Raw genomic sequence first — 57240 nt, forward strand, 5'->3', positions numbered from 1 at the left:
GCCGATCTTGGCCTTCGATGAATCTTGGCATATCGATCTCCTGCTTCGATATGCCGGGGAACTCTACGCCGTCACCTCTATTCCCGGACCGGGGTTTTCACACAGCCTCCAGCGCAAGCCGAAGCCAGTCCCGTCGCCATCGGCGTCGGCTCTCGTGCGCGAAGCAGATGCTCCTTTCAGGGTCGGCTTGAATGCCCCTATTGGGCATGGATATGCCCAACGTGGGTTGCCGATGCAACGCCGCACGAGAAACGGGCAGGTCGCGTTTAGCCGCGGAGTTCGTCGTCGACAGCATCCAGCAGCTTTGAGCGCGCCATTGCGCTCTTGTTCTGAACGCGCTCGTGCCACGCCAGCACATCCTGCTTGCGCACACGTTGTCGGCTACCCACCATAACCACCGGAATATCGCCCGCGTCGATGTGGCGCACCACGAACGGCCGGGAGACGTTGACGAGGTCTGCCGCGGCTTGGGGCGTCAAAAGGTCCTTGGCATCGACGCGATCCCCGCTGGCCTCATCCACGGGCTTGGCGGTACCGGCCAACAGGCGCAGCTCATCCAAATAGTCCGCCCACCTCTGCAACATCTCCCGCCGCTGCTCGATGAACTCCGTCCGGTTGTACGCTCGCCCCAGGTTGTCCCGCACCGAATGTGCCAGCTGCGCCTCGATGACATCCGGACTGAACCCCAGCCGCTCATGCAGCATCGTCCGCGCCGTCGCCCGGTACCCGTGCATGACGACTTCGTCGGCCGAAAACCCCATCGCGCGAAACCCGGCGTTGATGGTGTTGTTGCTCATCGGCCGATCGTGATGCCGCTCCCCGCGAAACACGAGCTTGCCGCGCCCGGTCAACTCGTGGAGTTCACGAAACACCGCCACCGCCTGCCGCGGCAGCGGCACCAGGTGCGGCGCCCCATGCAGCTTCTGCTGGACTTCGCGCTTCATGCGCGCGGACGGCACCGTCCACAGCGCGTTGTCGAGGTCGATCTCCGCCCACTCGGCGAACCGAAGCTCCCCGGGCCGCAGCAGCAGCATCGGCGCCACCTTGAAGGCCGCCCGCACGACCGGCGTGGCCGCGTAGGCGTCGCAGGCCCGCAGAAGCTCCCCAAACCGCTTCGGATCGGTGATGGCCGGCATGTGCTTGGGCTCCGGCCGCCGCAACGCGTCCTTCAGGTCGCGCGCCGGGTTCGCCGTCATCCGCCCGGTGGCCACCGCGTAGCGGAAGACCTGGCTGCAATTCTCCAGCGCCCGGTGCGCAGTCTCGATGACGCCTCGCTTCTCGATGCGCCGCAGCACCTCCAGCAGCCGCACGGGCGTGATCTCCACCACCGGCTCCTGGCCGACATACGGGAACACGTCCGCCACCAGCCGCCCGATGATCTTCTCGGCGTACATCGGCGCCCAGCCGCTCTTCTTGATGTCGAACCACTCCCGGGCCACCGCCTCGAAGGAGTCCAGCGGCGGCAGGCCCTTGGCCTTGCGCTCTTCGACGATCTCCGCCTGGGCCCAGGACGCCTTCTCGGCCTTGCGCAGGTCGCTCGGGTTCTTGCCCTCGGCCAGCAGCGCCCGCGCCTCGTCAGCCTTGCGCCGCGCCAGGCCCAGCGACGTGTCCGGATACGTGCCCAACGACAGCGTGTTGCGCTTGCCGTGGAACCGGTAGTCGAAGCGCCAGCCGTGGGCCCCGCCGCCCACGAAGAGCAGCAGGTACAGGTTGTCCCCGTCACTCAACCGTCGGCGGGAATCGCCGGGCTTGATCGCGCGCAGGGTGGCGTCACCAGGGATCAGGTTGCGTGCCATGACAGTAACTTTCTGGCCAAAAAGCGCCGAAAGGACAGTTACTGTCGACCTTACTGCTCAGACCCGGTTACCGCAACGAATTCCATGAAGCCGGTTGGGACAACAAAAAAGCCCTAGAGCGTTGATTCTCAAGGGCTTTTTGGATTTCCTGGGACGCTGTGGGACGTCCTTGGACAGTAACTTGGTGGCCTGGGGCGGAATCGAACCACCGACACGCGGATTTTCAATCCGCTGCTCTACCAACTGAGCTACCAGGCCGTCTTCTTCAGACTTGCTTCGAGAGTCGGCCCGTCTCCGGGCGATCAGCGAAGCCCGCTAGTATAGCAGCGCTGAGGTCTCTCGCGGCAAGCTTTTTTGCTTCAGCCCGCGCCGCGCTTGCCGCGCGACAGGTCGACGCCCAGCTGCTTGAGCTTGCGATACAGGTGGGTGCGCTCGAGGCCGGTCTTTTCGGCCACGCGGGTCATGGAGCCGTTCTCGCGCGCCAGGTGGAACTCGAAGTAGCTCTTCTCGAACGCGTCGCGGGCCTCACGCAGCGGGCGGTCGAGATCGAAGCTCTGTTCCGGCTGCGGGCCCAGGTTCAGCGGGCCGGAGGGCTGAAGGCCGAGGCCGCCGGTCATCGCGGCCTCGACGGTCATCGCGTCGGGGCGATAGCCGCCGTTGCCTTGAAGCATGGCGGTCTGCAGGTCGGCGGGCGCCGCGGGGCGCGCGCTCGGGCGCGCGAGGCCCTGTTCGACGGCGCGCAGCAGCTTCTGCAGCGTGATCGGCTTCTCGAGGAACGCGATGGCGCCGTACTTGGTGGCCTCCACGGCGGTGTCGATGGTGCCGTGGCCGCTCATCATGATGACGGGCATGTTGAGCTGGGCGGTGGCGCCCCACTCCTTGAGCAGCGTGATGCCGTCGACGTCCGGCATCCAGATGTCCAGCAGCACGAGGTCGGGACGCAGGCGTTCGCGCACGAGGCGTGCGTTCGCGGCGTTTTCCGCGACTTCCACCGTATGACCCTCGTCGGTGAGGATCTCGGACAGCAGGGCGCGGATGCCCATTTCGTCGTCAACTACAAGAATCGTGGCCATGAATTTGGGAACGGGGCGGGGCTGCTCGGCTGAGTGCGTGCCGCCAAAGAGGCTTTATACAGGGGTTTCGCCGGCCGGCTCCGGGGAGGTCGGCTCGACGAAGCGAGAAAATGATATCGAAACTTGCGCCCCGGCCGCGCCGGTGGCGCCGTCTTCGCCGCTGCCCAGGTTCGCGATGCGCACGCGGGCCCGATGTTCGTCGGCGATCTTCTTGACGACCGCCAGCCCGAGGCCGGTCCCCTTGGACTTGGTGGTGACGTAGGGTTCGAACGCGCGCTGGAGAACATTCTCGGGAAATCCGGGCCCATTGTCCTCCACCTTGAGGCGCACGGCGCGCACGCTGCCGTCGTCCTTGCGGGCACACTCCGTTCGCACCTGCACGAGGGCGTCGGGCCAGATCGACGCGGCATCCAGCGCGTTCTGCACGAGGTTGTGCACCACCTGGCGCAGCTGGGTGGTGTCGCCCATGATCTTCGGCAGGCCGGCCTCCAGCTTCGAGACGAGATGACCCTTCTCGTGCGCGTCGCCGTACAGCGCCAGCACCTCGGCGACGAGCGCGTTGAGGTCGATCGGCTGCAGGTTGGCGTTAGGCAGGCGCGCGTAGTCGCGGAACTCGTTGACCAGCTGCTTCATCGACTGCACCTGGGCGACGATCGTGCTGACGCTTCGCTGCAGCATCGCCTGGTCCGCCGCGTCGGCCAGCTTGCTCTCGAGCTTGAACTGCAGCCGCTCGGCCGACAGCTGGATCGGCGTGAGCGGATTCTTGATCTCGTGCGCAAGCCGCCGCGCGACCTCGCTCCACGCGGCCGATCGCTGCGCCGAGACGACCTCGGTGATGTCATCGAACACCATCAGGCGCGCGTCGCCGGGCAACAGGGCGCCGCGCACGAGCAGCGTGAGCTCGTGGCCCTTGTCGCCGACCTTGAGGTCGAACTGGTCCTGCCACAGCACGCGCTCGCCGGCCTCGGGGCTGGCCAGGTGCAGCTCGAAGCGCTGTTCGACGGCCTGCGCGAATTCGGCCAGCAGCGGGATGTCCTCCAGCTTGCGGCCCTGGTACGCGGACAGCGGCACGCGCAGGATGCGGGTCGCGCCCGGATTGACCGTGTCGATGCGCCACTGCGTGTCGAACAGGATGACGCCGGCGGTCAGGTTGTCGAGGATGGTCTGCAGCCGCGTGCGCGCGCGCTCGACGGCCGTGACGCTGCGATCGACGTCGGCGCGCGCCTGTCCGAGCTGCTCGGTCATCTGCGCGAACGAGCGCGTGAGGCCGCCGATCTCGTCACGCGACTCGTAGACCGGCTTGGCCCCGAGGTCGCCCGCGGCCACCGCGCGCATGCCCTCGGCCAGCAGCAGCAGCGGGCGCGCCAGCTGGTTGCCGAAGGTGATGGCGATCAGCACCGAGCCGAACACGGCGAGCACCACGGTCAGCGTCAGCGTGCCGACATACATGCGGCGCAGGCCCTCGCGGGCGAGCGCGCGCTGCTGGTAGTCGCGATAGGCGCCCTGCACGGCCAGCGCGTTCGTGACGACCACCGGCGGCAGCGGCTGCACCGCGAGCAGGAAGCGCTCGCTGTTGTCCAGCGACAGGCTGCTCGAAGGCACCTGCACCAGCGCCCGCACGCGCGCGGCGACGCCGGTGCCGGGCGAGGCCTCGTCCTCCAGGCCCTCGACCTGGCTGGCCGTGCCGGTGGCACGCGCCTGGCGGATCAGCGCGACCGACGGCCGATCGGGCAGCAGCGACGGCCGCGAGCTCGCTGCCAGCACGATCTGCCCGTTGCCGGCGACCAGCGCCAGATCCTGCGCGCCGATCTGGTCGCGCATGCGTTCGAGCGCGAGCGCCGCGCCGGGCGCGTGCGGATCGCCGATGCGCATCGCGACGTTGCTCGCCTTGCCGACGAGGTCCGCCGACAGCGCGTCCAGCGTGCCCTTGCCGAGGTTGAGGCCGGCCACCAGCGCGCGGTCGACCTTGGTGTCGAACCAGGCGTCGATGCTGCGGCTGACGAACTGCAGCGACACCGTGTAGATCAACGCGCCCGGCACCACGCCCACCAGCGCGAAGATGGCCGCGAGCTTGAGCAGCAGCCGGCTGCCGAACTTGCCGCTGCGCCAGCGCAGGCCGAGGCGGATCGTGGCGCCCACCAGCACGATCAGCAACGCCAGCGCGACGACCGCGTTGATCCAGAACAGCCAGACGAAGTTGCGCTCGTACAGCGCCGTCTCGCCCGAGGCCAGCGCCACGACGAAGCCCAGCACCAGCGCCACGCCCAGGAACGCAAGGAGCGCGACCGCCCACAGGAAGCGCACGGAGCGCTGGCTCATCTTGAACGACGGGCGCTTGCGGATGGTCCGCGAGGTCTCGCCGACGATGACGGGGTCGGTCACGATGGCCTGCTTATTCGACCGGGAACGTGCGCTCGACGCCCAGCTTCCACTCCGACTGCGCGCTGATGTCGAGCCTCATCGCAGGCGGCAGTTGGGAGGAGTCGAGGTAGAACTGGAAGTCGACGTAGTAGCGGTCGGTGGCGTCGACGCCGGAGTCGGCGATGCGCCAGTGGGCGATGCGCGTGATCGTCGTGAGGGCTTCTTCCAGCGACGGATACGACTGGCTGAACGCCCCCAGGCTCACGCGCCAGGCCGACGTGAGCGGCTGGTACGACAGCCGCCAGCTGCGCGATACGCGCGAGACGCGCTCGTCGCGCCAGTACCAGCGCGGCCGCTTGACGCTGGCCTCGGCCACGAAATACACCGGCACCCCGTGGCGCAGGCCTTCCTCGACCGCCTTGCTGAGCGTGAGGTTGGCCGCGAAATCGAGCACCACGCCGCCGTCCTGCCGCTTGGCGACGATGGTCGGCAGCTCGACGCCCTGCGCGAGCGCGCGCGGCGCGAAGCCCAGGCCGCCCGCCAGACACACGGCGGCCAGGAACGCCGCTGCCAGGACGCGGCGGGCGTCTTGGGCCAGGGCCATCCAGCGGTGATGCGGTCGAACCAGGGGCAGGTGCACGTTGGCGATGCGAAATTGCGTCAGTCAGACGCGGAGTTGCATTTCTTGATACGAAACCCTGGGCGTCAGTTCCCGCCGGCAGTCGACTCCTTGCGCAACAGCGCGTAATAGAAGCCGTCGGCGACGCCATGGGAGCCCATGTCGGCACCGCTGCCGGGCGACGACGCGCCGGTCGAACCATTGTCCGGCAGCGGCAGCAGGTGGCCGGGCGAGCGGTCGTCCAAATGGGCGCCGGAGGCACCGCGGCGTTGCAAAAATGCGTCGATCTGGTGCTCGCCCTCCGTCCGGAAGACCGAACAGGTGGCGTAGAGCAGCCAGCCGCCGGGTTTGAGCGTCGGCCACAACGCGTCCAGCAGCTCGGCCTGGATCCTGCCAAGCGCGGCGATGTCCTCGCTGCGGCGCAGCCAGCGGATGTCGGGATGGCGGCGAACGATGCCCGAGGCGCTGCAGGGCGCGTCCAGCAGGATGGCGTCGAAGGGCTGGCCGTCCCACCAGTCGGCCGGGCGGCGGCCGTCGCCCGCGCGCGTGCGGGCCGACAGGCGCAGGCGTGCGAGCGTGTCGTCCACGCGCGCAAGGCGCTTCGGGTCGGCGTCGAGCGCCAGCACGTCGAGGTCGGCCAGCTCCAGCAGGTGCGCGGTCTTGCCGCCGGGCGCGGCGCAGGCGTCGAGCACGCGCGCGCCGGACGGCAGGCCCGCGCCCACCAGCAGGCTGGCGGCGCGCTGGGCGGCGGCGTCCTGCACCGAGACGGCGCCGTCGGCGAAGCCGGGGAGGCGGTCGACGGGCACCGGCGCGTCCAGCACGATCGTCTGCGGCCCGGTGAGCTCGCCGGCCAGGCCGGCGGCCTGCAGCCGCTCCAGGTAGGCCGCGCCGGTGGCCTGGCGCACGTTCACGCGCAGGCACATCGGCGGACGCTCCTGCGCCGCGGCCAGGATGCCTTGCCACTGCGCGGGCCAGTCCGCCTTCAGGCGATCGATCCACCATGGCGGATGGTTCCACTGCGCGGTCGGCTGCTTCAGCGCGGCGGCCACCAGCGCCTCGCGTTCGCGGATGAACCGGCGCAGCACGGCATTCAGGAAGGACGCCGACTGCGGTGCGCGCTTGCGGGCGGCCGTGACGGCCTGGTCGACCAGCGTGTGGTCGGGATACGGCGGCGCGTCGTCGGGCCACAGCAGCGCGAGCGCGCTCAGCAGCAGCGCCTCGACGGCCGGCGGCGGCGTGCGCGGCGCGAGCATCGCCCGCAGCACCTGCGCCGCGCCGAGCCGGCGCAGCACGAGGAAGGACAGCGCCTGCGTGCCCGGGCGCAGCGGCGCCGGGCAGGCGGCCAGCACGTCGGTCAGCGAGCGGCCGCTGCGCACGGCCTGGACGGCATCGGCCGTCTGTTCCAGCAGGCGCGACAGCGCCGGGGCCTGGCCGGCGGGCACGCCGCGGGTGTTGTTGTCGGAAGTCACCCGGCCAGTCTACCCACCGGCCTTTGCTGCCGGGCATCGCGTGCTTGTCAGGACGGAAACCTGTCGGAACGGCGCGACCGAATGCCGGAACTGCGGGATTTCCGGCGCAAAAAAGGGCCGGAATGCGGTCCGCGCCGCACGAAGTGTGGCGTCGGCGCAAAATGTCGGATCCGGATTCCGACGCCTGCCGAGCCCATGCCCACTTCCGTTCCGCCTCCCGAACCCGCGCCCGGCGACGCCGCGTCGCGCTCGCTGACGCTGATCCGCACCGAGGCCGACCTGGCCGCGCTGCCGGCATCCGAGCGCATCCGCTACCGGCTGGTGGGCGCGGACTGCCGCTTCCACGCCAACGACAACATCTCCGAGTTCGTGCGCCCCGGCGAGACCGAGGAGCTGAAGGCCGAGGTCGCCCAGCACATGCAGGCCGTGCTGCGCGCGCTGGTGATCGACACCGACTCCGACCACAACACGCAGGAAACCGCGCGTCGCGTGGCCAAGATGTTCGTCGACGAGGTGTTCCGCGGCCGCTACCAGGCCATGCCCCCGGTCACCGAATTCCCCAACGTCACACGGCTCAACGAGCTGATGATCGTCGGCCCGATCTCGGTGCGCAGCGCCTGCTCGCACCACATGTGCCCGATCCTCGGCCGCATCTGGATCGGCGTGCTGCCCAACGAGCATTCCAACCTGATCGGGCTGTCGAAGTACTCACGCATCGTCGACTGGATCATGACGCGCCCGCAGATCCAGGAAGAGGCCGTGACGATGCTGGCCAACGTGCTGCAGGAACGCGTCAAGCCCGATGGCCTGGCCATCGTGATGGAGGCCGACCACTTCTGCATGCAGTGGCGCGGCGTGAAGGATCTCGACTCCGCGATGACCAACAGCGTCATGCGCGGCGCCTTCCTGAAGGATCCGCACCTGCGCCGCGAATTCCTCTCGCTGCTGTCGAAGAAGACCGCCTGAACATCGGAGCACCCCATGCTGGTACGACTGATGTATGCGAGCCGCGCGGCCGCCAACCTCGACAACGAGGAAGTAGCCGCCATCCTGCGCAAGTCGCGCACGACGAACGCGCGCGAGGGAATCACCGGCGCGCTGTGCATGTGCAACAACGGGCGGCTGTTCATCCAGGTGCTCGAAGGCGGACGCAACGCGGTGAGCAAGCGCTACAACCGCATCGTCGGCGATCAACGGCACTCGGACGTCACGCTGCTGCAGTTCGAGGAGATCGACGAGCGCCGCTTCGCGGGCTGGTCCATGGGCCAGGTCAACATGGCGCGCCTGAACCCGGGGCTGATCCTGAAGTACTCGGAACTTGGCAACCTCGACCCGTGGTCGGTGCCGGGCGAGGCCACGGCGGCGCTGTTCGACGAGATGATCGCGACCGCGGCCATCATGGGCCAGCCCTGACGAAACCTCAGACGCGACCGGCGGAGCGGAAGCCCAGCGGCGACGCGATCAGCCGCGTCGGCACCTGATGGATCGCCTTGTTGTAGCGGTCGACCGCATCGTTGAAGCCCTGCCGCGCGAACTGGATGCGCGGCTCGGCCTCGCGCCAGGCCGCGAGCGCCGCGGCGAGTTGCGGGCCCTGCTCGGACTCGTGGACCAGCGCCGGCTGCAGCTCGATCAGCGCGCGCAACCGGCTCGCGGGCGAGGCGAGGCCGGCTTCGGCCGTCACCCACAGCGACACGTCCGCGATGCGGGCGCGTGCCTGGCGCACGCCGTCGGCGGCCGCGCGCTGCTTCGCGTCGGCATCGGCCAGCGACTGCAGCGTGGCGGCCTCGGCGACCAGCGGCTCGCGCACCGCGTCGGCCACGGCCGCCATCGCCTCGCTGCGCTTGACGAGCGCCGCGACGATCTGCTCCCACGCCGACAGGATGGCCGCACGCAGCCGCACGAGGCGGTTGTAGGCGCCCACCACCCAGGCGAGCAGCACCGCCAGCAGCACCAGCTGGAACAGCCAATGCGAGGTCATGCGTTCTTCGCGAGGCCGGCGACGAAGCCGGCGTGGCCCGCGGCGCGCAGCTGGCAGGCGGGGCACAGGCCGCAGCCGTAGCCCCAGTCGTGGCGGGCGCCGCGTTCGCCGAGATAGCAGGTGTGCGTCTTCTCGACGATGACCTCGTTGAGCGCGGTGCCGCCCAGCGAATCGGTCAGCGCCCAGGTCTGCGCCTTCGTGATGAACATCAGCGGCGTCTCGATCGTCATCGGCGTGGCCAGGCCCAGGCTGAGGGCGACCTGCATCGCCTTGAGCGTGTTGTCGCGGCAGTCGGGGTAGCCGGAGAAGTCCGTCTCGCACATGCCGCCCACCAGCACCGACGCGCCGCGGCGGTAGGCAATGGTCGCGGCGAAGCCGAGGAACAGCAGGTTGCGCCCGGGCACGAAGGTGTTGGGCAGGCCGTTGGCCTCGAACTCGATCGCGCGGTCGGAGGTGAGCGCGGTGTCGGACACCTGGCCCAGCAGCGCGAGATCGAGCAGGTGGTCGTCGCCCAGCCGCGCGGCCCAGTCGGGGTTCAACGCGGCGAGCGCCTCGCGCACGCCGGCACGGCAATCGAGCTCGATGCGGTGGCGCTGGCCGTAGTCGAAGCCGATGGTTTCCACGCGCGCGTAACGCGCGAGTGCCCACGCGAGGCAGGCGGTGGAATCCTGGCCGCCGGAAAAGAGCACCAGGGCGCTGCGGGGATCGATCATTTGAAGATGCGGATGCGGAAGTCCCGCAAGCATAGTCGCTTCGGTGCCGCGTGACGCATCAACGCCGGCGAGCGCTCGGCCGCCCGGAGCGAGCCGGCGTGAGCCCCTCGGGGGCGGGGAGCGGAGCGAGCCGGGTCGTCATCACTCGCGGATCTCGCCCTCGCCCAGCACGATCCACTTCTGCGACGTCAGCCCTTCGAGGCCCACCGGGCCGCGGGCGTGGAACTTGTCCGTGGAGATGCCGATCTCCGCGCCCAGGCCGTACTCGAAGCCGTCGGCGAAGCGCGTGCTGGCGTTGACCATCACGCTGGCCGAATCCACCTCGCGCAGGAAGCGCATCGCGTTCGGATGGTCGGTGGTGAGGATGGCGTCGGTGTGGTGCGAGCCGTGGCGGTTGATGTGGGCGATGGCCTCGTCCAGCGAGTCGACCACGCGGATGCTGACGATGGGCGCGAGGTACTCCTCGCCCCAGTCGCTGTCGGTGGCGGCCACCAGCTTCGCGCCGGCGACATCCTTCAGCGCGGCCAGCACGCGCGTATCGCCGCGCATCTCCACGCCCTTGGCCGCGAAGACCGCGCCGATGCGCGGCAGGAACGCGCCCGCCTGCGCAGCGTGCACGACGAGGGACTCGGTGGCGTTGCACGGGCTGTACTTCTGCGTCTTCGCGTTGTCGACGACGCGCACCGCCAGCTCGAGGTCGACGCGCTCGTCGACGTAGGTGTGGCAGTTGCCGTCCAGGTGCTTGATGACCGGCACGCGGGCCTCGCGCGCGACGCGCTCGATCAGGCCCTTGCCGCCGCGCGGGATGATCACGTCGACGAACTCGGGCATCGCGACGAGCCGGCCGACGGCGGCACGGTCGGTGGTCTCGACGAGCTGCACCGCCGTCTCGGGCAGGCCGGCATCGGCGAGCGCGCGCTGCACGCAGCGCCACAGCGCGACGTTGGAGCGGATCGCCTCCGAGCCGCCGCGCAGGATGCACGCGTTGCCGCTCTTGATCGCAAGCGACGCGGCCTCGATCGTGACGTTGGGACGGCTCTCGTAGATCATGCCGAACACGCCCAGCGGCACGCGCATGCGGCCCACGCGGATGCCGCTCGGGCGCTGGGTGACGCCGGTGATCTCGCCGATCGGGTCGGGCATCTCGGCCAGCTGCAGGCAACCTTGGATGACGGTGTCCAGCGCATGCGCGTCGAGGCGCAGGCGGTCGAACAGCGGTCCGGCGAGGCCCTTGTCGGCCGCGGCGCGCAGGTCTTGCGCATTGGCCGTCTCGAGCTCGGGCCCGGCCTCGCGCAGGCGCGCGGCGAGCGCGCGCAACGCGGCGTCGCGCTTCGCGCGCGGCGACGCGGCCATGCGCGCGGCGGCGCCGCGGGCGGCGGCGCCCAGCGCGTCGAGAGTGGCGACGATGTCCGACGTTGTCATGGAATCGATTGTCCGCCACCTGCCAACTCCCCCACGGACCGGGAGATTTCGTGTCTCGGCGAGTGTGGGATCGCCGCGACGGTGGCCGTCGGCGTCATCGCGGGCTCGCTAACATCGCCGGCGCGGCGCGGGGAGGACTCGGCGTCGACTCGTCTTCAACAACCATTCGAATCCATGAAGCAACTCATCGCCCTGGCCACCCTGGCCGCTTCCGCGCTTGCCCCGACGCTGGCCCACGCCGGCCTCGATTCCGACAATCCCTTGCACCCGCTGGTGGGCATCGCGATCACCGGCGGCGGCGACAAGATCTCGCATGTCGACTACACCGACGGCACCTCGCAGGACATCACGGCCGGGGGCCTGGTGCAACTCTACGGCGGCGTCGAATACCATCCGAAGGGGGCGCCCCTCGCGTTCCAGGCGACGGTCGGCTATCACGTCGACAGCACGCACGCGAGGAACGGCGACCAGACCTTCTCGCGCTGGCCGATCGAGGCGATCGCCCTGTTCAACGCGACCGACAAGATCCGTTTCGGCCTGGGCGCACGCTATGCGGCATCGCCCAAGTTCAGCAGCGGCGGCGCCGGCTACGTGGGCAGCGCGGACTACACGTCGCAAGTCGGCTTCCTGGCGATGGCCGAGTGGCTGATCACGCCGTCGATGGGCGTGCAGCTGCGCTATGTGGACGAGCACTACAAGGTCCACAGCGTCACCTACGACGGCGTCAATTTCCGCGAGAGCGACTACCACCTCAACGGCAGCCACGGCGGTGTCGGCTTCAACTACTACTTCTGACGCCCGGCCCGCGGCGGCGGCAGGGCTGTCCGGCATCGCCCGGTAAGATCGCTGCCGCCGCCGGCCCGACGCCCCGTCATGCTGCCCACGCCCGCCTCGCCGCGGACGCCCCAGCCGATCTCCGTCGCGACCTTTCCGGCTTGTCGGCGCCGCGCGCGCCAGGGTGAGCGCGCACGCGCCCACCGACCAGCCACAGGAATCGTCCCGATGACACGCCTCGTCTCCATCGCCGCCCGCCGTCCCGCCGGCGCCATCGCCCTGGCCATCGCGCTGGCAGGCAGCTCGCCGGCCTTCGCGGCGCCCTCGCCCGCCGACGGCGCCAGTCCCCAGGCCGCACCCGCCTCGATCCGTCCGCTCGTGGGCGTGCTGCTGACCGGCACGCTCAGCGAGAACGATGCCGTGGTCAGGAATCCCGACGGCAGCAACGCCAGCGGCGCGCTGGGCGGCCGTTACGAGGCCTACGCGGGCGCCGAATTCCCGATCGATCCGAACGGCCTGACGCTGCGCCTGACCGGCGGCATCCACGCCACCGCGGCCCTGTCCCACACGGGCGGCGGCAGCGAGCACATGACCAGCTTCCCGCTCGAAGCGACCCTCTGGTATCCCGTCAACGACAAGCTGCGCATCGGCGGCGGCGCGCGCTACGCCCTGCACTCGCGCTTCAGCGGCGCCGGCGACAAGACCAGCGACGGATTGAACGCGACGCCGGGGGTGCTCTTCGGCGTCGGCTATCGCCTGATGCCGCACCTGCAGCTCGACCTGCGCTACGTCTACGAGCGCTACGAGCAGGCGAGCGGCGGCGACCTCGACGCCAGCCACTGGGGCCTGGGCCTGACGGCGCTCTACTGACGCCGCCCAGCCCCCGCCCCGCCGGCCCGGCTCACTCCTCGTCGGCCACCTTCTTCTTCGCCGCGGTCTTCTTGGCCGCCGGCACCTTCGCCGCACGCGCCTCGAACTCGAAGTTCACCTTGCCTTCCTTCTTGTCGTACGCGAGGAAGGCCTTGAACTTGCGGCGCGTCTTGTTGGAGACGAAGTTCTCCATCAGGTCCGTCTTGCCGGTGGCCAGCAGCTTGGCCATGTTCTCGCGCGACACCGGCTGTTGCAGGATGATCTTGCCGCTCTTGAAGTCGCAGGTGACGTGCGCGCCCACCGCGTGCTCGCAGACGTAGGACGTGCCGTGCTCGTAGACATGGCCCTGGTCCTTGGGACACGGCCCGAGCGACTCCTGGTCCGAGAAGTCCACCGGCTCGCCGTCGCCCTCCTTGGCCTCTTCGCCGAAGTCGAACTCGAGCTTCCAGTTCTTGATCTCGTCGTCGTAGGCCAGCTTGAGTTCGGCCGTGAACGGCCAGCCGGCCTTGGAGCGGAAGCCGTCCAGCGGGCCGATCTTCTTGTCGGCGAGGAACTGCTCGACCTCCGCGCTCTCGAACGCGCGGCCGGCCGGGATCTTGGTGATCGAGAACTCGCAGCTGTCGGAGCCGTCGCCCTTCTTGCCCTGGCACGTGAAGCGGCGGTAGTTCTCCTTGACGATCCCGCCGCAGTTCGGGCACGGCGTCTTCAGCGTCGCGTAATCGCCCGGGATCGTGTCGCGGTCGTACTCCTTGGCCTTCTTGACGATGCGCTCGGCCATGCTCGCGATGTCGCCCATGAAGGCGTCGCGCGACAGGCGGCCGTGCTCCATTTCGGACAGCTTGAACTCCCAGTTGCCGGTGAGGTCGGGACGCGTCAGGTCCTCGACGTCGAGGCCGCGCAGCAGCGTCATCAGCTGGAAGGCCTTGGCGGTCGGGATCAGGTCGCGGCCCTCGCGCAGGATGTACTTCTCGAGGATCAGCCCTTCGATCACCTGCGCTCGCGTCGCCGGGGTGCCCAGGCCCTTCTCGGCCATCGCGTCGCGCAGCTCGTCGTCGTCGATCAGCTTGCCCGCGCCTTCCATCGCCGACAGCAGCGTGCCTTCGTTGTAGCGCGCCGGCGGACGCGTCTTCGAGCCGACGGCCTCCACCGACTCGTTGCGCACGATCTCGTCCTTCTGCACCGCCACCAGCGTCGCGTCCTCGTCCTGCGCCTCCTTGCCGTAGACCGCCAGCCAGCCCGGATTGACCAGCACCTTGCCGTTGGTCTGGAAGCGGTGCTCGTCGACCTGCGTCAGGCGCGTCGTGACCTGGTATTCGGCGCTCGGGAAGAACACCGCGATGAAGCGCTTGACGACCAGGTCGTACAGCTTCGCCTCGATGTCGGACAGCGATTTCGGCGCCTGCAGCGTCGGGATGATCGCGAAGTGATCCGACACCTTCGCGTTGTCGAACACGCGCTTGGACGGCTTGACGTAGCCCTCCTTGAGCGCCTTGGCGGCGTGCGGGCCGAGCTCGCGCAGCGGGCCCGGCAGGTCTTCCGTCGACAGCATCTTGAGCGTGTCCTTGACCACCGGCAGGTAGTCCTCGGGCAGCGCGCGCGAGTCGGTCCGCGGGTAGGTCAGCACTTTGTGCTTCTCGTACAGCGCCTGCGCCAGCGACAGCGTGGTCTTGGCCGAGAAGCCGAAGCGGCCGTTGGCCTCGCGCTGCAGGCTGGTCAGGTCATAAAGCAGCGGGCTGGCCGAGGTGCTGGGCTTGGATTCCTCGGTCACCTTGCCGGGCTTGCCCAGCACGGCGGCGGCGATCTTCTCGGCCGTGGCCTTGTCCCAGACGCGGTCGGCGCGGCGGTCGGCGTCCTCGTCCTTCTTGAAGGCCGGGTCGACCCACTTGGCGTCGTACTGGCCGGCGACGGCATCGAACGTGGCCTTGACCTCCCAATAGTCGCGCGCCACGTGCTTGCGGATCTTCTCCTCGCGTTCGACGACGATGGACAGCGTGGGCGTCTGCACCCGGCCGACGGTCGTCAGGAAGAAGCCGCCGTCGCGCGAGTTGAACGCGGTCATCGCGCGCGTGCCGTTGATGCCCACCAGCCAGTCGGCCTCGGAGCGGCTGCGCGCGGCCGCCGCCAGGCCCTGCATCTGCTCGTCCGTGCGCAGCTTGTCGAAGCCGTCGCGGATCGCCTGCGGCGTCATCGACTGCAGCCACAGGCGGCGCACGGGCTTGTTGAGCGCGCCGCGCGCGGGCTCGGCGTACTGCGCGATCAGGCGGAAGATCAGCTCGCCTTCGCGGCCCGCGTCGCAGGCGTTGATCAGGTCGGTGACGTCCTTGCGGCGCACCAGCTTGACGACCGCGTTCAGGCGCGTCTTGGCCTTGTCGATCGGCGCGAGGTCGAAATGCGGCGGGATCACCGGCAGGTTGGCGAAGCTCCACTTGCCGCGCTTGACGTCGAATTCCTCGGGCGCCTTGATCTCGACCAGGTGGCCGACGGCAGACGTGACGACGTAGCGATCGCTCTCGAAATATTCGGCGAACTTCTCGAACTTGCCTGCGGTGGGCGTCAGCGCACGGACGATGTCCTGCGCCACGCTCGGCTTTTCCGCAATGATCAGAGTCTTTGTCATTTATTTACCTTGGAACCGCGGAGCCTCGAAAAGCCCTGCCTAAAATGCATCTCTCGCGCGCGCCTGCACACACGTACACGCGCGCGCCCACAATTTCAATGTACCGAATGACGTCGAAGCTGCAAGCGCAAAACCATACCGTTCCCGGCGGTCGCCGCATCCAGGTACGCAAAAGCGGCGTGCATGGCAAGGGCGTCTTCGCCACCCGCGACATCGCCAAGGGCGAGGTGCTCATCGAATACCTCGGCGAGCGCATCTCCTGGGAACAGGCCCTCGACCGCCACCCGCACGACCCGTCGCAACCCGACCACACCTTCTACTTCCATGTCGACGACGGCTGGGTGCTGGACGCCAACGTCGGCGGCAACGCCGCCCGCTGGATCAACCACGCCTGCACGCCCAACTGCTTCGCCGACGAGCAAGACGGCCGCATCTTCATCACCGCGAAGAAGGCGATCAAGGAAGGCGACGAGCTGTTCTACGACTACGGCCTGGTGATCGACGAACGCTACACCAAGGCACTCAAGAAGCGCTTCGAGTGCCGCTGCGGCACCCGCGGCTGCCGCGGCACGATGCTGTCTCCCAAGAAATGAGCGTCCGCGCGGGCCCGCCCCGCGCCCGCCATCGCCCCAGCCTTCTCCAACACTCATGACCGATCCACAGGCCTCCCCTCGCCATCCGGCGAGCATCGCGCGCCCGCACTGGGGCGCGGAGGCATTGTGGCAGGCCCTGGTTCCCCTGCTGCCAGGGCTGTCGATCGAGGTCGTGCAGACGCTCGACTCGACCAACACCGAGCTCGCCGAGCGCCTGCGCAGCGCCTCGCGCGTGCAGAAGTCCCCGGGCGACCGCCGCGGCGGCCGCGTGGACGACCTGTTCCCGCAGTTGCTCGTCGCGATCAACCAGACCGCCGGCCGCGGCCGCCTCGGCCGGCGCTGGCACTCCACGCCGGGCGCGTCGCTGACGTTCTCGCTGGCCCTGCCGCTGGCGCGTGCCGACTGGTCCGGGCTGTCGCTCGCGGTCGGGCTGGCCGTGGTCGACGCGCTCGATGCGCAGGGCGGCCGCCTGGGCCTGAAGTGGCCCAATGACCTGATCCTGCGCGAACCTGGCGACGAATCCGGCGATGACAAGGGCGCCCGCACCGGACGCAAGCTCGGCGGCATCCTGATCGAGTCGGTGCAGGTCGGCGAGCAGCGCGCGGCCGTGATCGGCATCGGCATCAACGTCGTCCCGCAGCCCGTGGCCGAGGCCGACTACGGCACCGCCGCGCTGACCGAGCTGTGGCCCGAGGCCACGCCGCAGGACACGCTGGCGCGCATCGGCGAGCCGCTGGTGCGCACGCTGCTGGCCTTCGAGCGCGACGGCTTCGCGCCGCTGCAGCCGGCCTATGCGTCGCGCGACGTGCTGTGCGGCCAGTTCGTCCGGACCAGCGACCGCGACATGCCCGAGGGCGTCGCGGCCGGTGTCGACGCTGACGGCGCACTCAAGGTGGCCGCCGACGGCCAGGTGCGGCGCATCGTCAGCGGCGAAGTGAGCGTGCGGCTCGCGGGGGCCGCGTGATGCGCGCCGTCTGCGTCCGCGTCGGCGACGTGTCGTTCCTGGAGCGCTGAGGCGATGCTGCGCGCGCTCGTCCTGTTGTTCGCGCTGGTCAATGCGGGCCTTTATTTCTGGCTGCATTCCGACCCGCAGGCCCTGCAGCCCGACCGCGAGCCGCAGCGCCTGGGCCACCAGGTCTCGCCGGACGCCGTCCAGGTGCTGCCCGACGTGGCCGCCTCCGCGGTGCACGGGGCGGCATCCGCGGCTTCCACGATCTCGCGCGCGGACAGCGGCGCAGCCGTGGCCGCCACGCTGACGCTGTCGACCCGGTCCGGCGAGACCGCCCTCGATTGCGCCGAGACGCCGGCGCTGGACGACGCCCAGTTCGCGGCGTTGAAGGCGGCGCTCGCCAAGGCGGGCGTGCCGGCCGAGGCGATCGCCGAGCGCCGCCAGCCTCAGGACGGAGCCTGGATCGTCTACCTGGGCCGCTTCGCCGACGCGCAGACCTGGCAGCAGAAGGCCGACGAGCTCAGGAAGCTGGACGTCAAGTTCGAGCGCGTGAACACGCCCGGCACGCTGGCGCCGGGCCTGTCGCTGGGCCAGTTCAAGTCGCAGGCCGAGGCCGGCAAGAAGCTCGACGCCCTGACCGGCCAGGGCGTGCGCGGCGCGCGCATCGTCGTGCTGACCGCGCCGACGATGCAGCGCCACCTGCAGGTGCGCGCCGCCGACCCGGCCTGGCATCACGCCACCGGGGCGCAGCGCTTCGACAGCTGCCCGCTGGACGCGCCGTCCAGCACCTGACGCGCGCGGCCTGCGTCAGCGCATCGACCGGCGGCGCGCGGCCATCGCCAGCACGCTGACGCCGGCCAGCAGCATGCCGATCGAGCCCGGCTCGGGCACCGACGTGATGACCGGCTTGTCGCTGAACGTCAGCCCGCTGAACAGCGCGATGTCGCCGTTGTCGTTCTGGTTGATCGTGAACGAGGCGATGGTGTCGCCGGCGAAGCTGCCTGGCAGCGTGAACTCGCGCAGGTCGAGGCGCTGCGGGTCAGGCAGGCCGTTGTCGAACCACGGGAAGGTCGTCGACGCGATCGTGTTGGTGAACACGTTCTGGTTGTAGTCGCGCGTGTCGACGCCGCCGATCGACTGGTACGTCACCGAGTCGCCGTTGGTCGCCTTGATCGTGATGTCGTATTCGTCCAGGCCCGGCGTGCCGTAGTAGTTGTTCAGCAGCGCATAGAACGACGCCTGGCCCGTGATGCCGAGCCCGCTCAGGTCGACGACCAGGCTGCTGTTCGGACCCGGCGCCAGCCAGGTGCCCATCACGCTCGGGTTGGCGGGGTTGGGCGAGGTCTTGAACACGACGCCCGAGCCCTGGTTGCCCGTCGAGGTGCCGATCGGGAAGGTGTCGGGCCGGATCGACACGTTGCCATTGACGTACGACGAGATGTCGACCGGCGTGTAGGTGGCGAACGCCGGCCCGGCCGAGGCCAGGGCCAGCGCGGCGGCGAGGAATCTTGCTTTCATGGACCACTCCTGTTGTTGGGAACGCTGCGGACGATCTGCCGCGAAGTTCGCGGCAAAGCGCCGAGGCTGGGGCCCGCCGCGGGCCGCCTCAATCCCTAGCGCCGTCGACAACGCTGCCAACTCACCCAAAGTGGTCAACCAACGTGCTCGGCCATGAAAAAAGGCCGCTGCATCGCTGCAGCGGCCGGCATCGCAGGTCGCGCGCCAGCGAGGCGCGCGGGCGCGTCACGCGCGGGGGCGACGCGCGCGCGGGCGCAGGAGCAGCCCGGCGAGGGCCAGCGCCAGCAGCCAGGCCGGGTTCGCGGCGCCGCCGCCACCGCCACCGCCACCGCCGCCGCCGGTGCTGCCGCCGCCGGTGGAAGCCGCCGTCACCGTGATGCTCACCGTCGTGCTGTTGGTCAGGCCGCTGGTGGGATCGGTGACGGTCAGGCGCACCTCGCCCGTGCCCGCCGACACGCCGGTGACCACGACGCTGGCGCCCGTCGTGCTGCCCAGGCTGACGAAGCCGTCGCCATCGGGGATCGACCACTGGTAGGTCAGCGCCGTCCCGCTGGAGCCGACGACGCTGGTCGCGCCGCTGAGCGTGAGCGTGCTGCCCGCGACGACGCTGCCACCGGCCGGCGCCACGACCGCGGTCGGGGCCGTGTAGGTCGGCGCCGAGCCCGTGGACAGCGCGGCGGCGGCGATCACGGCCCGGCCGGCGTCGAGCATGCCGGCGCCGCAGGTACTCGTCGTGCAGATGCATTCGTCCTGGGTGGTCGTGCTGCCGCTGGCGGGCACCGTGCACACCGGCGGTTGCGGCGTGGTGTCGCTGACGGTCGGGAACGGCCGCGCCGTGGACTTCAGGATGTCGATGACCTGCTGGTTGGTCAGGTTCGGCGCCGCCGACAGCATCAGTGCCACCGTCCCCGCCACCATCGGCGTCGCGAAGCTGGTGCCGAGGCTGATGTGGTTGACGCCGTCCGAATAGATGCCGCCGTTGGCGACTGGCGCCGTCGCGCCGGAGTTGATCGCGGTGATGATCGGGTACAGGCAGGGCGTCGCCGCCGTCACGTTCGTGTTGACGCAGTTGCCGCCCGGCGCGGCGATCGTGACCTCGGGGCCGATGTCGGAGAAGCCGACCTTGGTGCCGGCGTGGCGCAGGCCGGCCACGGCGATCACGAGCGGTGTCTTGTTGGTGTCGCTGGTGGCCGGCTGGCAGTTGGCGGGAACCGCGACCGACAGGCCCTCGTCGTTGCCGGCGGCGGCGACGACGATCACGCCCTTGTTGCGCAGCGCCGTGAACGCATCGACGTAGGCCGGCGCATCGGTCGCGCAGTTCCCGGAGCTGCCCAGGCTCATGTTGATGACCCGGGCCGGATGCGCGTTGGCCGGCACGTTGGCGACGGCGATGCCGCCGGACCACAGCGCGGCCGCGATGATGTCGGAGTCGTAGCCGCCGCACTTGCCCAGCGCCCGCGCCGCGATGACGGGCGTGTCGTAGCCGGTGCCGGCCATGCCGGCGCCGTTGTTGGTGGCCGCGCCCAGGATGCTGGCGGTCTGCGTGCCGTGCCAGCTGCTGTTGACGGCGACCGCCGAGCCGGGCGGGTCATCCGGGAAGTCGGCGTCGTTGCACTTGTAGAACGGGCCGCTCGAGTTGGAATTCTCGGCGGCGGTGACGTAGTCGCCCGGATCGGACGGATCGGGGTCGGCCAGGTTGCCGTCATTGGCGGTGGCGATGGCGTCGGACGAGTTCGCCAGGCCGAGGCCGTAGATTCTGTTGCTGGCGCCCCAGCCGATGAAGTCGTAGCCCGTCAACATCTTGCTGTCGAGGTCGGGATGCTGGGTGATGCCGGTGTCGACATCGCCGATCACGATGGACGACGAACCGTGCGTGATGGCCCAGGCCGGCTCGATGTTGATGCCAGAGACGACGTTCTCGACAGTCGGAGTGATCTGGCCATTGGCTCCCATGACCGGCACGGTTTCGGAGTACGCCGCGCGCAGGTACCACTGGCCGGACTGCGGCGCGTCGATCGACTGGCCGTCCGGATAGAGCAGGTCGTTGACCGCCGCGGCCTGCGCAAAGCGGCGGCGATCGACCTGCGCCCATTCGACGTCGCTGTCCGCGTTCAGCGCCGCGACGAGCGCCGACGACGACATGCCCGTGGACGTCATGACCTGCGTGCGCGCCCCCAGCGCGCGGCCGTCGCTCAGCGCGACGCCGAGGCGGGCGCTCATCACGCTGGCCTTCTGCGGACCGGCGGCCGTGCTGGCGCTGGCCGCCGAGGTCGACGTCGACAGGATGGACGAGCGCTCCCGGAACTTGACGATCACGCGACCGGCGGCGACAGACTCGGGCAGGTGCGTCGGCGACTTGTGCACCGGGTTGTACTCGACCGCGACCACGGCCGCGCCCAGGGCGGCGGTGACCGCGGCGCCAAGACTGATCGCACTCAGCAACCGGCTCAAACGTGCCATCGAACTCTCCGAAAGGTTGGCGGCGCCCGCGACGCAGGGCCTCGTTATGAATGCCAGTCTAGTGGCGATCGGGTTGCAAACGCGTTGCGCCTTTGCGTCCAGCCGGACAATTGGCCGCCCCAATTGGAAAACGAACGTATCCGCTGCGGCATTCGTCACGCCCGGGCGGGGAGACGATCCTTCAGCTTCGCGCAGGGTTTGCGACGCGGCCAAAAGAAAGGGCTCCCTCAGGAGCCCCGTCTCGTCCGATGCCGCCGTTCAGCCGGCGACGACGCGTGCCATCTCGAGCACCTTGTTCGAGTAGCCCCACTCGTTGTCGTACCAGGCCACGACCTTGACGAAGGTCTTGTCCAGCGCGATGCCAGCGTCGGCGTCGAACACCGACGTCATCGACTCGCCGCGGAAGTCGGTGGAAACGACCTTCTCCTCGGTGTAGCCCAGCACGCCCTTCATCGCGCCCTGCGACGCGGCCTTCATGGCGTTGCAGATGTCGTCATAGCTGGCTTCCTTGACCAGTTCGACGGTCAGGTCGATCACCGAGACGTCGGACGTCGGCACGCGGAACGACATGCCGGTGAGCTTCTTGTTCAGCTCGGGGATCACGACGCCCACGGCCTTGGCCGCGCCCGTCGACGACGGGATGATGTTCTCGAGGATGCCGCGGCCGCCGCGCCAGTCCTTGTTGGACGGGCCGTCGACGGTCTTCTGCGTCGCGGTGGTCGCGTGCACCGTGGTCATCAGGCCGCGCTTGATGCCAAAGGTGTCGTTGAGCACCTTGGCCACCGGAGCCAGGCAGTTCGTCGTGCACGAGGCGTTGGAGATGATGGCCTGGCCGGCGTAGGTCTTGTCGTTGACGCCGTAGACGAACATCGGCGTGTCGTCCTTGGACGGCGCCGACAGGATCACTTTCTTGGCGCCCGCGTCGATGTGCTTCTGCGCCGTTTCCTTCGTGAGGAACAGACCGGTCGACTCGACGACGACGTCGGCGCCGATCTCGCCCCACTTCAGCTCCGCCGGATCCTTGACGGCCGTCAGGCGGATGCGCTTGCCATTGACGATCAGCGTGCCGTTGTCGATCGACGCCTCGCCCTTGAAGCGGCCGTGCACCGAGTCGTGCTTGAGCATGTACAGCAGGTAGTCCGCCTCCAGCAGGTCGTTGATGCCGACGACCTCGATGTCGGAGAAGTTCTGCACGGCGGCGCGGAACACCATGCGCCCGATGCGGCCGAAGCCGTTGATGCCGATCTTGATGGTCATGTCGATGTCTCTCTGTCTCGAAGTAAAGGAATCTGGGTGCGCGAAGCGGAGTCTGCCTGCTGCGGGTTACGGCGCAGGAACTTTCGTCCCCGCACCGCAGCATGGTCTTACTTGCCGACGACCTTGCGCGCCACGGCGACGATGTTGTCCGCCGTGATGTCGAAGAACTTGAACAGGTCCGGCGCCGGTGCCGATTCGCCGAAGCGATCCAGGCCGACGACCGCGGCGGCGCCGTACTTCCACCAGAAGTCGGTGACGCCGGCCTCGATGGCCACGCGCGGCACGCCGCGCGGCAGCACCTGCACCTTGTACGACTCGCTCTGGCGGTCGAACACGCTGGTCGACGGCACCGAGACGACGCGCGCCGCAATCTTGAGCTTGGCCAGCTGCTCCTGCGCCTGCAGCGCCAGGTGCACTTCCGAGCCCGTGGCCATCAGCACCACCTGGGCCTTCTTGTTGATGCCGACTTCCGACGGCTCGGCCAGCACGTACGCGCCCTGCGTGATGACGTCGGCATCGGCCTTGGGCAGGTAGGGCAGGTTCTGGCGCGACAGCAGCAGCGCGCTCGGGCGATGCTTCTGCACCAGCGCCATCGTCCAGGCGACGGCGGTCTCGGTGGTGTCGGCCGGGCGCCAGACGTCCAGACCCGGGATCAGGCGCAGGCTGGCGGCGTGCTCGACCGACTGGTGGGTCGGGCCGTCCTCGCCGAGGCCGATCGAGTCGTGCGTGAACACGTGCACGACGCGGCGCTTCATCAGCGCGGCCATGCGGATCGCGTTGCGGCTGTAGTCGCTGAACGTGAGGAACGTGCCGCCGTACGGGATGTAGCCGCCGTGCAGCGCGATGCCGTTCATGATCGCGGCCATGCCGAACTCGCGCACGCCGTAGTTGATGTGGCGGCCGATCTTGCCCTCGGTCGTCATCACCTGGCCCTGCTCGCCGAAGCGCAGCGACGGCGTGCTCTTGGTGTTGGTCAGGTTGGAGCCGGTCAGGTCGGCCGAGCCGCCCAGCATTTCCGGCAGCGCGGCGGTGAAGGCTTCCAGCGCGATCTGGCTGGCCTTGCGGCTGGCGACGGTCTCGGCCTTGTCGTGCGCGGCGCCGACGGCCTCGGCGGCGATCTCGGCGAAGTTCGCCGGCAGCTCGCCGAGCATGCGGCGATGGAAGGCCTTGGCGAGCTCGGGGTGCGCGGCCTCGTAGGCGTTGAACTCCTCCGTCCACTCGGCCTCGGCCTTGGCGCCGGCGTCCCTGGCGTCCCACGCGGCGTAGATGTCGGCGGGGACCTCGAACGGCGCATGATCCCAGCCCAGCGCCTTGCGCGTCAGCGCGATCTCGTCGGCGCCCAGCGCCTCGCCGTGCGCCTTGGACGTGCCGGCGCGATTCGGCGAACCCTTGCCGATGACCGTCTTGCAGACGATCAGCGTCGGGCGGTCGGCGCTCTTCAGCGCTTCCTCGATCGCGGCGTCGACGACCTCGATGTCATGCCCGTCGACCTTGTCCACGACGTTCCAGCCGTAGGCGATGAAGCGCGCGGCGACGTCGTCGATGAACCACGGCGCGACCTGGCCGTCAATGGAGATGCCGTTGTCGTCGTAGATCGCGACCAGCTTGTTCAGGCGCCAGGCGCCGGCCAGCGCGCAGGCCTCGTGGCTGATGCCCTCCATCAGGCAGCCGTCGCCCATGAAGACGTAGGTGTGATGGTCGACGATGTCGTGGCCGGGGCGGTTGAACTCGGCGGCCAGCAGCTTCTCGGCCAGCGCCATGCCGACCGCGTTGGCCAGGCCCTGGCCCAGCGGGCCGGTCGTCGTCTCGATGCCGGGCGTGACGTCGACTTCCGGGTGGCCCGGTGTCTTCGAGTGCAGCTTGCGGAAGTTCTTCAGCTCGCCGATGGGCAGGTCGTAGCCGGTCAGGTGCAGCAGCGCGTACTGCAGCATCGAGCCGTGGCCGTTGGACAGCACGAAGCGGTCGCGGTTGTGCCAGTGCGGGTTGGCCGGGTTGTGCGACAGGTGGCGCGACCACAGCGCCACGGCGATGTCGGCCATGCCCATCGGGGCACCGGGGTGTCCGGAGTTGGCCGCCTGGACGGCGTCCATCGCGAGCGCGCGGATGGCGTTGGCCATCAGGGTGGGCATCGGCGAAGCGACGGAGGTATCGGCGGGAACGACGTTCGAGATCTCGGACATGGACGACTCTTTTTGGGGCCAGATCGGCGGGGGCGGAGCCCGCGATTTTAGACGGGAGGCCGGCAAACGCGGGGAAAACCCGTGACCAGCCCTTTTACACTGCGTGAATGAAGGCACTGATCCTGGCCGCCGGCCGCGGCGAACGCATGCGGCCGCTGACCGACCATACGCCCAAGCCGCTGCTCGAGGTCCGCGGCAAGCGGCTGATCGAATGGCATCTCGAGGCGCTCGCGCGGGCGGGCGTTCGCGAGGTCGTCGTCAACACCGCCTGGCTCGAGGAGCAGTTCCCGGCCGCGCTGGGCGACGGCTCGCGATACGGCGTGCACATCACGTACTCGTTCGAAGGCCGCGACCACGGCGGCGCGCTGGAGACGGCCGGCGGCATCGCGAAGGCGCTGCCGTTGCTGGGCGACGCGTTCTGGGTCGTCTCGGGCGATGTCTACATTCCAGGCTTCGCGTTCGATCCCGTGGACGCGACGCTGTTCGTCGAGAGCGATGCGCTCGGCGAGTTGTGGTTGGTGAAGAACGCGCCGCATCATCCGGCCGGCGACTTCGGCATCGACGCCGATCGCCTCGCCAGTCGGACGGCAGGGCCCAAGCTGACCTGGGCCAGTGTCGGCCTGTTCCGGGCGGCGCTGTTCCGCGACATCCCGGTGGGCACGAAGATGGCACTGCGGCCGAAGCTCGAACGCGCCATCGACGAAGGCCGCCTGCGCGCAGAGTTCTTCGGCGGAAGCTGGACGGACGTCGGGACGATGGAACGTCTCGCGGCGCTGAACGCCCCGTTGAAATGAAAAAGGCCCGGCATGCCGGGCCTTCGTGCGCGACAGCGTGGCTCAGTCGGCCAGCGGCGCCGTGATCTCGTCGATGCGCTTGAGCACGTCCGGCGTCAGCTTCGCAATGATCTCCGCCGCCTTCAGGTTGTCCTTCAGCTGCTTGACGCTGGACGCGCCGGTGATGACGGTGCTGACGTGCGGATTCTTCGCCACCCACGCGATCGCCAGCTGCGCGGTCGTCGCGCCCAGGTCGCGCGCGATCGGCTCCAGCTTCGCGACGGCGGCGTTCTTGGCCTGGTCGGTCAGCGCGTCGTGCAGGAAGCTCATGTTCTGCATCGCGCCGCGGCTGTCGGCCGGGATGCCGCTCTTGTACTTGCCGGTCAGCAGGCCCGAGGCCAGCGGGCTCCACGTCGTCAGGCCCAGGCCGATGTCGTCGTAGAGGCGCGCGAATTCCTTCTCGACCTTCTCGCGATGGAACAGGTGGTATTGCGGCTGCTCCATCACCGGCTTGTGCAGGTGGTGGCGCTCGGCGATGTCCCAGGCGGCGCGGATGTCGGCCGCCGTCCACTCGCTGGTGCCCCAGTAGAGCGCCTTGCCCTGCGTGACCATGTCGCTCATCGCGTGCACGGTCTCCTCGATGGGCGTGTTCGGGTCGCCGCGATGGCAGTAGACGAGGTCGAGGTGTTCCAGCCCGAAGCGCTGCAGCGAGCCGTCGATGGCCTGCATCAGGTACTTGCGGTTCAGCGTGTTCTTGCGGTTGACGGTGATGCCGCCCGCATCGGGCAGGCCCCAGAAGAACTTGGTCGACACGCTGTAGTTCAGCCGCGCCCAGCCCAGCTTCTTCAGCGCCGCGCCCATCACCTCCTCGCTCTTGCCGCCGGCGTAGGCCTCGGCGTTGTCGAAGAAGTTGACGCCGGCGTCGTAGGCCGCGGCCATCATCTCGACGGCGGCGTTGACGTCCACCTGGTTGGCGTAGGTGACCCAGGAACCGAGCGACAGCTCGCTCACTTGCAGGCCGGCGCGGCCCAGTCGACGGTATTGCATTGGCGTATCTCCATGACGGCGCCCGCGTATCAACACGACCGCGGGCATCGGGCCACAATAGCATTCCACCCCTGACCTTTGCATCCATGGTGACAACCCACGACACCCGACGAACCGCGCCGCCGCGGCTGGCCGTGATCGGCGGCGGCCCGGTGGGCCTGTCGCTGGCCCTGCTCGCGCGGCAACGCCTGCCGGGCTGGTCGGTCAGCGTGTTCGACACGCGCGACGCCGCCAAGGACATCACCGGCGATCCGCGCACCCTCGCCCTGTCGCTCGGCAGCGTGCAGATGCTGGAGCGCCTGCGCGCCTGGCCCGGCGCCAAGTCCGCGCCGATCCGCCAGGTGCACGTGTCGCAGGCGCCGCCGACGCTGGCAACGCCGTTCGGCGAGGCGGTCGTCCACATCCGCGCCGACGAACTGGACGTGCCCATGCTCGGCGCGGTGCTGAGCTACGGCACGCTGCTCGCGCCGCTGCAGCAGGCCTTCCTCGATGCGTGCACGACCAGGGACGGCGCGCTCGGCACGACGGAGGCCGGCCTGCACGCGCGCTTCGGCACGGCCGTCGCCGACGTCAAGACCGACGGCGACGGCGTCGTCGTCACGCCCGAGGGCAGCGTCGGCGAGCGCTTCGACCTGGCCGTGATCGCCGAGGGCGGCGTGTTCGCGGAGCAGTCGCGCAAGGCCGTCACGCACGACTACCGGCAGACCGCCTGGGTCGGCACCGTCACGCTCGAAGGCGCGACGCCCGGCCTCGCGATGGAGCGCTTCACGCGCGACGGCCCGCTCGCGCTGCTGCCGCTGCCCGCGTTGCCGGGCGCCGATCCGAAGACCTCGCGCGCCGCGCTCGTGTGGTGCGTGGACTCGGCCGACGACCCGGTCGCGCCGCTGACCGACGCGCAGCGCCTGGCCGTGCTCGCCACGCGGCTGCCCGACGCCGTCGGCACGCCGGTGGCGATCTCGCCGCTGAAGTCGTTCGCGCTGGGGCTCAACGCCGAGGCCAGCCTGGTCGACGGCCGCGTCGTGCGCATCGGCAACGCGGCGCAGACGCTGCATCCGGTCGCCGGGCAGGGCCTGAATCTCGGGCTGCGCGATGCGTTCCTGCTGGTCGATCGATTGGCCGATTGCGCGCAGTCCACCGATGCCGGCGTCGCGCATGCGCTGCGCGGGCTCGCGTTCGCGCGCGCGCCCGACCGCTGGAGCGTGATCGGCGCGACCGACTTCCTTGCGCGCAGCTTCACGTGGCACGCGCCCGGACTCGCGGCCGCGCGCGGGCTGGGCCTCGCGACGCTGCAGGCGATGCCGTTCGCCAAGCGCGTGTTCGCGCGCCAGATGATGTTCGGCTGGCGCTGAATCCTCCAGTTAGCTCAAAGAGAGACAAGCATGTTCGTGGTCGCGGGCGAAGCCCTGATGGATGTGTTCACGGGCGCGACGACGCCCTCCGGCATCGCGCTCGACGCCCGCATCGGCGGCTCGCCGCTGAACGTGGCCTTCGGTCTCGCGCGCATGGGGCAGAAGGTCGCCTTCCTCGGCGGCGTCTCGAACGGCGAGCTGGGCAACCGGCTGGTGGATGCGCTGCGCGCCGAGGGCGTGTCGCTGGACGCCGTGCATCGCAGCGCCGCGCCGACGACGATCAGCCTGATCGGCGTCGACGCCAAGGGCGTGCCCGAGTACGCGTTCTACGGCACCGGCGCCGCCGACCGCACGCTGCCGCTCGAGGCGCTGGAACGCATGCCCGCCGACGCGCGCGTGCTGCACGTCGGCTCGTACACGATGGTCGTCGGCGACACCGCCGCCACGCAGCGCGCGTTGATCGACCGCGTGCGCGGCAGGACGGTGGTCAGCTACGACCCCAACCTGCGCCTGAACGTCGAGCCGAGCCTGCAGGTCTGGCGCGACACGCTCGAATGGATGCTGCCGCGCACCGACGTCCTCAAGCTCAGCGACGAAGACCTGGGCCTGCTGTATCCGGGCATCGACGCCGCCGCCTTCGCCGCCGACTGCCTCGGCAAGGGCGCCGGCCTCGTCGCGCTCACCCGCGGCGCCCACGGCGCGTTCGCCTGGCACGCGAGCGGCGTGTGCGAGGTGCCGCCGGTCAAGGTCGACGTGATCGACACCGTCGGCGCCGGCGACACCTTCCAGGCCGCGCTGCTGACGCGCCTCGACGAGCTCGGCGCGCTGTCGCCCGCCGGCGTGCGCGGCATGGGCGCCGAGACGCTGCTCGACGCGATGCGCTTCGCGGCCCAGGCGGCGGCGATCACCTGCTCGCGCAAGGGGGCGGACCTGCCGCGGCGGGCGGAGTTGGGGATTCGCTGAGTCGCCTGCGCGCGCCAAGATCGCCCGCAAAGGGGGCGCGCATGGCCACGAAGCAGGAACTCGAGGAACAGAAGCTCCAGCTGGAGATCGAGGCGCTGAGGCGCCCGAACGCGCGCAACCCCACGTTCTGGATCAGCGTCGTCACCGCGGCGGTCGCGGTGGCCGGCGTGCTGGCGCAGAGCTACATCTCGAAGTACGAGGTCGCCAAGGCGGACTACACGGTCGCCAAGGCCCAGGCCGACGCCGCCTCGGCGATCGAGCAGCGCGATCGCGCCGGCAAGGAGCTCGCGAGCATCCAGAGCGACGAGGACACCGCGCGCCAGCAGGTGGCCGACCTCGACGCGCAGCGCGCGAACCTCGAGGCGCGCTTCGGCCAGCTGGTCAAGGCCGTCGACAGCACGCCGGGCGGCGCGACGACCGAAGTCAAGGTCGCGACCAAGGCGGCGGCCAACGCGTATTACCTGGTGGGCGTCTACAGCTTCGGCGCGCCGCCGCAGGTCATGGCGAGTTTCGTCGCCAAGCTGCAGGAAGCCGGCTACTCGGTGATCAAGGCGCAGGCGCTGGACAAGCGGGAGCCCTGGCTGTCGCCCAGGACGGCGGTGCTTTACTACGACGAGTCCGCCAAGCCGAAGGCGCAGTGGATCGCGCAGACGCTGCACGACGCGGGCGCCGGCGAGGTGGCCGTCGACAAGGGCAGCGGCACCGGCATCCCCGCCGGCCGCGCGGCGACGAGCTTTCGCGTGCACATCATCGGTTGAGCGCGCTCAGGGCCGGTCGCGCCCCTCGTGCGCCGGCGCGTACGCGGCATGCACGCTTCGCTGCTCCTCCACCGGCGTGCGGCCGAACAGGCGCTTGAACTCGCGGCTGAACTGCGACGCGCTCTCGTAGCCGACGCGGCTCGACGCCCGGCTCGCGCTGACGCCGTCCTGGATCATCAGCAGCCGCGCCTTGTGCAGCCGCGTCGCCTTCAGGTACTGGATCGGCGACGTCGCCGTCACCGTCTTGAAGTGCGCGTGGAACGCCGCCGCGCTGAGGTTGACCTCCTGCGCCAGCGTGTCGATGTCGAGCCGCTGGTGGAAGTCGACGTGGATGCGGTGCAGCGCCTTGGCGATCTGGCCGAAGTGGCCGCGCTGAGCCAGCGCCGCGCGCAGCGCCGGGCCCTTGGGGCCGGTCAGCACGCGGTAGCAGACCTCGCGCATCAGGCTCGCGCCGAACAGCCGCGTCTCGAGCGGCGAGCGCAGCGCGCGCAGCAGGCGGATCACCGACTCGCCCAGCGGCGCATCGATGGGGGCCGACACGAGGCTTTCCGCGGCGACGGCCGACTCGCCGGAGGCGTCCAGCGCCAGCACCAGGTCGGCGACGATGCCCAGGTCCAGCTTGACCTTCATGACCAGCAGCGGCTCCTCGGGCGAGGCGAAGCTCTCGCCTTCGAACGGCATCGGCACCGAGGCGACCATGAACTGGTGGGCGCCGTAGTCCATCACCTGGTCGCCGAAATAGCCGCGCTTGCGGCCCTGGCAGACGATCAGCACGCAGGGCTCATAGAGCGCCGGCGTGCGCGGCAGCGAGCGGTTGGAACGGCCGAAGGCCACGCCTTCGAGCAGCGAGGGCGTCATGCCCTCCTCGGGCGCCAGCTGGGCCACCAGGGCCGTCATTTCCGCGCGCAGCGCGGCGTCGTCGTGCGCCATGGCGCGTTCTCCGGGCTTGTCGTCGATGTCCGCACTCTAAAGGAACAGGCCAGGAATCGGAATCCGAATTGTCATATTCCGGAGCTTTTTATAGTTTTAGGCAAGAAGTCTGGAGTTTCTGGACTTCACGCCGGCGCCGCCATTTCCTAAACTGCGTTCACCCGGCCTCGAAAGAGATCGGCGCGTGCGGCCTCCCGGCCGCCCTGCGAAGCGGCCCGACGTGGCCCGCCGCGGAGAGACGACGCGCCCTTCCCGCCTGCGACGAGCCCGGGACGCATCACCGCACCGCAGGCGCCCGCACTCCGCGGGCCGTGACGTTCGCGAAGCGTCACGCCGGCATCCCTTTGATCACCCGACGCCCTCGGCGCGCGCCCTCCGCGTGGCCGGCGGCATGCATGACTGTCCCATTCGAGGAGAAGATGATGAATCGACAAACATGGTTCGTGACCGGCGCGGCTTCCCATCTCGGCGCCGACATCGTCCGCCAGGCACTGGCCGCCGGCCACCAGGTCGTGGCCGCCGACGACGATGCGCTCGCCGTCCTGCGCCGGGTCGGCCGCGTGGCGGACGAACGCCTGCTCGCGCTGGGGCTCGACCCCGTCGACACGCGCGACGTCGCCGCGACCGTCCAGGCCGCGGTCGCGCGCTTCGGCGGCATCGACGTGCTGGTGCACGGCGCCTCCGAGGCCAGCCCGCAGACCGAATTCGACAGCCCGCCGCCCTACGACTTCAGCGCCTCCGTGCGCGCGCTGTTCAACGTGACGCGCGGCGTGCTGGAGGCGATGCGCGAGCAGTGCGCCGGCCGCATCGTGCACCTGGTGCCGGCGCCGGGCCGGCAGCGCGGGCCCACGCTGTTCTCGATCGCCGGCTTCTGCGAGGCGGTGGCGGCGGACGTCGCGCCGTTCGGCATCGAGGTGACGGCCCTGCCGGCGCACGGCGCGACGGCGCTGCTGCGCTCGTCGTCGGGCTCGGATCGGGACGAGCTGCTGGCACAGGCGTGACCGCGCCGGCCCGGCCCGCTCAGCCGGGGAAGAACTTCCAGTGCCCTTCCGAGACGACCTCGACGCGGCCGTCGACGACCTTGAGCGCGGTCTCGTCGTCGATCGCGTAGGACGGGCAGCCGATGCGGGACGCCCAGCGTTCCGCGTGGGCCATCGAGTTCTCGGGGAACGTCGGGTAGTCCAGGTGCGGGAAGATCGCGAAGTCGACGACGCCCAGCGCGCGGTCGTCGCCGGTGATGGACGGCTTCGCCTCGACGAAGTCCTCGCCGACCCGGGGCGTCATGACCATGCTGCCGGCGCTGAGGCCGGCCCAGACCTTGTCGGGCATGTCCGCCAGCAACTCCGCCAGGCCGGACTGCCGCATCCAGTGCGCCAGGTAGACGGCGTCGCCGCCGTTGACCAGCAGGACGTCCGCCTCGCGAACCCAGCGCGTCCAGCGCTCCCGGGCGATGCCGGGCAGCGCGGTCAGCTCCAGCAAGCCCACCGATTTCCAGCCGAGTTCGCACATCGGCGTGAGCGGCTGGTTGCCGCTGACGAAGCGCCAGGCGCCCACCGGACTGCCCATCGGGTGACCGTATCCGGCCGTGGGGATGCACAGGGCGTTGCAGTCGGCGATGGGCTTGCCGAGGAGGTCGAGCAACGCGGCGTGGATGCTCGGGTTCTTGATGCCGGCGGAGGTGAGGAGCAGTTTCATGATGCCTTTCCGAAGCCTGGCAGCACGGGCCAGTCGTTGGCGACGAATGGCGGCGCCGGAAATCGACATCGGCGCGATCGCCGCGCATTTTGACGCTGCGTCCACCGCCGGGCGGGTTGGGCCGTTGAGCACGGATCGCCGGCTGCGGCACACTACGCCACCATGTCCGATCCCTCGAACACCCGATCCGGCGCCGCGGTTCCCGCGGAAAGCGGCAACGACGCGCTGCCGACCGGCACCCGTCTCGCGGAATTCGAGATCCGCGAGGTGCTGGGCGCCGGCGGCTTCGGGATCGTCTACCGGGCCTGGGACCACGCGCTGCAGCGGGACGTGGCCCTCAAGGAATACATGCCGGTCTCGCTGGCCGGCCGCGGCGCCGGCCAGCGCGTGACCCTGCGCACCAGCGCGCACGACGACAGCTTCGCCGTCGGACTGCAGTCCTTCGTCAACGAGGCCCGCCTGCTCGCGCGCTTCGACCATCCGGCGCTGGTCAAGGTCTTCCGCTTCTGGGAGGGCAACGGCACCGCCTACATGGCCATGCCGCTCTACAAGGGCCGCAACCTGCGCGAACTGCGCAAGGAGCGCGGCGCCGGCGGCTTCGACGACGCCTGGATGCGCGCGCTGATCGAGCCGCTGCTGGGCGCGCTCGAGACGATGCACGACGCCGCCGTCTACCACCGCGACATCGCGCCCGACAACATCCTGTGGTGCGACAACCAGCGCCCCGTGCTGCTCGACTTCGGCGCCGCCCGCCTGGTGCTGGCCGACCGCACGCAGAACGTCACCGCCATCCTGAAGCCGCAGTTCGCGCCGATCGAGCAGTACGCCGAGACGCAGTCCATGCGCCAAGGGCCCTGGACGGATCTGTACGCGCTGGCCGGCACCTGCTACTTCCTGCTGACCGGCCGCGCCCCGCTGCCCGCCACCGGGCGGGTGATGGGCGACGAGCTGGAGCCGCTGGCGCGCATCGCGCCGCGCGGCTGCTCGAAGGAGCTGCTGCGCGTGCTGGACTGGGCGATGGCGGTGCGGCCGCAGGATCGTCCGCAATCGGTGACGCAGATGCGCGACGCCCTCGCCGGACGCAGCGCCGTGCCGGGCCCCGCCACGGCGCAGGCATCGGCGGCGACGGCGTCTCCGGCCCCGCCGGTCGATGCGGGCTACGAGAAGACGATCCAGGCGACGATGCGCGTCGCCCCGACCCAGCGCATCCCGGCACCGCCCGCGCCGGCCAGGCCCAGCCGCCACCCCGACGAGCTGGAAGCCCCGGAGCGCAGCGTGATGCTGCCGCCGAAATCGCAGTCGCCGCTGAAGGCCCTGGTGCTGCTGCTCGTGCTGGGCGCGGCGGCGGCCGGCGCCTGGACGACGCGGCAGCAGTGGATGCCGATGGTCGGCCTGAAGACGGCCGCGCTGGCGGCGGCCGAGGCCGCATCGGCGCCGGACATCGCGGCCAGCGATGCCGCGGGGTCGCCGGTCGCCGCGTCGGCCCCTGTCGCGGAAGCGGCATCGGCATCGGCGCCGCCCTCGCAAGCGCTGGCCACGACGGAGGAGGCCGTCGCGAGCACGCCCGCGGTCGTCGAAGCCGCATCCGCTGCGCCCGAACCAGCTCGTGCCGCGGAGAAGGCGGAGGCGGCGGCGCGCGCGAAGTCGGCGCGCGAGGCCCGCGGCAAGGCCCTGGAGGCAAGGATCGCGGCGCTCAAGCTGCCGCCACCGGTGCTTCCCCCACCGCCACCCGGCGCCGCCGGGGCCACGGACACTTCAGCCGTGGCCAAGCCCGCGCCGGAGACGGTCGCCCCGGTGCCCTCGGCCGCGGCGCCCGCGGCCCGCGCGCCGAACTGGCGCGAGGTCTGCGCCGACCAGGAGCCGGCCAAGATCGCCGCGTGCGTCAAGAAGCTGTGCGACAACGACGCGCGCTTCGAGCACTATCCGATCTGCAAGCGGATGCGGCGGCAGGAACTGCAGCAGCAACGCACCGGGTCGGAATAGCCGGCTTCGCCGCGGGCGGCCTTGAAAGGCTCAGCCGCCCTTGCCGACCGACGCGCTGCCCATCGGTCCGTCGGCCTTGGCACCGCTCGCGGCGTTCGCTCGCTTCTTGTGGGTGACCTTCTTCGGAGTGGTCGACCCGTGCCTTGCAGCGGTTGCCGAGCTGGCGGATCCGTCCGGGCCGCCAACGCCCGAATCGCCGGGGCCACCTTCGGCGTGCGCGATTCCCATTGCGGCGATAACGGCGAACAGGGCAGTCGTCCTGCGAATGGCGTGGTGCATGTCGATCCTCGAGTCGTTGACAGGCCGCGGCATGCGGCCCTGTCGTCCAAGCGGCAAGGCGGGTGCCCCGAGGAGCACGCGCCGATGGCCGCGCGAAGACTCGCGCCGACCTACAACCGCCGATGCCGCAACGCGGGCAACTGCATCCGCACCTGCTCGATGCGCTCGTGCGACAGGTCGGCGATCGCGAAGCCCTCGCCTTCCGCGCCGTCGAGCGCAAGCGACAGCACCTCGCCCCAAGGATCGATGACGACGCTGTGGCCGAAGGTGCGGCGGCCGTTCTCGTGCGTGCCGCCCTGCGCGGGCGCGACGACGTAGCACTGGTTCTCGACCGCGCGGGCGCGCAGCAGCAGCAGCCAGTGCGCGAGGCCGGTGGTGTAGGTGAACGCGGCCGGCACGAACAGCACGTCGCAGGGCGTGCGCATCAGCCCGCGGTACAGCTCGGGAAAGCGCAGGTCGTAGCAGACCGACAGGCCGGCGCGCCAGCCGTCGCGTTCGAAGGCCACCGGCGTGTCGCCCGGCTCCAGCACGCGGGCCTCGTCGTAGGCTTCCTTGCCGTTGTCGAACGCGAACAGGTGGATCTTGTCGTAGCGGGCCACCCGCGTGCCCTCGGGGCCGTAGACACAGCACGCGTTGCGCACGCGGTTGGGCGTGCTGGCCAGGATCGGCAGCGTGCCGCCGATGAGCGTGATGCCGTGCTCGCGCGCGGTGTCGGCCAGGAATCGCTGGATGGGGCCGTCGCCGTCGGCCTCGGCGATGGCCAGCTTGGCGTCGTCGCGCAGCCCCATCAGGCAGAAGTACTCGGGCAGCGCGATCCAGCGCGCGCCTGCCGCGGCGGCCTGGGCGACGAGGCGGCCGGCGGCGGCCAGGTTGCGATCGACGTCGGGCGTGGAGACGGTCTGGATGGCGGCGAACTTCGTCATGGAGCTTCCTTGCGTTGCCTCGAGTATCCGTCCGGCGGCGTATTCCGTCCGGCGCGCGGGGCGGGGTTTCAGCCGTTCAGGGCGCGGGCCTGGCGAACGCGGCCGAAGCCGCGGACGCCGCCTGTGCCGCCTCGTCCGCGCGTGCCGCCGAGGCCGCGGCGGCGGCGGCCGCGACCGCCGCCTTGTGCTCGACCTGGTCGACCTTCGGGTCGGCCCAGCCGCCGGTGATGTGCAGCTCGCGCGTGCCGGCCTCCGTGAGCGGGCTGCGCAGGAACAGCTGCGCAAGAAAGGTGCCGATGCCGATCACCGGGTTGATGGCCGCGTAGGCGAGCGAGGCCGCGCCGGCGTTGACCTCGGGCACGATGATCACGTCCAGGTCCTGCGTCTCGGCCTTCAGGTCGGCGCGGCCGGACATCAGCACCGCGGCGTTGGCGCTGCGCATGCGCAGGTCCTTCGTGGTGGCCACGCCGCGCTCGATCAGGACGTCGCCGGTGACGTTGTCGAACGCGAAGCCTTCGTCGAACAGGTCGCGGAAGTCGAGCGTGAGGCGGCGCGGCAGCGATTGCAGGCTCAGCACGCCCAGCAGCCGGCCGGCGCCGGCGTCGGCCTTGAGGAACTGGCCCTCGTCGATCTCGAGGCGCAGCCGGCCGGCCAGGCTCGGGTAGTCGAGCGCGAGCGGCGAGCCCGTCCACGTGACCGCGCCCGTCAGCTTGCCCTTGCCCTTCTTGAGCACCTGGCCCAGGCCGAGGCGTTCGAGGAAGGCACCGGAGTCAGCGAGCTCGAGGTCGAAGTCGAGCGCCATGTGGCGCACCGGCGCGCCGCTCCAGCGGCCGCTGCCGCTCAGCTTCGCCTCGGGGGTCGTCAGCGCGAGCTTGGTCAGGCGCCAGTCGCGCGCGCCCGACTGCAGCGTGGCGGCAACCTCCAGCTTGCCGAGGCGCTTCGCGTTGAGCTCGAAGTTCTCGACGACGATGTCGAGCGCCGGCACGGTGTTGGTCTGCGGCGGCGGCTCCTGGGCCGGCGCGCTGGCGGCGGCGTCGGCGGCGGTGGCGCCGTCCATGTCGTGGGCGTCGAGCGAGAGGCGATCCAGCCGCGCGAACAGCTGCGCGCCGCGGCTGGGCGTCTCGGGCCGGTATTCGACGACGCCCTTGGTCTGGTCGGACGCGATGTTGGAGCGCCAGACGTCGTCGCCCGCGGCCATCACGCGCGCCAGCAGCACGTCGACGTTGGTGAGGTGGCGGCCGCCGATGACCAGGTCGGGCGTCTTCAGCGCCGCCGCCGACGGCACGTAGCTGATGCCCATCTCGTCGGCGGCGTCGTGCGCGCCGGGCGCGGGCGGCGCCGCCGCGACCGCGGCGCCGGACAAGCCGCGCCAGAACGCCAGCCACGCGTCGCCGTTGAACGACGGCCCGTGCAGCAGCAGCACGCCGCCGGGCTGCAGCGGCGGCAGCGGCGCGCCGACGGCATAGGCCGCGCGCAGCGGGCGCGGCACGTCGGCGGAGCGGTCGCGCAGCACCTCGGCCTGCAGCAGCGGGCCCTGCGGCTGCGACAGCTCCACGCGCAGCGTGTCGCGCGGACGCCCCTCCTCGGTCGACATCGTGGTGGACACGCTCAGCGGCCACGCCGCGTCGGCCGGCTTGTTCAGCGGCGCGGGCAACGCCAGGCCGAGGCCCGCGAGCGGGCTCGTCAGCGCGAACTCGGTCTGGCCCTTGACGATCGCGATGCCCAGCTTGTAGCTGGCCTGGCCGCTGACGCGCGAGGCGAGGCGCGCCAGCACCGGCTCGCCCGCGACCTTGCGCAGGCCGTCCGCGCTGATCGCGCCGAGTGCCGTGAAGCGCAGGCTGCCGTCGGCCTGCGTGCCGCCGTCGAAGGTGGCGTCGCCGCCGAGCGCGCGCGCATGGCCGCCGGTGACCGTGACGCCCTTCTCGGTGAACGCGACGCGGGCGCGCGCATCGACGAGCTCGGGCGCGCCCGGCACCAGGCGCACGTCGTTGCCGGACAGCGTCAACGCGCCGTTGACGGTGGCCTGGCTGCCGCCCTTGTGCAACGGGATGTCGAGCGCGAGATCGAGGTTGGCGTCGCCGCTGGCGCTGGTGCTGGCCAGGCCGTTGTGCAGCCAGCCGGCCACCGGCGACTGCGCCACGTAGTGCAGGAAATCGGTCATCGGGCCGTCGACCTGGCCGTGCAGCGTCAGCGTCTGCTGTTCGTAGAGGTTCCTGATGCCGCCGTTGACGTCGTGCAGCGACAGGCCGTCCATGCGGCCGCTGGCATCGTGGATCTCGAGGCTGCCGCGATCGAGCACGATCTCGCCGGCCACCTGTGTGAACGCAGGCCACTGGGACGGGCCGCGCGAGCCGTCGTCCAGGCGCGGGCCGGGCACGTAGTCGAGACCGACGCCATGCACCTGGCCATCGATGCGGAACTCGCCGTCGTGCAGGCGCTGGTACGGGAAGCCGGCGAGGTCGCCGCGCACGCTGAAGCGCACGTTCTCCATCTCGCCGGACGAGAACGCGGCGGCGATGTAGCTGCGCGTCTCCGTCATGCCGGGCGCGGGCAGGTAGCGCGCGAGGCGCGCCGCGTGGGCGTGGGTCAGCACGCCCTTCAGGTCGACGCTGCCGGGAAAGCGCCGGCCGCGGCCGACCTGGCTCGCAGCCGCGGCGGCGGCCGCGCCGGGTGCCACACTCGGGCCGCTGTGCCACTGCAGTTGCAGCGCGCCCTCGGCGTCGGCGTTGGCGAAGCGCACGTCGTCGAGCGCGAGCGCGATGTCCGGCGGCTGCGCGGCGTCGCGCGCCGGGGCGATCGTCCACTTCGCGTTGGCGGCGAAGCGGTCGAACGGGATCACCGGCTCCTCGAACACGCCGGGCAGCGAGAGGCTGCCGCCGTCCAGCGACACGTGCGCCGTGCCGCCGCGCTCGCTCGCGTCGACGCTGACGCTGGCGTTGTGCCAGCCCGGGCGTCCGCTGCGACCGCCCTCGGGGATCGCGCCGGCCGCCATCGAGAAGCCATCGACGGCCGCGTTGACCCGGTACAGCCGCGGCGCGGCCAACGGGCCCGTCCAGTGCGCGTCGAGCCGGCGCACGACGCCCTCGGGCTGGAAGTCGGCGAGCCACTGCTGCGCGAGCGGCGGCAGCGGCAGCGCGGCGGCGAGGCGGCGCATCAGCGTCAGGTCGAGGTGATCGGCGGACAGCTCGCCGCCGGTCACGGGATCGAGGTCGTCCCAGGGCACCTTGCCGCTGGCCGACGACGCCCTCGGCGGCGGCGGCACCGCGCGGCCCTCGGCCTGCGCGATCGCCTTCTCGCGCGTGTAGCTGACGTAGGCGTGCCGCCCGAGCCGCTCGACCACGCTGCGCTGCGCCTGCTGCCACGACAGGCGCACGTCGCTCGCGGGCCAGGCCACGCCGGCGGCCGTCTCGAAGCCGAAGTGCTCCGCGGTGACCGTGACGCCGGCCGGGTCGCGGCTCGCGGTCAGGCGCCCGCCCGCGTGCGCGATCGCCAGCGGCTCGACGCTGGACGCCAGGCGCACGCCGACGCCATTGAGCTGCACGTCCGCGGTGGCGCTGCGCCAGTGGTTGTTCTGGAAGTCGAGCCACAGGCGCAGCGAGCCCTGGCCGCCATCGAGCTGGAACGGCAGGTCGACGTGGCGCTTCAATTGCGCGACGTCGCCGCGCGGCAGGTCGGCGTAGAGCGTGCCGGTCCAGCGGCGCCAGTCGCCGGCATACGAGAACAGCGGCTGGCGCGTGCGCGCGCGCAGCGTGAAGCGGTCGCCCCAGTCGGCGGGCGGCGTGGCGTCGACGCGCATGTCGTGCGAGCGCAGGCCGTTGCGCAGCACGATGTCGACGTCGGTGAGCTCGAGCGCGGGGGCGTTGCGCTGCTCGTCGATCCAGCGCACGGCGCCGCGGCGCAGCACGAGTTCTTCCTGGCTGAACAGCCAATCCAGCGTCGCGGCCTCGTTGGCGCTGGAGACGGTGGCGCGCGCCGCGAGCGCGAGGCCGCCGACGTGCACGTGGCCGGCGGCGTCGCGCCGCACCAGCAGGCGCGCGTCCTCGATGTAGAGCTGGGCCAGGCGAGGCGACATCACCAGCAGCGACTTCGGCGACAGCGCGGCGGAGACGCGCGGCAGCCGCAGCGCCTCGGCGCCGGACGGGTCGGCGAAGACGACGTCGCGCAGGTCGACCGCGGGTATCCACGAAGACGATCGGACGCTGATGTGGCCGATACGCACCGGAACCCCTATCGCGCGGCTGGCATGGCGTTCTATCTCAGGGCGCCAATCCTCGATGTGCGGCAGAATCCCCCACTGCAGAGTCAACCACGCGAGCACGAGCAGGCACAGCACGGACAAGCCGGCGTACACCAAGGTTTTCCAGGCCAGTTGAAGCCCGCGCCGCCACGGCATGAAGCGCAGCCGTCTGACGACTGGATCGAAAAATGCGCTCAGTTGCAATTCCATGAAAAGTTCGGCACGGGGTGGCAGCGCCCCAGACCACAGTGTAGGTGGGCAAGACCGGCGCCAATCCGGGCGGCAGAGGGTCATTGTTGCCCTCAGTTCCCGCGAACTTTTCGTAACGCGCCGCGCGACGGCGGGGCTGGCGACGTGAACGCACCCGGAATCCCGCTTCCCCTCGCGCGTGGCCAGGCCAAGGCGGCGCACAGCCGCTTCGTCCAGCGCGTGCGGCGCCGCTACGCCGACATGCTGGGGCGCCTGCCGGACGGCCTGCCCGACTTCGCGACCATCACGGCGCTGATCGCGGCGCTCGAGGCCGAAGGCATGCCCGTGATGCGCGCACTGCGCATCGCGCGCCAGCTGGTGCTGGAACGGCTGGCGGTGCTCGACATCGAGCAGCACGCCGACCAGGCCGAGGTCACCGCCGCGATGACGCACCTGGCCGAGGCCACGCTCGAGCGCGCGCACGCGCAGGCGCTGGCCGACATCGATCCGCGCTGGGGCGTGCCGCGCAACGCGGCCGGCGAGAAGGTCGAGTTCTGGATCGTCGGCATGGGCAAGCTGGGCGCGCGCGAGCTCAACGTCTCGTCCGACATCGACCTGATCTACGTCTACGAAGAGGAAGTGACCACCGACGGCGAGAAGCCGGTGAGCGCGCAGGAATACTTCGGCCAGATGGCGCGCCGCATGTACGCGCTGATCGGCGACGTGACCGACGACGGCTTCGTGTTCCGCGTCGACCTGGCCCTGCGGCCCAACGGCAACTCGGGGCCGCCGGTGGTGAGCCTGGCGATGCTGGAGGAATACTTCCTCGTGCAGGGCCGCGAGTGGGAGCGCTTCGCGTGGCTCAAGAGCCGCGTCGTCGCGCCGCGCGCCGCGGTCACCTCGGGCCGCGCGCTGGCGCTGCGCTCGCTGGTGACGCCGTTCGTCTACCGGCGCTATCTCGACTACGGCGTGTTCGAGGGCCTGCGCACGCTGCACCACAAGATCCGCGAGGAGGCGCAGCGCCGCGCCGCCGGCCGGCCCGAGCGTGCCAACGACGTCAAGCTGTCGCGCGGCGGCATCCGCGAGATCGAGTTCATCGTGCAGCTGCTGCTCGTCGTGCGCGGCGGGCAGTTCCCCGAGATCCGCACGCGCTCGACGCTGAAGGCGCTCGACAGGCTGCGCGCCACCGGCCTGATGAAGGCCGAGACGGCGGAGAAGCTGCACGAGGCCTACGTCTTCCTGCGCCGCATCGAGCACCGCATTCAGTTCCTCGACGACCAGCAGACGCACCTGCTGCCCACCAACGACGACGACCTGCGCTGGATCGCCGCCAGCCTCGGGCTGTCCTGCGGCAAGAACGCCTGCGAGCTGCTCGACCGCCTCGGCGAGACGCGCGAGTTCGTCTCCACCGAGTTCGACACGCTGCTGCACGACGGCCGCGCGCCGCCGCCGCGCAACAGCGGGTGCCGCAACGGCAGCTGCAGCGCGCCGCAGGCGCAGCTCGAAAGCGAGACCTGGCTCGACCGGCTGCCGCCCGAACTCGGCGAACGCGTGCGCCGCTTCTCGGAGAACCCGCGCGTGCAGAACCTGCGCGAGGAAAGCCGGCTGCGCATCGCCAAGCTGGTGCAGCGCGCGGTCGACGAGATCCGCTCGGGCAACTGCTCGGTCGACGCCGCCACGCGTTTCGTCGACTGGATCGAACCGCTGCTGCGCCGCGAGAGCTACCTCGCGCTGCTGGTCGAACGCCCGAACGTGCAGCGGCGCCTGCTGCGTCTGCTCGGGCTCGCGCGCTGGCCGGTGCGCTACCTGATGCTGCATCCGGGCGTGATCGACGAGCTCGCCGACGAGCGCACGATGATCGAGCGCTTCGACCCGGCCGCGCTCACCGCCGAACTCGAGAGCCGCCACGAGGCCTGGAAGCGCTCCGGCGAGGCCGACGAGGGCGCGCTGCTCGACACGCTGCGGCGCGCGCACCACGCCGAGATCTTCCGCACGCTGGTGCGCGACGTCGAGGGCCGCATCACCGTCGAGGCGGTGGCCGACGAGCTGTCCGCGCTGGCCGACACCATCCTGCAGCGCAGCCTGGACTGGGCCTGGGGCCACCTGAAGAAGCGCCATCGCGACGTGCCCCGGCTGGCCGTGATCGCCTACGGCAAGCTGGGTGGCAAGGAGCTGGGCTACGGCAGCGACCTCGACGTCGTCTTCCTCTACGACGACGCTGGCGAGGCCGACCCGTACCAGGCGCAGGAGGTCTACGCCGCCTTCGTGCGCAAGCTCATCACGTGGCTGACGCTGCGCACCGCGGCGGGTGAACTCTTCGACATCGACACCGCGCTGCGGCCCAACGGCAACTCCGGCCTGCTCGTGACCTCGATCGAATCGTTCGAGCGCTACCAGCGCGGCCGCGGCAGCAACACCGCGTGGACGTGGGAGCACCAGGCCATCACGCGCGCCCGATTCTGCGCCGGCGACGCCGAGCTCGGCGAGCGCTTCGAGGCCACGCGGCGCGCGGTCATCGAGGCCGAGCGCGACGCCGAGGCGCTGCGCCAGGAGATCTCGGCGATGCGCCAGAAGGTGCGCGACGCGCACCCGCAGCGCGACACGCGCATCGACCCGAAGCATTGCGCGGGCGGCCTGATGGACATCGAGTTCGCCGTGCAGTACCTCGTGCTCGCGCATGGCCGCACGCACCCGGGCCTGCAGGACAACCTGGGCAACATCGCGCTGCTCAAGCGCGCCGAGGAGGCCCGCCTGCTCGATGCCGGCATCGGTGCCGCGGCCGCGGACGCCTACCGCGAGCTGCGCCGCGCGCAGCACCGCGCGCGCCTCGACGAACAGCCCACGCTGTTTTCCGAGGAGACGCTGGCGCCCGAACGCGCCGCCGGGCGCGCGCTGTGGCGCGCCGTGTTCGGTCCGGGCGCGTGAGTCGCCTCTTCAGAATCGACGGCATGGCCTGGGTCGTGCTGAGCGGACTCTTGTGCCTGGGCGCCATCGCCGTGACGATGGTCTCGGCCGGCGGCGCCAGCGCGCTGGACTGGCAGCCCGCGTTCGGCCTGCGCGAGCCGTGGCGGCTGTGGACCTGCGCGTGGGTGCACGGGAGCCTGGCGCACCTGCTCGTCAACGTGGCGGGTGGCGCGGTCGTCGCGTTCGTCGGCTGGCGGGCGCGCCTGCCCCCCGCGGCGGCCGCCGCCTGGTTCGTCGCCTGGCCCGGCACGCAGGTGCTGATGGCCGCGATCGGCAGCGAGCGCCTGGCCGCGGCGATGCCGCACTACTTCGGGCTGTCGGGCGTGCTGCACGCGGGCGTCGTCGTGCTGGGGCTGTCGCTTGCGTGGCCGCCCGTGCGGGCGCGCTCGCACGCGGCACCGCGAGAGGACGCCGCCTTCGTCGCCACGCGCGCCTCGGCCATCGAGCCTTCGCGCATCACCGACGGCCCGTGGGCGATGACGGAGCTGGGCGCGTCGACGGCGCTGCCCGTCTCGACGCTGGACGCGCCCCCGACGCCGCCCGCCGACGCACCGCCGCTGGGTGAGCGCTGGATCGGCGTGGCGATCCTCGCCGGCACGCTGGCGAAGGGGGTGTCCGAAGCGCCGTGGGATCTCGCGCCGCGCGCCAGCGAGGCCCTCGGCATCGCCGTGGCGCCGATCGCGCACGCCTGCGGGATCGTCGCGGGCCTGCTCGCCTGGGCCGTGCTGCGCCTGCTGGATCGCCGCGCCCGCTGAGCCTGTCACGCAGGCGGCACGACGCCGCCGTCGGCCCGCCTACACTGGCGCCCACACCGTCAGCGGCGGCGCCGTCAACGCCTGTCCAGCCCGTCACGCCCTTCAGGAAACGCCATGATCACGCTCAGCGGATTCACGCTCTCGAACTACTACAACAAGGTCAAGATGGTGCTCATCGAGAAGGGCATCCCGTTCGTCGAGGAGCGTTGCGCCATGGGCGGCGACAAGACCGAGGAGATGCTGATGTGCTCGCCGCTCGGCAAGGTGCCCTACATCCGCACCGAGCACGGCTCGCTGTGCGAGAGCGAGGTGATCGTCGAATACCTGGAGGCGCTGCATCCCCAGCCGCCGCTGATGCCCGCCGACATCTGGGGCCAGGCCAAGGTGCGCGAACTCGTCACCTTCGTCGAACTGCACCTGGAACTGGTGGTGCGCGAGCTCTACCCGGAGGCCTTCTTCGGCGGCAAGGTGAGCGACGGCAACAAGGCCCGCATCGAGAAGCTGCTCGCCCGCAACATCGCCGCCTTCCAGCGCCTGGCCAAGTTCGGCCCGTACCTGGCCGGCCCCGACTTCGGACTCGCCGACTGCGCCGCCTACGTCAGCCTGCCGCTGGTCGCGCTCGGGACGAAGGTGATCTACGGCGACGACATGCTGCAGGCCGCGGGCATCGACTGGAAGAGCTACATCAAGCTGATCGAGCAGCGCCCGAGCGCGCAGAAGGTGACGGCGGATCGCAAGGCGGACCAGGCCGCGTCGGTGGCGGCGCGGGCGGCCGCGGCGGCGAATTGAGCGCACTCCCAGTGTCCCGTCCCGAAAATACGCAGCCTGCGGATTCGACCCGGCTTCGGCACGCAAGCAGGACGTGCGGTGAGGAGTTGGATTGACCCACGTGTGGGTCGAACTGCTGCGGGGCGGGCCCAAACGGGCCGATCGCGGCGTATTTCCGCGACAGGACACTAGTTCCTCAGGGGCGGCAGCGCGATGCCCTTGTCCTTCAGGAACTGCCAGACCTTGAGCTTGTAAGGATAGAGCGGCGAATCCGGCGACGGGTATCGCAGGCTCAGCGCCTTGGACAGCGGCTGCCGCGTGTCGCCGTGTTCGTAGTCCCAGGCCGCGCCCAGCTCGAGCAGGGCCCACACCATGTCCCAATCGGCCGACATGGCCACGTTGGTGATGAACGGATCGCCGCCGCGATCGACCGTGTCGAGGTTCGCGCCGAGCGACTTCATCAATCCCAGGCCCGCGGCGTCATGCGCCAGGATCATCTGCATCAGGACGGGATTGCCATCCGGCTGGCGCGTGTCCGGGTCTCCGCCGCCCTTGATGACCGCGACGAGAATGTCGCGCCCATGGGGATGCGCGAGGTAGCTCCTGGCCGCCAGGCTCACCGGGCCGTTCCGGTCCTGCGCCTTCGCGTTGGCCAAGGCACCCTGGGCGAGAAGCGTGTCGACGGCCTCGAGATCCTGGAGGTCGACCGCGATCATCAGCGGCGTGACGTCGAACTTTCCCTTCGCGTTCACGTCGGCGCCCGCCAGCAGGGCGCGTTGCATGGCCGCTCGATCGTGGTCACGGATGGAGAGTTCGAGCGCCGCCTGTGGGCCGGGGTCGAAGAACGTCGTGTGTGATGGCATGGCGAAAGAGCTGGGGGTGGCGAGGGCGGCGGCCGCCGCGATGAGGAAGGTGGCGAGCCGGCCCGGCCGCCACGACGCACGGTCGATCATCCGCATTGCTTCATGAACTCCTGCAGGCGCTGGCGGTCGCCCACCGTCGACGTCTCGAGCGCGTCGAGCACGACGCCCATCTTGTGCTGCGCCAGCTTGCCCAGCCTCGGCTGGTCGCTGCCGGCGCCCAGCAGCTTGCCCGGGAGGGTCATGCTGCCGCCGATCACTTCCTTTGATCCGGCACGCACGGCGGGAAAGAGCTGGACGACGCCGCCCGAGTCGTAGGCGGCCTGCATGTCGTCGATGTGAGCGAGGAGTTCGCCCATGTAGGCTTGCTTGTCGCCGGCGAACTCCGGGTCGTCGGCGCCCCGCATGGCCGGATTGCGCACCTTGATGTTGATCGGATTCAGTCCGGGGCCCTGGCCCGCCAGCTCGCGCTGGAGAAAGCGCGAATTGATGATGTTCTGGCCAGGGTCGGTCGTCGTGTTCATGAACGTGAGGAAGTCGCCTTCGGAGCTGAAGGCCTTGGTGCGCGCGGTCAGGCTGTCGAAGTCCGTCTTGCCGCTCCATGCCAGCATCTCGGCCGGCGCGCCGGCCGAGTTGAAGAGCCGAACTTGCGACAAGTCGCTCATCAAGCCGCCCTGCTGCGCGAGGCCGCCTCCCTTCGAATAGCCGGCGATGTCGAACATCTGGTCGTTGGCAGCGAGCTTGGACGTGAGGTTGCGCATCGCCTGGTACTGAGGCGTGTCGATGCCCAGGCCATTGCGGATGTTGGCCTGCCAATCGACGAGGCTGTCTGGCTGCGTATCGCGCGGGACCAGGATGACCTTGCCCGTCCCTTCGTCGCGGTACAGCGCCGCCCGGAACCCGGTGTCGTCGTTGCGAAGGTCCGTGTCCTTGATCGTTCCCGGCGGCACGCCGAGCGTGGCGTTGAGCCGCTGCGCTTGCATCGGCAGACGCGTCAGGCAGGGCTTGGCCGACGGCACGTCGCCGGGCTTGTCGCCCAGCTCGTTCATGTCCGCCGCCGCCCGCGCCGACGGCAAGGCCTCGCGATAGCGATCGAAGCGCTGCACCACGGGCGCCAGCGCCCGGGCCTGCTGCGCGCAATCGCTGTTGACGCGACCGCTGGGTGCGCCGGACGCGGCGCCGGGAGCCGATGCGGCGTTGACGGGCCCGCGCCGGCCCGTCAACACGGCGATGCGCGCCGAGCTGGCCTGCGACAGCTCGTCGTCCTTGGCGTGATCGGCCCGGCAGCAGGCCGCGCAGGGCGCCTTCGCCGACGCCGACGACGCGCGGGAGAAGCAGCCCATGGTCAGCCCTCGGCGCCGCGCGGGCGCGTCAGGTCGGGGATGTCGAAGGCCGAGAAGCGCAGCAGGCCGCGCTCCGACAGGAACAGCTTCATGCTGGTCTCGGGCTGGCTGGACTGGCGCACCGCTTCGGCGGCGCGCGTCGCGTCCACGCCCAGCGTCGCGCAGGCGAGCAGGAAGCACATGAACAGCGCGGCGTCGTGCTCGGTGGCGTCGCGCAGCTTGGGCCAGTGCGGCGCCCAAACCGAGGTGCGCAGCGTGGTGTCCAGCGCGGCCTGGCGGTAGGCGGGGACGGCGGTCTGGTCGCGGATGAACTCGGCGACGCGGGAGAAGAAGTGGGCCTGCGTGATCGCGGCCATCTGGGCGGTATCGAAGTGCAGCATGTCGACATCGGGTGGGATTTCGGATGTCGTCCATGTTCCGGCGCCCGGCGAAAACACCCGGCGGCATTCGGCGCGATTTCGAGGCCGTTTGCCGCGCTCGGCGATTTCGCGGTGGATTGCCGGCGGATCGCGCACAGCGGCCCTGTGTCGGCCCGCGGCCTGGAAAACGTGCAAGGGCTTGACGGCTTGTTTATCATGGTCGGTTGCCTGCCGTTTGCCATGCCATCCTCCAAGACCTCCGCTCCCGCCGCCAAGAAGACCCGCGAAACCCGCGCCAAGGCCCCTGACGCCGCCACACCGCCGCGGGCCGGAGACGGCGCCGAGCGCTACCTCGGCAGCGCCGTGCGCGAGCCGCGTTCGGACGCCGAGCTCGAGCGCGCGCTGCGCATCGCGCGCCCGGACGCCCACGCGATCCGCGTGCGCGGCGCGCGCACGCACAACCTGAAGAACATCGACCTCGACATCCCCAAGCACGCGCTGGTGGTGATCACCGGCCTGTCGGGTTCGGGCAAGTCCAGCCTCGCGTTCGACACGCTCTACGCCGAGGGCCAGCGCCGCTACGTCGAGAGCCTGTCGGCGTACGCGCGCCAGTTCCTGCAGCTGATGGACAAGCCCGACGTCGACGTGATCGAGGGCCTCGCGCCGGCGATCTCCATCGAGCAGAAGGCCACCAGCCACAACCCGCGCTCGACGGTGGGCACGGTCACCGAGATCCACGACTACCTGCGCCTGCTGTTCGCGCGCGCCGGCACGCCCTACTGCCCCGACCACGACCTGCCGCTGGCCGCGACGCCGGTGGCGCAGATGGTCGACAACGTGCTCGCGCTGCCGGAAGAGACCAAGCTGATGGTGCTGGCGCCGGTCGTGCGCGACCGCAAGGGCGAGTTCACCGAGCTGTTCGCCGACATGCAGGCGCAGGGCTACGTGCGCTTCCGCGTCGACGGCGCGATCGTCGAGGCGAGCGACCTGCCCACGCTGAAGAAGACCGAGAAGCACGACATCGACATCGTCATCGACCGCCTGAAGACGCGCGACGACGCGCGCCAGCGCCTGGCCGAGAGCTTCGAGGCCGCGCTGCGCATCGCCGACGGCCGCGCCATCGCCTACGAGATGGACACCGGCGCCGAGCACCTGTTCTCGGCCAAGTTCGCGTGCCCGATCTGCAGCTACTCGCTGCCCGAGCTGGAGCCGCGGCTGTTCTCGTTCAACTCGCCGGTGGGCGCGTGCCCGAGCTGCGACGGCCTGGGCCAGGTCGTCGCGTTCGACCCCGACCGCGTGGTCGCCTTCCCGACGCTGAGCCTGGCCGCCGGCGCGGTCAAGGGCTGGGATCGCCGCAACGGCTACACGTTCTCGATGCTCGAGAGCGTGGCCGCGCACTACGGCTTCGACGTCGACGCACCGTTCGAATCGCTGCCCGAGGCGGCGCGCGCAGTGCTGCTCAACGGCTCGGGCGACGAGAACATCGAGTTCACCTACACGTCCGAGGGCACGGGCAAGACGAAGAAGCAGACCGTCGTCAGGCGCGCACATCCGTTCGAGGGCATCCTGCCGAACTTCGAGCGCCGCTTCAAGGAGACGGATTCCGCAGCGGTGCGCGAGGATCTCGCGCGCTACCAGGCCGCGCGCGCCTGCCCGTCGTGCCACGGCACGCGGCTGCGGCGCGAGGCGCGCAACGTGTTCCTCGTGGGCACCTCGTCGGCCCGCAAGCCGATCTACGAGATCGAGCACTCGACGCTGTCGGACTGCCTGTCCTATTTCGAGCAGTTGCACCTCGAGGGCTCGCGCGCCGACATCGCCGACAAGGTCGTGCGCGAGATCCGCAGCCGCCTGACCTTCCTGAACAACGTCGGCCTGAACTACCTCAGCCTCGACCGCAGCGCCGACACCCTGTCCGGCGGCGAGGCGCAGCGCATCCGGCTCGCATCGCAGATCGGCTCCGGCCTGACGGGCGTGATGTACGTGCTGGACGAACCGTCGATCGGCCTGCACCAGCGCGACAACGACCGCCTGATCGCCACGCTGCGCCACCTGCGCGACCTCGGCAACTCGGTGCTGGTGGTGGAGCACGACGAGGACATGATCCGCGCCTCCGAGTACTGCATCGACATGGGCCCGGGCGCCGGACGCCACGGCGGCCAGATCATCGCGCAGGGCACGCCGGACGAGGTCGCGGCCAATCCGGATTCGCTCACCGGCAAGTACCTGTCGCGCGTGCTCAGCATCCCGGTGCCGGACGAACGCCACCCATGGCGCGACGAGCCCGAGGACGACGACCCGCAGAACGCGGCGCGCCTGCGCGTGCGCGGCGCGCGCGGCAACAACCTCAAGGGCGTGACGGTCGACATCCCCGTCGGCCTGCTGACCTGCGTGACGGGCGTGTCGGGCTCGGGCAAGTCCACGCTGGTCAACGACACGCTCTACACCGCCGTCGCGCGCGAGCTGTACGGCAGCCACGCCGAGGCGGCCCCGCACGAGGCCATCGAGGGCCTGGAGGCCTTCGACAAGGTCATCAACGTCGACCAGAGCCCGATCGGCCGCACGCCTCGTTCGAATCCGGCCACCTACACGGGCCTGTTCACGCCGATCCGCGAGCTGTTCGCCGAGGTGCCGGCGGCGCGGGAACGCGGCTACGGGCCGGGGCGCTTCAGCTTCAACGTGTCGGGCGGCCGCTGCGAGAGCTGCCAGGGCGACGGCGTGCTGAAGGTGGAGATGCACTTCCTACCCGACGTCTACGTGCCCTGCGACATCTGCCACGGCAAGCGCTACAACCGCGAGACGCTGGAGGTGCTCTACAAGGGCAAGCACATCGCGCAGGTGCTGGAGCTGACGGTGGAGGACGCGCTCGAGTTCTTCAACGCGGTGCCCAACATCGCGCGCAAGCTGCAGACGCTGCTGGACGTGGGCCTCGGCTACATCACGCTGGGCCAGAGCGCGACGACGCTGTCCGGTGGCGAGGCGCAGCGCGTCAAGCTGGCGCTCGAGCTCTCCAAGCGCGACACCGGCCGCACGCTCTACATCCTCGACGAGCCGACGACGGGCCTGCACTTCGCCGACATCCAGCTGCTGCTGACCGTGCTGCACCAGCTGCGCGACGCCGGCAACACCATCGTCGTGATCGAGCACAACCTGGACGTCATCAAGACGGCGGACTGGGTGATCGACATGGGCCCCGAGGGCGGCGCGGGCGGCGGCGCCGTGGTGGTCGAAGGCACGCCGGAGGACGTCGCGGCCTGTGCGCAGAGCCACACCGGGCGCTACCTGGCGCCCTATCTCGCCGGCTAGGCTTGCAGCTCAGCCCGCGCTGACGACGCGGTCGCGTCCGGCGTCCTTGGCCTGGCGCAGCGCCGCGCCGGCGCGATCGAGCAGCGCCTGCGGCGACTCGCCGTCGCGCGCTCGCGCCAGGCCGACCGACAGCGTCACGCGCTCGGCCTCGTCCTGATCCGGCCGGCGGATGCGCGCACTGCCGATGTGCGCGCGCACGCGGTCGGCCAGCACCAGCGCGGCGGCGGCGTCGAGCCTGGGCGCCAGCAGCCCGAAGGCCTCGCCGTCGACCCGGGCGAGCGTCGCGCCCTGCGGCACGAGCGTGCGCAGCGCCTCCGCGACCGCCTGCAGCACCTGGTCGCCGAAGTCGCGGCCGTGGGCCTCGTTGATGCGGCCGAAGTGGTCGATGTCGGCGAGCAGCAGCCAGGCGCCGCGCGCGTCGGCACCGGACGCCGAGCGGCTCGCCGCTGCGGCCCGGGCGGCGTCGATGGTGGCCTGGGCATGGCGCGCGCCGGCGGCCGGCGTCGGCAGTTGCGGGGCCGCGAGGCAGGCGGCCAGCGCCTGGTCGAAGGCGCGCCGGTTGGACAGGCCCGTCAGCGAGTCGCGCAGCGATTCCTCGCGCGCGCGGCGCACCTCGTCGCGCAGGCGCTCGATCTCGCGCCGGCTGTCGGCCAGGCGCTGCTGCAGGCCGCCGATCTGGCTGCGCATGGTGCCGGTGTCGGCGATGACCTCGGCGACGACGTCGGCCAGCTTGCGCGGAGCCGGGCCGTTGCGGGCCACGCCGGGGCTGCTGTCGGCCTGGATACCCCTGACCGTATCGCCCTGCACCAGCGCGACGGCCAGCTGTGCCAGCGATGCGCTGTAGCGCGCGGCGTGGGCGCCGGCGGCGCCGGCCGATTCGCCGATCCCGCCGAGCACGCGCTGCATCTGGTCGACCATGCGCTGGGCGGCCTCGGGATCGACGTCGGCCACGTGGCGCTTGAACAGCGCGTGGGTGGCGAACTCGTCGAGCGCGCCTTCGCGCGCCAGGTGCTCGTCGATGGCGGCGCGCAGCGGCGGGTTCGTCTGGGCGACGTAGTCGAACCAGACGGCATAGCTCACCGGATGCAACCCGGCCCGCTGGCGCGACATCCACGGCAACGCCTGGCGCAGCAGCTCCGTGCTGCGCTCGATGCTCATTTCGTATCTCAATCGGACCTCAACAACGATGTTTATAAAGGGCCGGCCTCATCCACGTCGCCGTGACGGGCCGCACTCCTGTCGTGCATTCTGCCTGCGCGTCACAGCTCGTTACCCGACGTCCATCGCATGGCGCAGGGAATCGCGCACGCCATGAAAAAACCGGCGCGGCGACTTGCGTCGCGGCGCCGGTTTCAGGAACATCTCGTCGGCGGCCGCACAAGGCGGCCCCGGGACGATCAGCTCAGGTGGCTGTTGATCAGCTTGGTCATCTCGAACATCGAGACCTGGGCCTTCTTGAAGATTTCCTTCAGCTTGGCGTCGGCGTTGATCATCGTGCGCTTGGCCTTGTCCTGCAGGCCGTTCTTCTTGATGTACTCCCACACCTTCTTGGTGACTTCGGTGCGCGGGATCGGCGTCGAGCCGATCACGGCCGCCAGCGTCGGCGAGGGCGTCATCGCCTTCATGAACGCGGCGTTGGGAGTGCGCTTCTTGGCCGGAGCGGCCTTCTTCGCCGGAGCAGCCGCCTTCTTGGCCGGCGCCGCCTTCTTCGCGGGAGCGGCCTTCTTTGCCGGTGCCGCCTTCTTCGCCGCCGGAGCGGCCTTCTTGGCCGGAGCCTTCTTGGCCGGAGCGGCCTTCTTCGTTGCAGTTGCCATGTTGATTCTCTCCATCAAGAGGTTTTGATGTGCCGGGATCTGGGTGAGCGTCGCATGAACCCTCGTTTCTCTGCAGATCTCAGCGAAACGAATGGTACTGCCTCATGCAGTGCGTGAGAAGCCACTTCACCTATGAAAATCAGCAATCTCACGAGGGAAAAGCAAGTTTTTGTCTCGTGCAGGCGTCATTCGGCCCTGCGGAGGAGTTGTCGATGCCAATCCGGATATACCCCTGGCGGTATTTTCGAAATTGCCGCGCGACGCCGAAATCGCTCCAGCCAGCGCTCGCGGACCTGAATTTCGCGGCGCCGACGCACGCGCGGCTGCGGGTTGTCCCGCACGCGACGCGTCGCGGGCACGCCACCTGCAGGACCATTGCCCCCTCGCGAAATGCGCAGCGACGCGCCCCTCGCGCGCCGTCGACGCGTGACGGACCGCGCGCGCTTGCCCCACAATCCGACGCAGTCCCCAACCTTTCGACGACGTCATGAAACTCATCGTCCGCTGGCTGCTGCTGGCCGCCGCGCTGTTGCTCGTGGCGCACCTCTCGCCCGGCGTCTCCGTCAACAGCTTCGGCGCCGCGCTGGTGGCCGCGCTCGTGCTGGGCCTGCTCAACCTGCTGGTGCGGCCGCTGCTGGTGCTGCTCACGCTGCCCGTCACGGTGCTGACGCTGGGGCTGTTCCTGTTCGTGATCAACGCGCTGATGTTCTGGGCCGCGGCGGGCCTGCTGGCCGGCTTCAAGGTGGACGGCTTCGGCTCCGCGCTGATCGGCTCGGTGATCTACAGCATCGCCTCCACCATCATCGACGTCGCCATCGAGCACCTGTTCGAGGACTGACGCGCCGCCGCGGCGCGCGCGGGCTCGTCAGGGCTGGTTGGGGTCGCGACCGTGGTTGTCCTTGATCAGCTGGCGCCGGATGGCCTCGAGCTCGCGCAGGCGCGCGTCGATGATGGAGGCCTCGACGAAATCGACGCGTCCGGTGCGCGTCAGCTTCTGTCCGGCGCGCAGCCGGTCGATCGCGCCCATCAGGTCGCCCTGCGCCGCGTGCGCCTCGGCCTCGGCACGGATCGCGCGCAGCTTCTGGCCCAGCGGCTCGGCGCATTGCGACAGCAGCGTCCACGCGAGCACATCGCGCGGGCGCTCCGCCACCCAGGTCTGCAGCGACTCGACGCACTGCTGCAGCGCGGCGCCGGCGCTCGGGTCGCGCGCCGCCGCGCGCGCGATGGCGCCGTTGGCGCGCGCCATCGTCCCCGGGCGCGAACGGTCGTTGCCGAGCGCGTCGACGGCCGCGACGATCTCCGGCGCCGAATGCTTGGCAACGGCGCCTTCCACGCGCAGCAACGCGAAGTCGTGCGCCACCTCGGGCTCGATCGGATAGACGTGCGGCGTGACGACGACCTGCGCCGGCGGCGCCGGCGGCAGCGGCGGCGCGTTCTCCTGCTGCGCGACCAGCGCGGCGTGCTGCGCCATCACCTCGTCGGCCTTGGCGAGCATGGTCTGCGCGGACGGGAAGTCGCGCAATTCCATCGAGGCCAGCGCGCCGCCGTAGAGGATGCCCAGCCGCTCGGCGTCCGTGAGCGGCGCGTTCAGTCGCGCCTGGCCCTGCATGCGGCGCAGCGCCACGTCGGAGGTGTCCATCAGCGCGCGGGCGCGGGCCTTCATCAGCGAATGTTCCGTGATGTGGCTCTTGGCCGGATCCTGCGGCGCGCCTTCCCGGGCGCGCAGCCGCGCGGCCGCGATGCGTTCGATCGTCAACGGGTGCGAGCGCAGCCAGGGGTACTGGTTGCTGTCGTTGAGGCGGCTGACCGTCTCCAGCTTGCCGAACATGTCGGCCATGCCCGACGGCGAGAAGCCGGCCTCGGTCATCACTTCCTGCCCGAAGGTATCGGCCTCGGTCTCCATCTGGCGCGAGAACGTCAGCTGAGCGGTGGCGGCGGCGGCCTGGCTGCCCTGGATCACGGCCATCGGCACGTCGCCGTTCTTCGACTTGACCGAGGCCAGCAGGCCGATCAGCATCGCGGCCATCGACACGATGCTCTGGTGCTTGTTGGCCACCATGCTGCGCGCGATGTGGCGCTGCGTGATATGCGACAGCTCGTGGCCCAGCACCGAGGCCATCTCGTCGCGCGTGTCCGCCTGCGCGATCAGCCCGAGGTTGACGCCCATGTAGCCGCCCGGCAGCGCAAACGCGTTGAACTCGGTGTCGTCGACGAGGAACGGCTGCCACGCGAGCTTTTCCTCCTGCTCCGGGCTGATGTTGCCGAGCTTGAGCGCGGCCTGGTGCAGCGGCCCGAAGATCGACATCAGGTATTGATACAGCACCGGATCGTCGATCACCGCCGGGTCGGGCAGGATCTGGCTCATGATCTGGTCGCCGACCTTCTTCTCGTCGTCGATGCTGAACTCGTCGCCCTCGGCCTCGCCGAGCGCCGGCAGGTTCAACGGGGCCGCGGGCGCCGCAGACATGGTGAACAGGTTCAGCGCAAGGCACGCGGCGGCGGCAAGAGTGGCGAATTTCGGGCGCAAGGGGAAGGCTTTCCTGTCCGGTCGGTTCGGCGGCCGGCGGCGGCACGCTGGTCGCTATGATGACACCGCCGTGTATCGGCCATGTAGCGCGCCGCTTTCGGCGAGCCATCGCGGTGTCCACCGTCGGATCGCCGCCGTCCTCGCAAGGTTCCATGAACGATTCGTCCAACACCTCCGGCCTCACGCACTTCGACGCCCAGGGCCAGGCCCACATGGTCGATGTCGGGGGCAAGGCCGAGACCCGCCGCGTCGCACGCGCGACCGGCTCGATCCGCATGCAGCCCGCCACGCTCGCCGCGATCGCCGAGGGCAGCGCGAAGAAGGGCGACGTGCTCGGCGTCGCGCGCATCGCGGCGATCCAGGCCGCCAAGCGCACGTCGGAGCTCGTGCCGCTGTGCCACCCGCTGCCGCTGACGCACGTGCAGGTGGACTTCGCGATCGACACCACCGCCGGCGCCGTGCACTGCACCGTGCAGGCCGAGACCCTGGGCCGCACCGGCGTCGAGATGGAGGCGCTGACGGCCGTGCAGGTGGGCCTGCTGACCGTCTACGACATGGTCAAGGCGATCGACCGCGGGATGGTGATCGGGGACGTGCGCGTGCTCGAGAAGCACGGCGGCAAGTCGGGATCGTGGACGAGGCCCTGACCGGGCATCCACCAACGACAAGGCCCGCATCGCGGGCCTTTTTCGTTTCAGCGGAAGTCGCGCCAGGTGAGCCCGCTGGGCTCCGGCTGGCACTGGAACGGCTTGACCGGCAGGGTGACATCGACGCACGGCGCGAAGAATTCCTCGGTCTCGGCCTTGTCGAACTCCTTCAGCCGCGCGACCAGGTAGCGCGCGCGTTCCGTCTGGCCGCTCTCGGCCAGCGCGTCGGCCCAGGCCATCATCAGGCGGCTGTCGAGCAGCGAGTGGGTGGAGCGCTCGAACGCGCCCAGGGCCTTGGACGGCGGATCGGCAGTGGTGGCGTCCGCGTAGTCGGCGTGATGCGCGAAGAACGGGCTGCTCTGGCCGGCCACGATGCGGTCGGGCAGCGGCGCGAGGCCCGCATCGTCGACGAAGATCATGGAGACGCGCCAGTAGTCCCACGTCGAGATCAACGCCACCAGCATCATCGCGACGCCGAACCAGCGCAGGCCCGAGCCCTCGCTGCTGAGGCGCACGAGCTTGCCGGGATCGATGGGCCGGCCGCCGACGACGCCGCTCAGCGTCGGCTCGCCGGCGGGCTTCGGCGCCGGGCCGGAGCCGAGCGTGAAGCCCCAGGCCCAGGCCGCCGGCAGCAGGAAGTACGCGTACCACAGCGGGTATTCGTCGAGGCTGTGGATCGCGATCATCACGACCATCACCCAGGCCGCTCGGGCGCCATGGCCGGCTTCGCCCTGCGTCGCCAGCGCGCGCGAGAGGCCCTGCCACAGGGCCCAGACCAGCAGGCCCAGCACCAGCAGCCCCAGCGGCAGGCCGAGTTCGACGATGAGCTGCAGCGGCAGGTCGTGCGTGTGGTCGAAGAAGGCGGTGGGGCGATGCGGGAACGGCGTCAGCGTCCACGCGAAGTTGAACTCGCCCCAGCCCACGCCCAGCAGCGGCTGCTGGCGGATCAGCTCGATGGTGTTGCGCCAGATCGCGAAGTGCGAGCTGTCGCCGTCGCCGACGCGCGTGGCGGTGCCCACTGCATGCGGCACGAACGACAGGTGCTCGCTCAGCCACTGCCAGGCGTGGATGCCGACCGGGAACAGGATGGACGACACCAGCGCGATGCGCGTGCCGCGCGACAGTCGCGTGTCGACGGCGCCCCACACGACCAGCACCAGCGTGCCACCGTACAGGCCGGTGCGCGAGCCGCTGAGCACCACGGCCGCCATCATCAGCACGCCGATCGCGAGGCCGAACCAGCGGGAGATGCGGCGCCATTCCACCAGCGGCACCAGCGCGATCACCGACCACACCAGCAGGCTCGCCAGATGGTTGGGCTGGCGCAGGTTGCCCACGGCGCGGCCGGGGATGCCGGACTGCGCGATCAGCGTGCCGTCGGCCAGCCTCGGGATGTAGACCTGGATCACCGAGACCAGCGCGCTGAGGCTGCCGACGGCCACCATGCCGATCGCGAACGGTGCGAAGGCCTGCAGGCCGTCCTCGTCGCCGCCCTGGGCGACGCGCGCGCCGAGCGTGGCGACGAAGCTCGCGGCCACCAGCATCAACGCCGGCGGCAGCGCGAGCGAGGTCGGCAGCGAGCCGACGGTCCACGACGCGATGATCGCCACGCACAGGATGGCCAGCGCCAGCGCCAGCCACAGCGTGGCGCCGCGGCGCACGGGGCCGTGCGGAATCCGGTTGGCGGCCAGCAGGCACAGGCCCCAGCCGAACACGCACACCAGCTCGTTGAGCTGCGTCGCCGACGGCGTGCGGTTGTAGGCCAGCATCGGCGGAAGGATCAACGCGAGCGCGTAGGCGAAGATGCGCACGTCCGCGCGGTCGCCGGGAAAGGTTTGACTGGTCATTGCGGCAATCGAAGAAAGGCCAGCTGGCTGGTGCCGGCGCGCGCCGCGCGAGGCGGCGAAAACGGTGCAGAGGGTAACGCGATTCCGTGAAGCCCGCGCCCTGCAGGCCGGCCACGCCTGGGGCTACCTGAAGTCGCGCCAGCTCACGGGGTGCTCGGGCGGCAGGCATTGGAACGGCTTGGCCGTCACGGCCGCATCATCGCAGGGCGCGAACCAGGGCTTGGGGCCGGGCAGGTTGAACTCGCGCAGGCGGGCAGCCATGTAGCGCGCCTTGTCGA

Annotated in this window: 46 protein-coding genes and 1 tRNA gene (1 of these 47 only partly in view); 19 read left to right on the forward strand and 28 right to left on the reverse strand. The window is 70.4% G+C overall.

Annotation, left to right across the window (positions count from 1 at the left end):
- Nucleotides 1-266 precede the first annotated feature (266 nt).
- From LPC04_RS27915 to rsmB, 6 genes are all read right to left on the reverse strand, one after another.
- Complete coding sequence (locus LPC04_RS27915) at nt 267-1796, reverse strand: phage integrase central domain-containing protein (protein ID WP_338055491.1); 1530 nt, start codon at nt 1794-1796, stop codon at nt 267-269.
- 182 nt (nt 1797-1978) lie between these two features.
- Nucleotides 1979-2054: transfer RNA gene (locus tag LPC04_RS27920), tRNA-Phe, on the reverse strand.
- A 101-nt stretch (nt 2055-2155) separates the two neighbouring features.
- Nucleotides 2156-2869 carry a response regulator gene (locus LPC04_RS27925; protein WP_275685616.1) on the reverse strand — a complete coding sequence of 238 codons (714 nt, stop codon included), beginning with the start codon at nt 2867-2869 and terminating at the stop codon, nt 2156-2158.
- Nucleotides 2870-2923: 54 nt separating this feature from the next.
- Entirely contained in the window at nt 2924-5251 is a 2328-nt protein-coding gene (locus tag LPC04_RS27930) for a sensor histidine kinase (RefSeq protein WP_275685617.1), read from the reverse strand.
- A gap of 10 nt (nt 5252-5261) precedes the next feature.
- Nucleotides 5262-5834: a DUF4390 domain-containing protein gene (locus LPC04_RS27935; protein ID WP_275685618.1), complete on the reverse strand. Its 573-nt coding sequence runs from the start codon at nt 5832-5834 to the stop codon at nt 5262-5264.
- 101 nt (nt 5835-5935) lie between these two features.
- Nucleotides 5936-7318 carry a 16S rRNA (cytosine(967)-C(5))-methyltransferase RsmB gene (gene rsmB, locus LPC04_RS27940; protein ID WP_275685619.1) on the reverse strand — a complete coding sequence of 461 codons (1383 nt, stop codon included), beginning with the start codon at nt 7316-7318 and terminating at the stop codon, nt 5936-5938.
- Between the two features lie 195 nt (nt 7319-7513).
- Between rsmB and folE the strand changes: the two genes are divergently transcribed.
- Both folE and LPC04_RS27950 read left to right on the forward strand, forming a co-directional pair.
- Nucleotides 7514-8284 (forward strand): GTP cyclohydrolase I, encoded by a 771-nt coding sequence (folE, locus tag LPC04_RS27945; protein WP_275685620.1) that lies wholly within the window; start codon nt 7514-7516, stop codon nt 8282-8284.
- A 15-nt stretch (nt 8285-8299) separates the two neighbouring features.
- Complete coding sequence (locus tag LPC04_RS27950) at nt 8300-8731, forward strand: BLUF domain-containing protein (protein WP_275685621.1); 432 nt, start codon at nt 8300-8302, stop codon at nt 8729-8731.
- Between the two features lie 7 nt (nt 8732-8738).
- Here the strand turns inward: LPC04_RS27950 and LPC04_RS27955 are convergent, their stop codons facing one another.
- The 3 genes from LPC04_RS27955 to LPC04_RS27965 form a co-directional block, all read right to left on the reverse strand.
- Entirely contained in the window at nt 8739-9296 is a 558-nt protein-coding gene (locus LPC04_RS27955; protein ID WP_275685622.1) for a LemA family protein, read from the reverse strand.
- Nucleotides 9293-10009, reverse strand: coding sequence for a 7-cyano-7-deazaguanine synthase QueC (gene queC / locus LPC04_RS27960; protein ID WP_275685623.1), 717 nt, complete (start codon nt 10007-10009; stop codon nt 9293-9295). Before queC ends, LPC04_RS27955 begins: the two co-directional genes overlap by 4 nt.
- Nucleotides 10010-10150: 141 nt before the next feature.
- A complete protein-coding gene (locus LPC04_RS27965) occupies nt 10151-11431 on the reverse strand; it encodes a glutamate-5-semialdehyde dehydrogenase (RefSeq protein WP_275685624.1) in 1281 nt (426 codons plus the stop codon).
- A gap of 174 nt (nt 11432-11605) precedes the next feature.
- Here LPC04_RS27965 and LPC04_RS27970 point away from each other — a divergent pair, with 174 nt between their 5' ends.
- Nucleotides 11606-12226: a hypothetical protein gene (locus LPC04_RS27970; RefSeq protein WP_275685625.1), complete on the forward strand. Its 621-nt coding sequence runs from the start codon at nt 11606-11608 to the stop codon at nt 12224-12226.
- Nucleotides 12227-12433: 207 nt separating this feature from the next.
- On the forward strand, nt 12434-13075 hold the full coding sequence (locus LPC04_RS27975) for an outer membrane beta-barrel protein (RefSeq protein ID WP_275685626.1): 642 nt from the start codon (nt 12434-12436) through the stop codon (nt 13073-13075).
- Between the two features lie 31 nt (nt 13076-13106).
- Here the strand turns inward: LPC04_RS27975 and LPC04_RS27980 are convergent, their stop codons facing one another.
- A complete protein-coding gene (locus tag LPC04_RS27980; protein WP_275685627.1) occupies nt 13107-15692 on the reverse strand; it encodes a DNA topoisomerase III in 2586 nt (861 codons plus the stop codon).
- A 179-nt stretch (nt 15693-15871) separates the two neighbouring features.
- Between LPC04_RS27980 and LPC04_RS27985 the strand changes: the two genes are divergently transcribed.
- The 3 genes from LPC04_RS27985 to LPC04_RS27995 are packed head-to-tail and all read left to right on the forward strand — an operon-like array spanning nt 15872 to nt 18026.
- Nucleotides 15872-16285: an SET domain-containing protein gene (locus tag LPC04_RS27985; RefSeq protein WP_275685628.1), complete on the forward strand. Its 414-nt coding sequence runs from the start codon at nt 15872-15874 to the stop codon at nt 16283-16285.
- A 55-nt stretch (nt 16286-16340) separates the two neighbouring features.
- A complete protein-coding gene (locus tag LPC04_RS27990) occupies nt 16341-17249 on the forward strand; it encodes a biotin--[acetyl-CoA-carboxylase] ligase (RefSeq protein ID WP_275685629.1) in 909 nt (302 codons plus the stop codon).
- A gap of 54 nt (nt 17250-17303) precedes the next feature.
- Nucleotides 17304-18026, forward strand: coding sequence for a hypothetical protein (locus LPC04_RS27995; protein ID WP_275685630.1), 723 nt, complete (start codon nt 17304-17306; stop codon nt 18024-18026).
- 15 nt (nt 18027-18041) lie between these two features.
- On the opposite strand, the gene LPC04_RS28000 is transcribed toward LPC04_RS27995, so the two are convergent.
- The 4 genes from LPC04_RS28000 to tkt all read right to left on the reverse strand — a co-directional run bounded on the left by LPC04_RS28000 (nt 18042) and on the right by tkt (nt 24586).
- The gene (locus LPC04_RS28000) at nt 18042-18752 is read right to left on the reverse strand and encodes a PEP-CTERM sorting domain-containing protein (RefSeq protein WP_275685631.1); all 711 of its coding nucleotides are present in this window, start codon (nt 18750-18752) and stop codon (nt 18042-18044) included.
- A gap of 225 nt (nt 18753-18977) precedes the next feature.
- Complete coding sequence (locus LPC04_RS28005; RefSeq protein ID WP_275685632.1) at nt 18978-21212, reverse strand: S8 family serine peptidase; 2235 nt, start codon at nt 21210-21212, stop codon at nt 18978-18980.
- Between the two features lie 258 nt (nt 21213-21470).
- The gene (gap, locus tag LPC04_RS28010; RefSeq protein WP_275685633.1) at nt 21471-22469 is read right to left on the reverse strand and encodes a type I glyceraldehyde-3-phosphate dehydrogenase; all 999 of its coding nucleotides are present in this window, start codon (nt 22467-22469) and stop codon (nt 21471-21473) included.
- A 107-nt stretch (nt 22470-22576) separates the two neighbouring features.
- A complete protein-coding gene (gene tkt / locus LPC04_RS28015; protein WP_275685678.1) occupies nt 22577-24586 on the reverse strand; it encodes a transketolase in 2010 nt (669 codons plus the stop codon).
- Nucleotides 24587-24756: 170 nt separating this feature from the next.
- Between tkt and murU the strand changes: the two genes are divergently transcribed.
- A complete protein-coding gene (gene murU / locus LPC04_RS28020) occupies nt 24757-25443 on the forward strand; it encodes an N-acetylmuramate alpha-1-phosphate uridylyltransferase MurU (protein WP_275685634.1) in 687 nt (228 codons plus the stop codon).
- Nucleotides 25444-25485: 42 nt separating this feature from the next.
- On the opposite strand, the gene LPC04_RS28025 is transcribed toward murU, so the two are convergent.
- On the reverse strand, nt 25486-26469 hold the full coding sequence (locus LPC04_RS28025) for a potassium channel beta subunit family protein (RefSeq protein WP_275685635.1): 984 nt from the start codon (nt 26467-26469) through the stop codon (nt 25486-25488).
- 86 nt (nt 26470-26555) lie between these two features.
- Between LPC04_RS28025 and LPC04_RS28030 the strand changes: the two genes are divergently transcribed.
- The 3 genes from LPC04_RS28030 to LPC04_RS28040 are packed head-to-tail and all read left to right on the forward strand — an operon-like array spanning nt 26556 to nt 29539.
- Nucleotides 26556-27818, forward strand: coding sequence for an FAD-dependent monooxygenase (locus LPC04_RS28030; RefSeq protein WP_275685636.1), 1263 nt, complete (start codon nt 26556-26558; stop codon nt 27816-27818).
- 30 nt (nt 27819-27848) lie between these two features.
- Nucleotides 27849-28781 carry a carbohydrate kinase family protein gene (locus LPC04_RS28035; protein WP_275685637.1) on the forward strand — a complete coding sequence of 311 codons (933 nt, stop codon included), beginning with the start codon at nt 27849-27851 and terminating at the stop codon, nt 28779-28781.
- 41 nt (nt 28782-28822) lie between these two features.
- Complete coding sequence (locus LPC04_RS28040) at nt 28823-29539, forward strand: hypothetical protein (protein WP_275685638.1); 717 nt, start codon at nt 28823-28825, stop codon at nt 29537-29539.
- Between the two features lie 6 nt (nt 29540-29545).
- Here LPC04_RS28040 and LPC04_RS28045 read toward each other — a convergent pair whose 3' ends face one another.
- The gene (locus LPC04_RS28045; protein WP_275685639.1) at nt 29546-30469 is read right to left on the reverse strand and encodes an AraC family transcriptional regulator; all 924 of its coding nucleotides are present in this window, start codon (nt 30467-30469) and stop codon (nt 29546-29548) included.
- Between the two features lie 422 nt (nt 30470-30891).
- On the opposite strand from LPC04_RS28045, the gene LPC04_RS28050 reads away from it, so the two are divergent.
- On the forward strand, nt 30892-31470 hold the full coding sequence (locus tag LPC04_RS28050) for an SDR family NAD(P)-dependent oxidoreductase (RefSeq protein WP_275685640.1): 579 nt from the start codon (nt 30892-30894) through the stop codon (nt 31468-31470).
- 19 nt (nt 31471-31489) lie between these two features.
- Here the strand turns inward: LPC04_RS28050 and LPC04_RS28055 are convergent, their stop codons facing one another.
- The gene (locus tag LPC04_RS28055) at nt 31490-32164 is read right to left on the reverse strand and encodes a Type 1 glutamine amidotransferase-like domain-containing protein (RefSeq protein WP_275685641.1); all 675 of its coding nucleotides are present in this window, start codon (nt 32162-32164) and stop codon (nt 31490-31492) included.
- Nucleotides 32165-32326: 162 nt separating this feature from the next.
- On the opposite strand from LPC04_RS28055, the gene LPC04_RS28060 reads away from it, so the two are divergent.
- The gene (locus tag LPC04_RS28060; RefSeq protein ID WP_275685642.1) at nt 32327-34147 is read left to right on the forward strand and encodes a serine/threonine protein kinase; all 1821 of its coding nucleotides are present in this window, start codon (nt 32327-32329) and stop codon (nt 34145-34147) included.
- Nucleotides 34148-34177: 30 nt separating this feature from the next.
- Here LPC04_RS28060 and LPC04_RS28065 read toward each other — a convergent pair whose 3' ends face one another.
- From LPC04_RS28065 to LPC04_RS28075, 3 genes are all read right to left on the reverse strand, one after another.
- Nucleotides 34178-34426, reverse strand: coding sequence for a hypothetical protein (locus tag LPC04_RS28065; protein ID WP_275685643.1), 249 nt, complete (start codon nt 34424-34426; stop codon nt 34178-34180).
- Between the two features lie 110 nt (nt 34427-34536).
- Complete coding sequence (locus LPC04_RS28070) at nt 34537-35349, reverse strand: carbon-nitrogen hydrolase family protein (RefSeq protein ID WP_275685644.1); 813 nt, start codon at nt 35347-35349, stop codon at nt 34537-34539.
- A gap of 76 nt (nt 35350-35425) precedes the next feature.
- The gene (locus tag LPC04_RS28075) at nt 35426-39880 is read right to left on the reverse strand and encodes a YhdP family protein (RefSeq protein ID WP_338055493.1); all 4455 of its coding nucleotides are present in this window, start codon (nt 39878-39880) and stop codon (nt 35426-35428) included.
- Between the two features lie 60 nt (nt 39881-39940).
- Between LPC04_RS28075 and glnE the strand changes: the two genes are divergently transcribed.
- The 3 genes from glnE (at nt 39941) to LPC04_RS28090 (ending at nt 44283) form a co-directional block, all read left to right on the forward strand.
- Nucleotides 39941-42700: a bifunctional [glutamate--ammonia ligase]-adenylyl-L-tyrosine phosphorylase/[glutamate--ammonia-ligase] adenylyltransferase gene (gene glnE, locus LPC04_RS28080; RefSeq protein WP_275685645.1), complete on the forward strand. Its 2760-nt coding sequence runs from the start codon at nt 39941-39943 to the stop codon at nt 42698-42700.
- A gap of 23 nt (nt 42701-42723) precedes the next feature.
- Nucleotides 42724-43494: a rhomboid family protein gene (locus LPC04_RS28085; protein ID WP_275685646.1), complete on the forward strand. Its 771-nt coding sequence runs from the start codon at nt 42724-42726 to the stop codon at nt 43492-43494.
- A 114-nt stretch (nt 43495-43608) separates the two neighbouring features.
- Entirely contained in the window at nt 43609-44283 is a 675-nt protein-coding gene (locus tag LPC04_RS28090) for a glutathione S-transferase (RefSeq protein WP_275685647.1), read from the forward strand.
- Between the two features lie 167 nt (nt 44284-44450).
- Here the strand turns inward: LPC04_RS28090 and LPC04_RS28095 are convergent, their stop codons facing one another.
- The 3 genes from LPC04_RS28095 to LPC04_RS28105 all read right to left on the reverse strand — a co-directional run bounded on the left by LPC04_RS28095 (nt 44451) and on the right by LPC04_RS28105 (nt 46845).
- Nucleotides 44451-45044: an ankyrin repeat domain-containing protein gene (locus LPC04_RS28095; RefSeq protein ID WP_275685648.1), complete on the reverse strand. Its 594-nt coding sequence runs from the start codon at nt 45042-45044 to the stop codon at nt 44451-44453.
- Between the two features lie 167 nt (nt 45045-45211).
- Nucleotides 45212-46465, reverse strand: a complete 1254-nt coding sequence (locus tag LPC04_RS28100; RefSeq protein ID WP_275685649.1) for a Tle-like phospholipase domain-containing protein — start codon at nt 46463-46465, stop codon at nt 45212-45214.
- 2 nt (nt 46466-46467) lie between these two features.
- On the reverse strand, nt 46468-46845 hold the full coding sequence (locus tag LPC04_RS28105) for a hypothetical protein (protein WP_275685650.1): 378 nt from the start codon (nt 46843-46845) through the stop codon (nt 46468-46470).
- 219 nt (nt 46846-47064) lie between these two features.
- Here LPC04_RS28105 and uvrA point away from each other — a divergent pair, with 219 nt between their 5' ends.
- Nucleotides 47065-50127, forward strand: a complete 3063-nt coding sequence (uvrA, locus tag LPC04_RS28110; protein ID WP_275685651.1) for an excinuclease ABC subunit UvrA — start codon at nt 47065-47067, stop codon at nt 50125-50127.
- A 9-nt stretch (nt 50128-50136) separates the two neighbouring features.
- On the opposite strand, the gene LPC04_RS28115 is transcribed toward uvrA, so the two are convergent.
- Nucleotides 50137-51285 (reverse strand): GGDEF domain-containing protein, encoded by a 1149-nt coding sequence (locus tag LPC04_RS28115; RefSeq protein WP_275685652.1) that lies wholly within the window; start codon nt 51283-51285, stop codon nt 50137-50139.
- 239 nt (nt 51286-51524) lie between these two features.
- A complete protein-coding gene (locus LPC04_RS28120) occupies nt 51525-51941 on the reverse strand; it encodes an SWIB/MDM2 domain-containing protein (RefSeq protein WP_275685653.1) in 417 nt (138 codons plus the stop codon).
- A 487-nt stretch (nt 51942-52428) separates the two neighbouring features.
- Between LPC04_RS28120 and LPC04_RS28125 the strand changes: the two genes are divergently transcribed.
- Complete coding sequence (locus LPC04_RS28125) at nt 52429-52779, forward strand: phage holin family protein (protein ID WP_275685654.1); 351 nt, start codon at nt 52429-52431, stop codon at nt 52777-52779.
- A gap of 27 nt (nt 52780-52806) precedes the next feature.
- Here LPC04_RS28125 and LPC04_RS28130 read toward each other — a convergent pair whose 3' ends face one another.
- Complete coding sequence (locus LPC04_RS28130; RefSeq protein ID WP_275685655.1) at nt 52807-54468, reverse strand: M48 family metalloprotease; 1662 nt, start codon at nt 54466-54468, stop codon at nt 52807-52809.
- A gap of 152 nt (nt 54469-54620) precedes the next feature.
- Between LPC04_RS28130 and moaC the strand changes: the two genes are divergently transcribed.
- Complete coding sequence (gene moaC / locus LPC04_RS28135) at nt 54621-55115, forward strand: cyclic pyranopterin monophosphate synthase MoaC (protein WP_275685656.1); 495 nt, start codon at nt 54621-54623, stop codon at nt 55113-55115.
- Nucleotides 55116-55162: 47 nt separating this feature from the next.
- On the opposite strand, the gene LPC04_RS28140 is transcribed toward moaC, so the two are convergent.
- On the reverse strand, nt 55163-56962 hold the full coding sequence (locus LPC04_RS28140) for a PglL family O-oligosaccharyltransferase (protein ID WP_275685657.1): 1800 nt from the start codon (nt 56960-56962) through the stop codon (nt 55163-55165).
- A 123-nt stretch (nt 56963-57085) separates the two neighbouring features.
- On the reverse strand, nt 57086-57240 hold the 3' portion of the coding sequence (locus tag LPC04_RS28145; RefSeq protein WP_275685658.1) for a PglL family O-oligosaccharyltransferase. Its footprint extends 1549 nt past the window's final position; only the last 155 of its 1704 coding nucleotides appear in the window; its start codon lies off the right edge, out of view; it ends in the stop codon at nt 57086-57088.

It is taken from the genome of Scleromatobacter humisilvae (genome assembly GCF_023231945.1).
GTDB lineage: Bacteria > Pseudomonadota > Gammaproteobacteria > Burkholderiales > Burkholderiaceae_C > Scleromatobacter > Scleromatobacter humisilvae.

Bases quoted from the DNA above. Each gene is read 5' to 3' on its own strand.
- LPC04_RS28075 (WP_338055493.1), bottom strand. From the start codon at position 39,880: ATGACCCTCTGCCGCCCGGATTGGCGCCGGTCTTGCCCACCTACACTG.
- tkt (WP_275685678.1), bottom strand. From the start codon at position 24,586: ATGGCCAACGCCATCCGCGCGCTCGCGATGGACGCCGTCCAGGCGGCC.
- LPC04_RS28000 (WP_275685631.1), bottom strand. From the start codon at position 18,752: ATGAAAGCAAGATTCCTCGCCGCCGCGCTGGCCCTGGCCTCGGCCGGG.
- LPC04_RS27925 (WP_275685616.1), bottom strand. From the start codon at position 2,869: ATGGCCACGATTCTTGTAGTTGACGACGAAATGGGCATCCGCGCCCTG.
- LPC04_RS28065 (WP_275685643.1), bottom strand. From the start codon at position 34,426: ATGCACCACGCCATTCGCAGGACGACTGCCCTGTTCGCCGTTATCGCC.
- LPC04_RS27990 (WP_275685629.1), top strand. From the start codon at position 16,341: ATGACCGATCCACAGGCCTCCCCTCGCCATCCGGCGAGCATCGCGCGC.
- gap (WP_275685633.1), bottom strand. From the start codon at position 22,469: ATGACCATCAAGATCGGCATCAACGGCTTCGGCCGCATCGGGCGCATG.
- LPC04_RS28030 (WP_275685636.1), top strand. From the start codon at position 26,556: ATGGTGACAACCCACGACACCCGACGAACCGCGCCGCCGCGGCTGGCC.
- LPC04_RS28115 (WP_275685652.1), bottom strand. From the start codon at position 51,285: ATGAGCATCGAGCGCAGCACGGAGCTGCTGCGCCAGGCGTTGCCGTGG.
- LPC04_RS28035 (WP_275685637.1), top strand. From the start codon at position 27,849: ATGTTCGTGGTCGCGGGCGAAGCCCTGATGGATGTGTTCACGGGCGCG.
- LPC04_RS28070 (WP_275685644.1), bottom strand. From the start codon at position 35,349: ATGACGAAGTTCGCCGCCATCCAGACCGTCTCCACGCCCGACGTCGAT.
- LPC04_RS28060 (WP_275685642.1), top strand. From the start codon at position 32,327: ATGTCCGATCCCTCGAACACCCGATCCGGCGCCGCGGTTCCCGCGGAA.
- LPC04_RS28005 (WP_275685632.1), bottom strand. From the start codon at position 21,212: ATGGCACGTTTGAGCCGGTTGCTGAGTGCGATCAGTCTTGGCGCCGCG.
- LPC04_RS27955 (WP_275685622.1), bottom strand. From the start codon at position 9,296: ATGACCTCGCATTGGCTGTTCCAGCTGGTGCTGCTGGCGGTGCTGCTC.
- folE (WP_275685620.1), top strand. From the start codon at position 7,514: ATGCCCACTTCCGTTCCGCCTCCCGAACCCGCGCCCGGCGACGCCGCG.
- LPC04_RS27995 (WP_275685630.1), top strand. From the start codon at position 17,304: ATGCTGCGCGCGCTCGTCCTGTTGTTCGCGCTGGTCAATGCGGGCCTT.
- LPC04_RS28095 (WP_275685648.1), bottom strand. From the start codon at position 45,044: ATGCAACGCGCCCTGCTGGCGGGCGCCGACGTGAACGCGAAGGGAAAG.
- LPC04_RS27980 (WP_275685627.1), bottom strand. From the start codon at position 15,692: ATGACAAAGACTCTGATCATTGCGGAAAAGCCGAGCGTGGCGCAGGAC.
- LPC04_RS28120 (WP_275685653.1), bottom strand. From the start codon at position 51,941: ATGGCAACTGCAACGAAGAAGGCCGCTCCGGCCAAGAAGGCTCCGGCC.
- murU (WP_275685634.1), top strand. From the start codon at position 24,757: ATGAAGGCACTGATCCTGGCCGCCGGCCGCGGCGAACGCATGCGGCCG.
- LPC04_RS27975 (WP_275685626.1), top strand. From the start codon at position 12,434: ATGACACGCCTCGTCTCCATCGCCGCCCGCCGTCCCGCCGGCGCCATC.
- LPC04_RS28040 (WP_275685638.1), top strand. From the start codon at position 28,823: ATGGCCACGAAGCAGGAACTCGAGGAACAGAAGCTCCAGCTGGAGATC.
- LPC04_RS28090 (WP_275685647.1), top strand. From the start codon at position 43,609: ATGATCACGCTCAGCGGATTCACGCTCTCGAACTACTACAACAAGGTC.
- LPC04_RS27965 (WP_275685624.1), bottom strand. From the start codon at position 11,431: ATGACAACGTCGGACATCGTCGCCACTCTCGACGCGCTGGGCGCCGCC.
- LPC04_RS28085 (WP_275685646.1), top strand. From the start codon at position 42,724: ATGGCCTGGGTCGTGCTGAGCGGACTCTTGTGCCTGGGCGCCATCGCC.
- LPC04_RS27915 (WP_338055491.1), bottom strand. From the start codon at position 1,796: ATGGCACGCAACCTGATCCCTGGTGACGCCACCCTGCGCGCGATCAAG.
- queC (WP_275685623.1), bottom strand. From the start codon at position 10,009: ATGATCGATCCCCGCAGCGCCCTGGTGCTCTTTTCCGGCGGCCAGGAT.
- LPC04_RS28105 (WP_275685650.1), bottom strand. From the start codon at position 46,845: ATGCTGCACTTCGATACCGCCCAGATGGCCGCGATCACGCAGGCCCAC.
- LPC04_RS28045 (WP_275685639.1), bottom strand. From the start codon at position 30,469: ATGGCGCACGACGACGCCGCGCTGCGCGCGGAAATGACGGCCCTGGTG.
- LPC04_RS28125 (WP_275685654.1), top strand. From the start codon at position 52,429: ATGAAACTCATCGTCCGCTGGCTGCTGCTGGCCGCCGCGCTGTTGCTC.
- uvrA (WP_275685651.1), top strand. From the start codon at position 47,065: ATGCCATCCTCCAAGACCTCCGCTCCCGCCGCCAAGAAGACCCGCGAA.
- LPC04_RS28025 (WP_275685635.1), bottom strand. From the start codon at position 26,469: ATGCAATACCGTCGACTGGGCCGCGCCGGCCTGCAAGTGAGCGAGCTG.
- LPC04_RS28050 (WP_275685640.1), top strand. From the start codon at position 30,892: ATGAATCGACAAACATGGTTCGTGACCGGCGCGGCTTCCCATCTCGGC.
- LPC04_RS28055 (WP_275685641.1), bottom strand. From the start codon at position 32,164: ATGAAACTGCTCCTCACCTCCGCCGGCATCAAGAACCCGAGCATCCAC.
- LPC04_RS28100 (WP_275685649.1), bottom strand. From the start codon at position 46,465: ATGGGCTGCTTCTCCCGCGCGTCGTCGGCGTCGGCGAAGGCGCCCTGC.
- LPC04_RS27935 (WP_275685618.1), bottom strand. From the start codon at position 5,834: ATGGCCCTGGCCCAAGACGCCCGCCGCGTCCTGGCAGCGGCGTTCCTG.
- LPC04_RS27970 (WP_275685625.1), top strand. From the start codon at position 11,606: ATGAAGCAACTCATCGCCCTGGCCACCCTGGCCGCTTCCGCGCTTGCC.
- moaC (WP_275685656.1), top strand. From the start codon at position 54,621: ATGAACGATTCGTCCAACACCTCCGGCCTCACGCACTTCGACGCCCAG.
- LPC04_RS27950 (WP_275685621.1), top strand. From the start codon at position 8,300: ATGCTGGTACGACTGATGTATGCGAGCCGCGCGGCCGCCAACCTCGAC.
- LPC04_RS28140 (WP_275685657.1), bottom strand. From the start codon at position 56,962: ATGACCAGTCAAACCTTTCCCGGCGACCGCGCGGACGTGCGCATCTTC.